Origin of the sequence: Pseudoalteromonas sp. T1lg24, from assembly GCF_002964745.1 — a bacterium.
Lineage (GTDB): Bacteria > Pseudomonadota > Gammaproteobacteria > Enterobacterales > Alteromonadaceae > Pseudoalteromonas > Pseudoalteromonas spongiae.
Window position 1 is genome coordinate 814,633 of sequence record NZ_PQCB01000033.1, and the last position, 56,254, is coordinate 870,886.

General features: G+C 39.6%; 65 protein-coding genes (1 of these 65 cut by a window edge). 24 read left to right on the forward strand and 41 right to left on the reverse strand.

The window, feature by feature from the left end; all coding sequences use genetic code 11:
- Positions 1–180: 180 nt before the first annotated feature.
- From C2M30_RS15780 to C2M30_RS15815, 8 genes are all read right to left on the reverse strand, one after another.
- A complete protein-coding gene (locus C2M30_RS15780; RefSeq protein ID WP_105172363.1) occupies positions 181–927 on the reverse strand; it encodes an SDR family oxidoreductase in 747 nt (248 codons plus the stop codon).
- Between the two features lie 4 nt (positions 928–931).
- On the reverse strand, positions 932–1,342 hold the full coding sequence (locus tag C2M30_RS15785; RefSeq protein ID WP_105172364.1) for a GFA family protein: 411 nt from the start codon (positions 1,340–1,342) through the stop codon (positions 932–934).
- Positions 1,343–1,350: 8 nt separating this feature from the next.
- Positions 1,351–1,836 carry a helix-turn-helix domain-containing protein gene (locus tag C2M30_RS15790; RefSeq protein ID WP_054978024.1) on the reverse strand — a complete coding sequence of 162 codons (486 nt, stop codon included), beginning with the start codon at positions 1,834–1,836 and terminating at the stop codon, positions 1,351–1,353.
- Between the two features lie 142 nt (positions 1,837–1,978).
- Complete coding sequence (locus tag C2M30_RS15795) at positions 1,979–2,521, reverse strand: GNAT family N-acetyltransferase (protein ID WP_105172365.1); 543 nt, start codon at positions 2,519–2,521, stop codon at positions 1,979–1,981.
- Positions 2,522–2,851: 330 nt separating this feature from the next.
- Positions 2,852–3,310, reverse strand: coding sequence for a DUF523 domain-containing protein (locus C2M30_RS15800; protein WP_105172366.1), 459 nt, complete (start codon positions 3,308–3,310; stop codon positions 2,852–2,854).
- 7 nt (positions 3,311–3,317) lie between these two features.
- Entirely contained in the window at positions 3,318–3,812 is a 495-nt protein-coding gene (locus C2M30_RS15805) for a GNAT family N-acetyltransferase (RefSeq protein WP_105172367.1), read from the reverse strand.
- 504 nt (positions 3,813–4,316) lie between these two features.
- On the reverse strand, positions 4,317–4,568 hold the full coding sequence (locus C2M30_RS21840; RefSeq protein WP_234004756.1) for a hypothetical protein: 252 nt from the start codon (positions 4,566–4,568) through the stop codon (positions 4,317–4,319).
- 73 nt (positions 4,569–4,641) lie between these two features.
- Complete coding sequence (locus C2M30_RS15815) at positions 4,642–5,247, reverse strand: class I SAM-dependent methyltransferase (protein WP_199775897.1); 606 nt, start codon at positions 5,245–5,247, stop codon at positions 4,642–4,644.
- Between the two features lie 81 nt (positions 5,248–5,328).
- Between C2M30_RS15815 and C2M30_RS15820 the strand changes: the two genes are divergently transcribed.
- The gene (locus C2M30_RS15820; RefSeq protein WP_010558517.1) at positions 5,329–5,736 is read left to right on the forward strand and encodes a helix-turn-helix domain-containing protein; all 408 of its coding nucleotides are present in this window, start codon (positions 5,329–5,331) and stop codon (positions 5,734–5,736) included.
- A gap of 14 nt (positions 5,737–5,750) precedes the next feature.
- Here the strand turns inward: C2M30_RS15820 and C2M30_RS15825 are convergent, their stop codons facing one another.
- From C2M30_RS15825 to C2M30_RS15850, 6 genes are all read right to left on the reverse strand, one after another.
- The gene (locus C2M30_RS15825; RefSeq protein WP_105172368.1) at positions 5,751–6,548 is read right to left on the reverse strand and encodes a PhzF family phenazine biosynthesis protein; all 798 of its coding nucleotides are present in this window, start codon (positions 6,546–6,548) and stop codon (positions 5,751–5,753) included.
- Positions 6,545–6,916, reverse strand: coding sequence for a hypothetical protein (locus tag C2M30_RS15830; protein WP_105172369.1), 372 nt, complete (start codon positions 6,914–6,916; stop codon positions 6,545–6,547). The genes C2M30_RS15825 and C2M30_RS15830 overlap by 4 nt, the downstream gene beginning before the upstream one ends.
- An 8-nt stretch (positions 6,917–6,924) precedes the next feature.
- Positions 6,925–7,563: a class I SAM-dependent methyltransferase gene (locus tag C2M30_RS15835; protein WP_105172370.1), complete on the reverse strand. Its 639-nt coding sequence runs from the start codon at positions 7,561–7,563 to the stop codon at positions 6,925–6,927.
- An 8-nt stretch (positions 7,564–7,571) separates the two neighbouring features.
- The gene (locus tag C2M30_RS15840; RefSeq protein ID WP_105172371.1) at positions 7,572–7,976 is read right to left on the reverse strand and encodes an MAPEG family protein; all 405 of its coding nucleotides are present in this window, start codon (positions 7,974–7,976) and stop codon (positions 7,572–7,574) included.
- A 43-nt stretch (positions 7,977–8,019) separates the two neighbouring features.
- Entirely contained in the window at positions 8,020–8,541 is a 522-nt protein-coding gene (locus C2M30_RS15845) for a GrpB family protein (protein ID WP_105172372.1), read from the reverse strand.
- 165 nt (positions 8,542–8,706) lie between these two features.
- Positions 8,707–9,144, reverse strand: a complete 438-nt coding sequence (locus C2M30_RS15850) for a GNAT family N-acetyltransferase (protein ID WP_105172982.1) — start codon at positions 9,142–9,144, stop codon at positions 8,707–8,709.
- A 228-nt stretch (positions 9,145–9,372) separates the two neighbouring features.
- Here C2M30_RS15850 and C2M30_RS15855 point away from each other — a divergent pair, with 228 nt between their 5' ends.
- The 4 genes from C2M30_RS15855 (at position 9,373) to C2M30_RS15875 (ending at position 13,240) form a co-directional block, all read left to right on the forward strand.
- The gene (locus C2M30_RS15855) at positions 9,373–10,200 is read left to right on the forward strand and encodes a TIGR02285 family protein (protein ID WP_158683487.1); all 828 of its coding nucleotides are present in this window, start codon (positions 9,373–9,375) and stop codon (positions 10,198–10,200) included.
- 510 nt (positions 10,201–10,710) lie between these two features.
- Positions 10,711–11,067 carry a hypothetical protein gene (locus C2M30_RS15860; RefSeq protein ID WP_158683489.1) on the forward strand — a complete coding sequence of 119 codons (357 nt, stop codon included), beginning with the start codon at positions 10,711–10,713 and terminating at the stop codon, positions 11,065–11,067.
- 488 nt (positions 11,068–11,555) lie between these two features.
- Positions 11,556–12,275, forward strand: a complete 720-nt coding sequence (locus C2M30_RS15870; RefSeq protein WP_105172376.1) for a hypothetical protein — start codon at positions 11,556–11,558, stop codon at positions 12,273–12,275.
- Between the two features lie 68 nt (positions 12,276–12,343).
- Positions 12,344–13,240, forward strand: coding sequence for a DUF4350 domain-containing protein (locus C2M30_RS15875; RefSeq protein ID WP_105172377.1), 897 nt, complete (start codon positions 12,344–12,346; stop codon positions 13,238–13,240).
- A gap of 164 nt (positions 13,241–13,404) precedes the next feature.
- Here the strand turns inward: C2M30_RS15875 and C2M30_RS15880 are convergent, their stop codons facing one another.
- Complete coding sequence (locus tag C2M30_RS15880; protein ID WP_158683491.1) at positions 13,405–13,935, reverse strand: Crp/Fnr family transcriptional regulator; 531 nt, start codon at positions 13,933–13,935, stop codon at positions 13,405–13,407.
- 179 nt (positions 13,936–14,114) lie between these two features.
- Between C2M30_RS15880 and C2M30_RS15885 the strand changes: the two genes are divergently transcribed.
- From C2M30_RS15885 to C2M30_RS15895, 3 genes are read left to right on the forward strand one after another with little or no spacing between them, the layout of a single operon-like run.
- Positions 14,115–14,849: an SDR family oxidoreductase gene (locus C2M30_RS15885; RefSeq protein ID WP_105172379.1), complete on the forward strand. Its 735-nt coding sequence runs from the start codon at positions 14,115–14,117 to the stop codon at positions 14,847–14,849.
- A 1-nt stretch (position 14,850) separates the two neighbouring features.
- Complete coding sequence (locus C2M30_RS15890) at positions 14,851–15,309, forward strand: DUF2141 domain-containing protein (protein WP_105172380.1); 459 nt, start codon at positions 14,851–14,853, stop codon at positions 15,307–15,309.
- Positions 15,310–15,317: 8 nt separating this feature from the next.
- Positions 15,318–15,983, forward strand: coding sequence for a TVP38/TMEM64 family protein (locus C2M30_RS15895; RefSeq protein WP_105172381.1), 666 nt, complete (start codon positions 15,318–15,320; stop codon positions 15,981–15,983).
- Positions 15,984–16,004: 21 nt separating this feature from the next.
- On the opposite strand, the gene C2M30_RS15900 is transcribed toward C2M30_RS15895, so the two are convergent.
- From C2M30_RS15900 to C2M30_RS15920, 5 genes are all read right to left on the reverse strand, one after another.
- Positions 16,005–17,624, reverse strand: coding sequence for a sensor domain-containing diguanylate cyclase (locus tag C2M30_RS15900; protein ID WP_105172382.1), 1,620 nt, complete (start codon positions 17,622–17,624; stop codon positions 16,005–16,007).
- A 325-nt stretch (positions 17,625–17,949) separates the two neighbouring features.
- On the reverse strand, positions 17,950–18,660 hold the full coding sequence (locus C2M30_RS15905; protein WP_105172383.1) for a hypothetical protein: 711 nt from the start codon (positions 18,658–18,660) through the stop codon (positions 17,950–17,952).
- A gap of 43 nt (positions 18,661–18,703) precedes the next feature.
- A complete protein-coding gene (locus C2M30_RS15910) occupies positions 18,704–19,543 on the reverse strand; it encodes a collagenase (protein ID WP_158683493.1) in 840 nt (279 codons plus the stop codon).
- A gap of 336 nt (positions 19,544–19,879) precedes the next feature.
- Complete coding sequence (locus C2M30_RS15915) at positions 19,880–21,625, reverse strand: methyl-accepting chemotaxis protein (RefSeq protein WP_105172385.1); 1,746 nt, start codon at positions 21,623–21,625, stop codon at positions 19,880–19,882.
- Positions 21,626–21,757: 132 nt separating this feature from the next.
- Entirely contained in the window at positions 21,758–22,228 is a 471-nt protein-coding gene (locus C2M30_RS15920; RefSeq protein ID WP_105172386.1) for a hypothetical protein, read from the reverse strand.
- 253 nt (positions 22,229–22,481) lie between these two features.
- Here C2M30_RS15920 and C2M30_RS15925 point away from each other — a divergent pair, with 253 nt between their 5' ends.
- The 6 genes from C2M30_RS15925 to C2M30_RS15950 all read left to right on the forward strand — a co-directional run bounded on the left by C2M30_RS15925 (position 22,482) and on the right by C2M30_RS15950 (position 25,813).
- Positions 22,482–22,784, forward strand: coding sequence for a hypothetical protein (locus tag C2M30_RS15925; protein WP_234004797.1), 303 nt, complete (start codon positions 22,482–22,484; stop codon positions 22,782–22,784).
- 131 nt (positions 22,785–22,915) lie between these two features.
- Complete coding sequence (locus tag C2M30_RS15930; protein ID WP_105172983.1) at positions 22,916–23,335, forward strand: hypothetical protein; 420 nt, start codon at positions 22,916–22,918, stop codon at positions 23,333–23,335.
- 66 nt (positions 23,336–23,401) lie between these two features.
- Positions 23,402–24,031 (forward strand): DUF6058 family natural product biosynthesis protein, encoded by a 630-nt coding sequence (locus tag C2M30_RS15935; RefSeq protein ID WP_105172388.1) that lies wholly within the window; start codon positions 23,402–23,404, stop codon positions 24,029–24,031.
- Between the two features lie 15 nt (positions 24,032–24,046).
- A complete protein-coding gene (locus tag C2M30_RS15940) occupies positions 24,047–24,688 on the forward strand; it encodes a glutathione S-transferase family protein (protein ID WP_105172389.1) in 642 nt (213 codons plus the stop codon).
- A gap of 43 nt (positions 24,689–24,731) precedes the next feature.
- Complete coding sequence (locus C2M30_RS15945; protein ID WP_105172390.1) at positions 24,732–25,373, forward strand: glutathione S-transferase family protein; 642 nt, start codon at positions 24,732–24,734, stop codon at positions 25,371–25,373.
- A gap of 11 nt (positions 25,374–25,384) precedes the next feature.
- On the forward strand, positions 25,385–25,813 hold the full coding sequence (locus C2M30_RS15950) for a GNAT family N-acetyltransferase (RefSeq protein ID WP_105172391.1): 429 nt from the start codon (positions 25,385–25,387) through the stop codon (positions 25,811–25,813).
- Between the two features lie 19 nt (positions 25,814–25,832).
- Here the strand turns inward: C2M30_RS15950 and C2M30_RS15955 are convergent, their stop codons facing one another.
- Complete coding sequence (locus tag C2M30_RS15955) at positions 25,833–26,807, reverse strand: helix-turn-helix domain-containing protein (RefSeq protein ID WP_105172392.1); 975 nt, start codon at positions 26,805–26,807, stop codon at positions 25,833–25,835.
- 373 nt (positions 26,808–27,180) lie between these two features.
- On the opposite strand from C2M30_RS15955, the gene C2M30_RS15960 reads away from it, so the two are divergent.
- From C2M30_RS15960 to C2M30_RS15970, 3 genes are all read left to right on the forward strand, one after another.
- Positions 27,181–28,077, forward strand: coding sequence for a DUF3369 domain-containing protein (locus C2M30_RS15960; RefSeq protein WP_105172393.1), 897 nt, complete (start codon positions 27,181–27,183; stop codon positions 28,075–28,077).
- A complete protein-coding gene (locus C2M30_RS15965) occupies positions 28,077–29,405 on the forward strand; it encodes a GAF domain-containing sensor histidine kinase (protein WP_105172394.1) in 1,329 nt (442 codons plus the stop codon). The genes C2M30_RS15960 and C2M30_RS15965 overlap by 1 nt, the downstream gene beginning before the upstream one ends.
- Before the next feature lie 103 nt (positions 29,406–29,508).
- On the forward strand, positions 29,509–29,949 hold the full coding sequence (locus tag C2M30_RS15970) for a GyrI-like domain-containing protein (RefSeq protein ID WP_100915781.1): 441 nt from the start codon (positions 29,509–29,511) through the stop codon (positions 29,947–29,949).
- 310 nt (positions 29,950–30,259) lie between these two features.
- Here the strand turns inward: C2M30_RS15970 and C2M30_RS15975 are convergent, their stop codons facing one another.
- The 11 genes from C2M30_RS15975 to C2M30_RS16025 form a co-directional block, all read right to left on the reverse strand.
- Positions 30,260–31,489, reverse strand: a complete 1,230-nt coding sequence (locus C2M30_RS15975; protein ID WP_105172395.1) for a glycerophosphodiester phosphodiesterase family protein — start codon at positions 31,487–31,489, stop codon at positions 30,260–30,262.
- A 169-nt stretch (positions 31,490–31,658) separates the two neighbouring features.
- Positions 31,659–31,946 carry a YciI family protein gene (locus C2M30_RS15980; RefSeq protein WP_105172396.1) on the reverse strand — a complete coding sequence of 96 codons (288 nt, stop codon included), beginning with the start codon at positions 31,944–31,946 and terminating at the stop codon, positions 31,659–31,661.
- 60 nt (positions 31,947–32,006) lie between these two features.
- Complete coding sequence (locus tag C2M30_RS15985; RefSeq protein WP_105172397.1) at positions 32,007–32,588, reverse strand: class I SAM-dependent DNA methyltransferase; 582 nt, start codon at positions 32,586–32,588, stop codon at positions 32,007–32,009.
- Between the two features lie 23 nt (positions 32,589–32,611).
- The gene (locus C2M30_RS15990; protein WP_105172398.1) at positions 32,612–33,418 is read right to left on the reverse strand and encodes an alpha/beta fold hydrolase; all 807 of its coding nucleotides are present in this window, start codon (positions 33,416–33,418) and stop codon (positions 32,612–32,614) included.
- 84 nt (positions 33,419–33,502) lie between these two features.
- On the reverse strand, positions 33,503–33,847 hold the full coding sequence (locus C2M30_RS15995) for a hypothetical protein (RefSeq protein ID WP_105172399.1): 345 nt from the start codon (positions 33,845–33,847) through the stop codon (positions 33,503–33,505).
- A gap of 85 nt (positions 33,848–33,932) precedes the next feature.
- Complete coding sequence (locus tag C2M30_RS16000; protein WP_105172400.1) at positions 33,933–34,337, reverse strand: DUF1801 domain-containing protein; 405 nt, start codon at positions 34,335–34,337, stop codon at positions 33,933–33,935.
- A 161-nt stretch (positions 34,338–34,498) separates the two neighbouring features.
- The gene (locus C2M30_RS16005) at positions 34,499–35,185 is read right to left on the reverse strand and encodes a hypothetical protein (protein ID WP_105172401.1); all 687 of its coding nucleotides are present in this window, start codon (positions 35,183–35,185) and stop codon (positions 34,499–34,501) included.
- On the reverse strand, positions 35,185–35,523 hold the full coding sequence (locus C2M30_RS16010) for a DMT family transporter (protein WP_105172402.1): 339 nt from the start codon (positions 35,521–35,523) through the stop codon (positions 35,185–35,187). Before C2M30_RS16010 ends, C2M30_RS16005 begins: the two co-directional genes overlap by 1 nt.
- A 170-nt stretch (positions 35,524–35,693) precedes the next feature.
- Positions 35,694–37,082 (reverse strand): TonB-dependent receptor plug domain-containing protein, encoded by a 1,389-nt coding sequence (locus tag C2M30_RS16015; RefSeq protein WP_105172403.1) that lies wholly within the window; start codon positions 37,080–37,082, stop codon positions 35,694–35,696.
- A 17-nt stretch (positions 37,083–37,099) separates the two neighbouring features.
- Positions 37,100–37,663 (reverse strand): TonB-dependent receptor plug domain-containing protein, encoded by a 564-nt coding sequence (locus tag C2M30_RS16020; protein ID WP_158683495.1) that lies wholly within the window; start codon positions 37,661–37,663, stop codon positions 37,100–37,102.
- 978 nt (positions 37,664–38,641) lie between these two features.
- Positions 38,642–38,923 carry a hypothetical protein gene (locus tag C2M30_RS16025; RefSeq protein WP_158683497.1) on the reverse strand — a complete coding sequence of 94 codons (282 nt, stop codon included), beginning with the start codon at positions 38,921–38,923 and terminating at the stop codon, positions 38,642–38,644.
- A gap of 521 nt (positions 38,924–39,444) precedes the next feature.
- Between C2M30_RS16025 and C2M30_RS16030 the strand changes: the two genes are divergently transcribed.
- From C2M30_RS16030 to C2M30_RS16050, 5 genes are all read left to right on the forward strand, one after another.
- A complete protein-coding gene (locus C2M30_RS16030) occupies positions 39,445–40,512 on the forward strand; it encodes an SH3 domain-containing protein (RefSeq protein WP_105172406.1) in 1,068 nt (355 codons plus the stop codon).
- A 79-nt stretch (positions 40,513–40,591) separates the two neighbouring features.
- The gene (locus tag C2M30_RS16035) at positions 40,592–41,188 is read left to right on the forward strand and encodes a hypothetical protein (RefSeq protein WP_105172407.1); all 597 of its coding nucleotides are present in this window, start codon (positions 40,592–40,594) and stop codon (positions 41,186–41,188) included.
- 399 nt (positions 41,189–41,587) lie between these two features.
- A complete protein-coding gene (locus tag C2M30_RS16040; protein WP_105172408.1) occupies positions 41,588–42,079 on the forward strand; it encodes a hypothetical protein in 492 nt (163 codons plus the stop codon).
- Positions 42,080–42,511: 432 nt separating this feature from the next.
- Positions 42,512–42,844, forward strand: coding sequence for a hypothetical protein (locus C2M30_RS16045; protein WP_105172409.1), 333 nt, complete (start codon positions 42,512–42,514; stop codon positions 42,842–42,844).
- 493 nt (positions 42,845–43,337) lie between these two features.
- Positions 43,338–43,790, forward strand: a complete 453-nt coding sequence (locus tag C2M30_RS16050) for a hypothetical protein (RefSeq protein ID WP_105172410.1) — start codon at positions 43,338–43,340, stop codon at positions 43,788–43,790.
- A 499-nt stretch (positions 43,791–44,289) separates the two neighbouring features.
- Here the strand turns inward: C2M30_RS16050 and C2M30_RS21990 are convergent, their stop codons facing one another.
- Both C2M30_RS21990 and C2M30_RS21650 read right to left on the reverse strand, forming a co-directional pair.
- On the reverse strand, positions 44,290–44,988 hold the full coding sequence (locus tag C2M30_RS21990) for an endonuclease (RefSeq protein ID WP_199775911.1): 699 nt from the start codon (positions 44,986–44,988) through the stop codon (positions 44,290–44,292).
- 11 nt (positions 44,989–44,999) lie between these two features.
- Positions 45,000–46,670, reverse strand: a complete 1,671-nt coding sequence (locus tag C2M30_RS21650) for a lamin tail domain-containing protein (RefSeq protein WP_199775898.1) — start codon at positions 46,668–46,670, stop codon at positions 45,000–45,002.
- 317 nt (positions 46,671–46,987) lie between these two features.
- On the opposite strand from C2M30_RS21650, the gene C2M30_RS16070 reads away from it, so the two are divergent.
- Positions 46,988–47,257, forward strand: coding sequence for a hypothetical protein (locus tag C2M30_RS16070; protein ID WP_105172411.1), 270 nt, complete (start codon positions 46,988–46,990; stop codon positions 47,255–47,257).
- A gap of 410 nt (positions 47,258–47,667) precedes the next feature.
- Here C2M30_RS16070 and C2M30_RS16075 read toward each other — a convergent pair whose 3' ends face one another.
- From C2M30_RS16075 to C2M30_RS16095, 5 genes are all read right to left on the reverse strand, one after another.
- Positions 47,668–48,783, reverse strand: coding sequence for a hypothetical protein (locus C2M30_RS16075; RefSeq protein WP_105172412.1), 1,116 nt, complete (start codon positions 48,781–48,783; stop codon positions 47,668–47,670).
- Positions 48,770–49,657 carry an ATP-binding protein gene (locus C2M30_RS16080; protein ID WP_105172413.1) on the reverse strand — a complete coding sequence of 296 codons (888 nt, stop codon included), beginning with the start codon at positions 49,655–49,657 and terminating at the stop codon, positions 48,770–48,772. The genes C2M30_RS16075 and C2M30_RS16080 overlap by 14 nt, the downstream gene beginning before the upstream one ends.
- A complete protein-coding gene (locus tag C2M30_RS16085; RefSeq protein WP_105172414.1) occupies positions 49,647–51,635 on the reverse strand; it encodes a hypothetical protein in 1,989 nt (662 codons plus the stop codon). Before C2M30_RS16085 ends, C2M30_RS16080 begins: the two co-directional genes overlap by 11 nt.
- The gene (locus tag C2M30_RS16090; RefSeq protein WP_158683499.1) at positions 51,625–52,233 is read right to left on the reverse strand and encodes a hypothetical protein; all 609 of its coding nucleotides are present in this window, start codon (positions 52,231–52,233) and stop codon (positions 51,625–51,627) included. The genes C2M30_RS16085 and C2M30_RS16090 overlap by 11 nt, the downstream gene beginning before the upstream one ends.
- Positions 52,234–52,764: 531 nt before the next feature.
- Positions 52,765–53,010, reverse strand: coding sequence for a helix-turn-helix domain-containing protein (locus C2M30_RS16095; protein WP_105172416.1), 246 nt, complete (start codon positions 53,008–53,010; stop codon positions 52,765–52,767).
- A gap of 109 nt (positions 53,011–53,119) precedes the next feature.
- Here C2M30_RS16095 and C2M30_RS16100 point away from each other — a divergent pair, with 109 nt between their 5' ends.
- Positions 53,120–53,473, forward strand: a complete 354-nt coding sequence (locus tag C2M30_RS16100; RefSeq protein WP_105172417.1) for a hypothetical protein — start codon at positions 53,120–53,122, stop codon at positions 53,471–53,473.
- A 342-nt stretch (positions 53,474–53,815) separates the two neighbouring features.
- Here the strand turns inward: C2M30_RS16100 and C2M30_RS16105 are convergent, their stop codons facing one another.
- Positions 53,816–55,324: a hypothetical protein gene (locus C2M30_RS16105; RefSeq protein WP_105172418.1), complete on the reverse strand. Its 1,509-nt coding sequence runs from the start codon at positions 55,322–55,324 to the stop codon at positions 53,816–53,818.
- Position 55,325: 1 nt separating this feature from the next.
- A protein-coding gene (locus tag C2M30_RS16110) for a hypothetical protein (RefSeq protein ID WP_105172419.1) crosses the window boundary here: on the reverse strand, positions 55,326–56,254 show its 3' portion. The gene runs 688 nt beyond the window's last position; the window shows 929 of its 1,617 coding nt (coding positions 689–1,617); the start codon falls outside the window, past its right edge; the stop codon is at positions 55,326–55,328.

A 56,254-nucleotide genomic window follows, 5' to 3' on the forward strand; every position in this document is an offset into this window, starting at 1 on the left:
TGAACTTGAAAGGTCAACAGACCCTAACTCTTGCTTGATTTTAATGCCAAAGTGGATGGCGTTTTGGTCTTCTGGTAATTGGCAAAAATCCATTGGCTTGTCTGGCCACAGTACGTGATGACGCACGCTAATCGTTTCAGCGGCGGTAATTTGTTGTACTTGAAAGGGTGAACGCATTATTTAGATGCCACCTGTAACATCAAGTATTTTTCCGGTGATAAACGAGGCGTCGTCAGATAATAAATAAGCGATGCTGTTTGCCACTTCAATAGGTTGCCCGCCACGCTTAAGTGGAATTTTTTCTTTGAGTCGGTCAACGCGCGTTGGTTCGCCACCGTCGCTATGAATATCAGTATAAATAAGCCCTGGGCGTATAGCGTTAACACGAATACCGCGCTCGGCAACTTCTAGGGCAAGGCCACGGGTAAGTGAATCTACCGCGCCTTTTGCTGCAGCGTAGTCAACGTATTCAAAGGGCGCGCCTGATTGCGATGCACCCGAAGACACATTCACAATTGCGCCATCACTCGGGCAACGTTTTATAAATTCTTTTGCGCATAAAAAGGTGCTGGTAAGATTACCGTTAACGGTATTTAAAAAGCGCTCAAGGGAAATATCTGAAAGTGTGCTTTGTTTAAATAAAATGCCTGCGTTATTAACGAGATAATTAACTTTGCCCAAATTCGCTTCAATGTTATTAAAAAGGTGAGTAACTGCGTTTTCGTTTGTAACATCTGCACAAAATGTATCGCACATTCCGCCGTTTTGTTTTATCTCATTTGCAACATCTGTTGCGGCATCGGCATTTTTAACATAGTTAATCGCAACACTATAACCGCGCTTAGCGAGCAGTTTTGCCGTAGCGGCGCCAATACCGCGAGAAGCGCCGGTAACTAAAACAACTTTGTTTATTGTGTCTTTATTCATAATGCTATTTTGAACGGCTTGGCTCGAACTCGCTGTAGTGTGGCAAATCCATATTTAAACTATCCCAATTGGCTTTGGAATCAACAAAGTTATGGGACATTGGGCGTTCAGCAATATCGCAGTCAAGCACACCTAAGCGCAGGCGTAAACGTGTTGGGTCATCCGCATTTGAGCTATAAAGTGGTGACGCGCATTGCTTGCAAAAATGACGTTTTCTACCCGGTTTTACTTCAAACGAGTTAATGAATTCTTGCCCTTTTTCGATTGTTAGCGACTGTGAGTCAATAAAGCCATTGGTCGCAAAGGCGGTGCCGCTTGATTTTCTGCATAGTGAGCAGTGGCAATGAATAATATCGCTAATTGGGCCGTTAATTGTCATGTGAACTTCGCCGCATAGGCAACTGGCAGAATACATATTTGTCCTTAAACTGAGGGAGTTGAATTTGAGAGCTGCTTTTTACGCGCTTGAAAATCAACAAAAATGTTAATGCTTAACCACACAAACCCTATCACAAAGCTGATGCCACCAAAATCCAAATAACGAAAATTTCCGTGTAATTCATATTGGGCATCAAAATTGGCACCTTTTAGCGTAGGGATCAGAATATCGACAATCCACAAACCAAACATCACACTTGAAATGGCAAACGCGGCAATCCAACCGTACTTAATTAAAAAGGCAAAGGTAATATGTTCAATATTTGATTGTTGTTGCAGTTGCGCGGGGGTTAGCTCAAACACCGCGGCTAATGCTTTACTGGTTTCGAGCGAGGCGTTGCCATTTTTTTCAACACGCTGAATGGTGCGAATACTTAATCCAGCTGTGACTGCCAGCTCTTCTTGACTCCAACAGTGTTGTAAGCGCAGTTGTTGTATTTTCTTATTATCTAGTTTCACAAATAAACTCATGATGTATTTCCTTATCGATGTAAGTTGATAAGGAACAGCATAAAAATTTAGTGTACCGACTGCGCTGACAAATACCAGACATCTTAATGACATTCACCTGTCATCTATCTGACAACTTAGCGACACCTTAATAAAACAGTGGTTATAGTGAGTGTTGGTACTCACTTAATTGAGTTTTATCCGACCATTGGTAAACAAATTCATCGACCACTGAACCACATGGCGCATGCCATACACCTGCCTTAACGCGTTTAGCGCCCAACTTTTCATACACTTTAATGGCGTGATGATTTCCTGATAGCACTTCTAAGTAGATGCTTGGATGTGTGGCGTTTGCTTGTAGCCATTGTGTTGCCATAGACATTAGCCGCTTGGCGATGCCATTACCGTGATAATGACCATCGACATGTAAGTTATCGAGCAAGCTGCCAAGCGCTGCATTGTGATCGGCGTAAATACAAATAAAGCCAACGAGTTTGCTTTGGTGGCTCGCAATAATTACATGCTGCTTGCTATTTTCAGTAGCAAATCGAGATTGCCATAGCGCTAAACGCTCGTTTGGGGCAACTTGGCTTAAGTATTCGGCTTTTAACATAGTATGGTAGGTGTTTTGCCAACTTTGTGTGTGAAGAGACGCAATTGCTGAGGCATCGCTTCGATTGGCAACGCGGTAGTCGATGTCCATGTTTGGTGTTCCTTGTAGTTAGGGCCTGTTGATCTTTGCCGTTCTATTTTTGTTCTGTTTGAGCGTGCTTTTATCGCGGCGCTCGATGTGTGGCCTAGTAATCTAAGCGAATATCGAGCAAAGCTTCCGCGTCCTGCTCACGCCCCTTACCTACATCCGTGTAGGCAACAATGAGAAAAGTGCGCTCAAAAGAACCGTTCGGCAGCGCTTGGTTGGGTTTTCTACTGTGTTATCGGCTGACTCACATAGAATAACTATGCCACGCAGCCTCTGCCTGGTATAAAACCCAATCAAACTGCTGCAAAAACGAACTTGAAAGGTCATCAGGCCCTAGCTACCCAGTTCAATTAAAGCATTAATATTAAACTGATTAAATACTTTTACGCCATGCTGGTTTAGCAGCTGTGCAGTGACTCCTTGTCCACTTACTTTACTGCCTGAAAAGGTGCCGTCATATATTTCAGTGCTGCCACAGCTAGGGCTAAATTCGGTTAATAACGCCAATTTTATATGGTGTGTTTGGCAAAATTTTAAGGTGAGTTTTGCGCCGTGTATAAATGCGTCGGTCACATCAAGTCCGTCATCTTGTACAACGCGTGTGGTATTGTGTTTTTGGCGATAGATAATTTCAGCAGGCGGCCTTGGAATTGGCAAACCTGCGCTTACTTCGGGGCAAAAAGGCAAAAGTTCAAAGTACTGTTTAAGTGTTTGCAACTCAAGGGCGAGCGCTTTGCCGTTGTAGCGTACAGGATTGCCAAATAAACAGCTGCTTATTAGTAATTTTTGCATCAGCTTATTAAAGCGCTAATTCAAACTGCAGCATATCGCTGGTGTTAGAAGGCGTTTTGGTAAACCCCATTTTGCTTAGCACGTGCGCCGATGCTGGGTTATCAACGCTTACGCCACCGTGTATTACGCGCCACTGTGTTTTTGCTTTGCCATAGTGAATGAGTGCTTTTAGTAGTTCACTGGCGTAACCTTTGCCCCAGTATTGCGCGTTAAATAAATAACCAATATGTGCATGGCCATTGTCTTCATAAATTATAAGTAAGCCAATCAGTGTAAACTCGGCATTGTGATAGATGCCATAAACTTGGCTTGTGTGTGCTTGTTCATTTAACCAAACCTTTGCATCAACAGGTGTTGTAATCCCGTGAAAACTTGGTGGTAAGTAACGTGTTACCTCGGGACTTAAAATTGCAATCAGCTGGTTAAGTTCAACATGGTTTAGCGTTTGCTTTAACGCCGACACAGTGAGTCGTTGGCTATTGAACAAGCACAGATCTTTCATATTACTCGCTTTTAGAATGACAAGGTTGGTTATTTAAAAACTGCGTGATGTGTGCGTTTATTGCCTGTTTTAACCACTTAGGACCACCGTCATACATATCGTTATGATGAGATTTTGCAATTTTAACAACACATACAGGTAGCTGCTGAGTTTCGCTTTCGCTATAAAGCACGCCTTTATCGGCTGGGAAGTCGCTGCCACGAATTGAAAGTACCTTAATATTTGGATTTCGAGGAAGCGGTACACGGCGATGATCTATAGTGATTACGCGCTCGATATAATCGACGTTTTCATTGGCAAGCCACGACGAAATATCACCACCGTTTGAATGGCCGATTAACGTGAGCGCATTAAAGTTATAGTGTGTATATTTGTTGGCATAGTGCGATTTAACAAAGCGCAGTGTTTGTGCGCCACGTTGCCAGTTTTCGCTGCGCGTTTGGTATAAGTCACCGCTGACTGAGAGCGGTGGGTCATTGGGCAGTTCGTGCCCTACAGCGATAGTTAAAAACCCATTTTTATTGAGTATGGTTCAATAAACTTGTATTCAGTATGTTTAATCCCATATCCCGCGCTAATTATGGCGACCGGACATTGATTTTTTTGCGTGCAACTTGCTGAATTTGTGGGCTTTGAGACTGTCACTGGAATATGACGGTCGCGTGATTTATCAAATACGCTCAGGTCACTATTTTTAGCATTAACCGCATAACTCGCAAGGCCTAACAACAGGCTTAACGCAAGAGAAAAACGCATGAATCTTCCTTTTTATAAATTATTGTTTTTAAACGTTTGATTGAGCGTCTTTTTAACATTTTAGCTATCTGATTTATAGTGATTTCCGTGCGATTGCTTGGATCACAGCTGCCTCACCGGTATGAAATGCACCTTCAATAACAGTACGTTTAAGGCTTTGTAGCAATGTAAAATCTAGCCCGGCTAATTCATTTTTAAGCTGCGTTGTTGTGATCATAGTACTGATATCGTTGCCGCCGCCTGTGCCTAAATGAATTTGCTCGGGTGTGTAGGCTTCAAGTAAAAATACTCCGTTTGGTTTTAAACTTTTAACCACATTGGCGTGAAGTAAGCGCCTATGCGTTTGTGAAAAGGGGGCAAAAATTGAGATGATGCTATCCCAATTGTTTTCGCCTAAATCAAAGCTGGTTAAATCAGCGTGAATAAACTCAATGTTTACTTTGTGCTTGTCAGCTAATCGCGCTGCTTTATCTAACCCTTTGATTGATGCGTCGACGGCACAGACCTCAAATCCTTGCTGAGCGAGAAATACTGCATTGCGTCCTTCCCCTTCTGCAAGCGTGAGCACTTTGTTTGCCTTAAGTGATGAAACGTGTTGCTTTAAAAAGTCATTTGCTTGTGTACCGTAAGCATATTCGCTGTTTGAAAATCGTGTGTCCCACATGCTGTCAAAGGTCATGATTTACGCCTGTGAATTTAAACAATAGAATAAGGGTATTACTTCAAGTCGACTTTAAGTCAAGTGCACGCGAGAAAAATTATGGATATTGCACAAGTTGCTAAACAATCGGGTTTAAAACCATCAACTTTACGTTATTACGAAGAAAAAGGGCTGATCCGCTCTGCAGGTCGCAATGGGTTACGCCGTTATTACGATAAGCAGGTGTTAGAGAAGTTAGCGCTAATTAACTTGGGGCGCTACGTTGGTTTATCGCTCGATGAAATTGCTGAAATGCTGCTGCCGAAAGGCGTTGAGGTGAATCGCTCGTTATTGCTTGAAAAAGCCGACGAGCTCGATAAACAAATTAAATCGATGACGGCGATACGAGATGGCTTGCGCCACGCTGCTGAGTGCAGCGCGCCACATCATTTAGCTTGCCCAACGTTTCAGCGTTTTTTAAACCTTGCGGGTAAACGCCTAAAAGCGAAACCGAACAAGCTGAAGTAATTTGCTGTTTTTGCTTAAATTGTAATGGTGCCTGTAAGGTATTGCACTGCATCGCCAGAGATTTTGACGCGGCTGTCTGTTACTTCACAATACAAAATGCCACTGCGTTTCGATGCTTGCAGCGCCACAATTTGCTGTTTATTCAATTTTTCAGCCCAGTAGGGTGCAAGTCCTGTGTGAATAGAGCCGGTTACCGGATCTTCATCCCCGCCATTGGCTGGCCAAAAATAGCGTGATGCACAATCAAATTGCGTGCTTGGTGCACTCACTGTGACATCAAAAGGGGCCAGCTGTTTGAGCTTGTCAGAATAGGTGCTGATTGCATTGATAGTCGCTTCATTGTCATAAATAGCGAAATAGGCTTGGTCGTTTTTAAGCACTTCAACTGGCATGTGTGATAATCCTTCAAGCAATGCCGTTGGCACTTGGTGTGGCTCAACAGGTGTTGGTTTGCGATTTGGAAAGTCCATTTCAATGCGGCCGAGCGCGTTTTTCACTATGGTCATTTCGCCGACGGCGCTTGCGAAAAATGTAAATTCTGACATTTCTGGATAGTTAGAAAATAGAACAAAGGCCGATGCAAGCGTGGCGTGGCCGCAAAAATCAATCTCGGTAAGTGGCGAAAACCAGCGAATATGGTAAACATTAGCCTCATTTTTCACTAAATAAGCGGTTTCTGATAAGTTGTTTTCACTGGCAATATTTTGCATTTGGCTGTCACTTAGCCAATCATCAGTAATGATCACTGCTGCAGAGTTGCCTTTAAATCGCTCATTGGTGAATGCATCAATCACCTGCATTTCAAGTTTCATGATTGCCCCTTCTCGTAAACTTTTTGTGCGATTAGCTCGCTTGTGAGTGGTTGTCCTTGCCAAATAAATACCTTGCTTGCACCAGCACCTAACCCAAGTTCAAGTAAAATACGTTCTTCAATTTCACACAAACCACCGTCGTTCAGTGCTTTTTGGTGCATAACTAAGGTGAGCGTTTGCAGCAGCGATTTAGTTTGCACTTGGCTGATAGCTTCTTTGAGTTTGGCTTCGCAAGCTTGAAAATGTGCGATAGCTAATCGTGCATTAGAAAACGTACCAGTGATCACTTGCTGTTTGTTAGCGTCAAAGTTATCGATAGTAATGTGGTCTTTATTAATAGTGACGTAAAGAACGTGTTGGCTAAACATGGTATTTCCTATTGCGCGCGTTTTTTAGCGTAAATAAACAGATCTGTATCAGGCGTTGTTGCATCTGAATTCATCACTTTACGGTTAACCTTAATTATTTCAAATGCGTATTTTTCAAGCATGGCTGTAAGGTCGCTAAAGGTATGATAGTAAATGTACATTTGGTCGCCCTTGCTGGATGTTTGCAGGCCTGAACGCGCATTTTCACCTTCCATAGTGCTGATATGAAAAAGCCCTCCTGCTGTTAAACAGTTCGACACATTTTTAATAAGACTTTCAACTTCTTGGGTGTTTAAATAAGGTGTACAAAAACCGCTAAATACAGCATCAAAGCGATGATTTAAATCACTTAAATTACGTGAATCCATTACCCTAAACTCGGCTGTTGGGTTATTCGCTTTGGCAAGTTCAATCATATTGGGTGCCAGATCAATGCCTGTGATCTGAAGATCATTTCGTTTATTTAATAGGTACCTAGTTACATTACCTGGACCGCAGCCAATTTCGAGCACACTGGCATTTTTAGTTTTTAATAGCTGGCAAAAGGTATCGTAGCTATCAAAATAATGGTCGAAGTCCATATATTTGTCTTGGTATTGCTTGGCTAAACGATTAAATGTATCGACCGAGAGAGCGTTATTATCCATGTTTTCCTCTAAAACCACGCAATAAAACCTGCGATATTTATCACAATAAGCGCCACTAAACTGATGGCAAACAATGCGCTACGCATTAATTTTAAATTTAAGTAATAACAAAGTGTATACAGGGCGCGTGCAACAAAGTAGCTGAGCGCGGCTCCGTTAACCACATTGCTATTGGCATTCATGGCTATCGCAAACGCTATGCTTAAAATAAAAATGGCAATGCTTTCATTAATGTTTAGATGAGTACGATTGGCACGAAATAATAAATTTTCGTGATTGTTTTCAACTGGAAATCCGGGAGGATGCTTTTTTACAATTGCCAGTACATCGGCAATTAACAGTTGCACTATCATTAACATTGCAGTTAAGCCAAGAGCTAACAGGGTAAGGTGATATTGAGTTAGGTCGACCATGATATTGTTGCGTATTAAATTGGGTTAAATACGCCAGTTCCGTTTAAAGGTTATTTTTGTGATGCCACTGTACTGCAAGAGCAAGATGTTGGGCAATAAAATCTGATTTTAATTCACAATATAACGCACTGTTATTGTTACAACTTATTGCTGCATCTTGTTTGATTTGAGCGTATTCAGTAGCGATATTTGGCATCGCAATAAGGTAGTCGCGAAAAACGCGATGCTTAAAGAGGTGCTCATCTCCTTTAGCAAAGGCATGAATGTGATGACTGCGTTTATCGCCACCTTTTTGAAAGTAGCGCCGACCACTAATGCCATTTTCCCCTTTGGCTTTGTAGCTAATGTGTTGAAGGGCTGCGTTGCATGTGTCGAGCACATCGAGGGATTTTACTTCTAGCAAAATATCAATCACTGGCTTTGCCGCCAAGTTCGGCACCGACGTACTGCCAATATGCTCAATTGCGATTAAGTTACCAACAAGTATCGGTGAAATTAACGCGACTTCACGCTCGAAGTGTTCACGCCATAGTGGTGTGTAAGCCACGACCTCGATTTTTCGCATGCTACTTCCTTTATTATTATTTGATTAAGACGCTGTCTTTAATTAGGCATATTAACAACGATAAATAGACTTTTACATAAACGCAAAAGCCCAAAGTTATTAGCTTTGGGCTTATGTTCTAACAATGAGGTGACGACCAACCGAGCCGTGTTACATGGTTATTGTTTAAGGCTGCAATGTCATATGCAATATTGGAAAGGGCTTACCCATATCATCAATTGGCGAGCGGGCATTAATGTGAAATCCCCTGTGTTGATAAAAACCAACAGCTTGAGGGTTTTGCTCATTTACATCCACTTTTGTTGCCGCTAACTGATCAATGGCATAGTTCAACAATAATGTACCAATGCCTTTACCGCGTGCCGCATTAAGCACAAACAGCATTTCAATTTTGTGTTGATGAACGCCAATAAATCCTAATATTGCACCCAAATCATTTTTAATACACTTTAGCGTTACCGCTGGAAACGCGTGCTCTAAAATAATGGGTTTAAAAAACGCAATGTCCTGTTCTGTAATAAAGTCATGCGTTGCTCGGACTGAATTTTCCCACACGACGAGCATTTCTGCATAGTCGCTAGGAAGCACATTTTCTACAATCATGGTATTTCTCTTTGTGACTGAAATTGATGTGCAGCCGCGAAAAATTAGTTTACCCCGTGAAACAGCATAAAGCGATGTATTTTGGTTTTGCTCATATTTAAGCGTTAGACCGTAAAGTTCAACACGCTCTGGTATAAACACTCTATTTATTAGTTAAATTTGTTCTTATGAAGAAATTTCAGCGTGTTAGCCTAGACTTATAGCGTGGTTAAATTTGAGGCGAAAAAAGTGCGCATTTTGTTACTTGTATTGCTGCTCCCCACGTATTGCCTAGCTGAAGTGATCAATTGGATTGTGGTTGATTACCCTCCTTACTATATTTTAAAAGGCGAATACATGGGTCAGGGAAGAGACGAGCAAGTAATTGATTTGGTTTCTAAAAACTTAGTGGGTTATAAATTTAAACGTCATGTTATGCCGGCAAGTAGAGCGGTGAAAGCGCTTGGCAGGAGTGATCAGGTGTTTTGTATGGCGTCTTTGTATCGTAATCAAGAACGCGAGCAGTTTATTCGCTTTACTGAGCAATATTCTACGCTTGGGTTATCGCCTGCTATTGCCATGCGTAAATCATTGGTTGATAAATTAGAACTTGGCAACAGTACTGATGTGTCGTTGCGTTATTTAATTTTAAATCACGGTTTAACCGTGGGCACCACTCTTAATCGCTCATACAGTAAAGAAATTGATGCAATTCTAAAATCATCGCCTAGCGAACAGCTATCAACTCGCGCAGGCCGCGACTCGCTTGAAAGCTTAACCTATATGTTATTAAAAGGGCGGGTGGATATTATTTTGGGCTACCCCAGCGAACACGCCTATTTAAGTAAATTGATGGACGCCAATAATGAGCTCACGCAACTGAGCGTGCAAGAAGCTAAAGCGGTGGCAACTGGATATATTGGTTGTAGCAAAAACCCGAAAGGCGACATTGCAATTAAAGCGATTGATGAAGCGCTTGCAAAGCTTAACCACAGTAAGCAGTTTACAACCGTAATGTTGCGTTGGTTACCACAGCATATGGCGCCAACATTAAAACCGTATTTAAAGGAATATTAGCGTTTGGTTAGGCGTTGTTAGTGGTGTTAGGTGTAATTAGCGGTATTAGGTGTGTGGTGTTTTTTTAATTGTTAGCAATACATGTTTACGGTTTCAATGCTCAAGTACAATTTAAATTTTCAAACAAACGTCAGCAAGTAACGCGTTAATTATCCAAATACGCTTTCTTACGTGAAGTTTTTTCTCGTGTTCATAACTTTGCTTTGGGGTTTAGTTGAGCGGAAAAGACTTTTAGCAACAGTCTGCAAAGTTGGCAATGCGCGAACAGCGGCCATAGAAAGTTATTTTTCAGCACTGATGTTATGCTCAGTTGCTATGCGTTTCTCCTATATTCAGGAAAACGACCCATTGGATCGTTTTTATCCTTTCATAATTTCTATAATGATTAAAAGTATAACTATAGCAACAAGTTAGTTAGTGTGTTAGAACTGGTACAATGATAAAAATGACCCGTGGCTCGGTAGAAAAACGACCCAATGGGTCGATATTAAATTGTTATATGGCACAAATATGGTTCGGTGTTTATTTTTCATCATAGTGTTCTTTTCAACTCAAATTGACGCAAATGAAATTTGTGATACTGAGTCTGGAAAATGTGAAAAAGTGGGTACTGGTGGAGCCTGGATGCTATCGATAATTGAAACATCTGTAATTCCTTGTGGTAACCCAACTGAAATTACAAACTGGTTAGCCGAGCATGACTGGTTACTTGATAGAGTTAAAGCTAAATCAACAGAATATGATCACTTATTAAAAATGCAAAAAAGGTTATTTTGGAATGCTGAGAATAAAGATAAAACTCAGCATTGCTCAAAACTCATTACATTAATAAAAAATGGCAACCCGTTAAATTCAAATCTAAGGTAAGTGCCATATAACAAACGCATTAATGAATGGACGTCTAAAGCTTGGCTGGCGCTCGTTCCTCGCTAATTATAGCCAAGCTTAATCCGCTCATTATGCGGGCGTTATGTGCCCATGAAATATTTTTTACATTGTTTAGTGTTTTTATTTTCCGTCAGCTCTATTGGCTCTGAGTCGATAGAGATCAAGGGTGATGTTTCAATCCAAACGATTGAATTGATAAAGTCAAAATTTGATGATGGAGCTCCAATAATCGAATCGGGGCATATATCGAAAATATTGCCTAAAAACCTAGGCGACGCCATATATAAAATTGCTAATGATGATGGCTATTTTGAAGTTCGGTTTAAGGAGCATAGGAATCAATCAGGATATGATACAGTAACTGCGAAATTTATATGTGACTCGTTACCGTGCGAAGTTATTTTTTATAACCACATTAAGACGGTGTATTAGGCACATAATAAGCTGTTTAGCGAGGCGTGCATCTAATGAATAAGTTATTAGCTCTTGTGGCATTTGTCTGCTTGAGTGGCTGTGGCATGTCCGATGAAGAAAAGATCCAAGAATTTAAGTCTCGGTGCTTACAGTATTCATCTGAATTTATTATTGATAACTCAGCTGTTGGAGAAGTAAATCTTGGTGAACACTCATTTGCCATTCGGGCTAACATAGCCAGCCAAAAAGTAATTTCTGGTGGGCATGACTCTAATATGCCTATTGGTTCTGCAGATCTTCCAGTGTTAGATCAGATATACGGACCTTCATACGTATTGCAACGGCTACTATTGGAGCCAACCAATATTAGTGAAGTGCGGTACAAATATAATAGAAAAAATGGAAAGCTAGAAACGCAAAGTTGCTATGAAAATACTCGGATCTCAGTAAAAACTGTAGAACAAGCTGATCAAACGTTTCTAGGGAACTGTGATATTACTCGAGTTCATGATGACGATTACCTAGCACGATACAACATACTTTACGCATATGGTGAAGTTGATGAATACGACATCAGGCCATTTATGTTTTGGGTAAATGATCGAGCTTCAGGTCAAGTATTAGCAGAGCAGATTTCTTTTCAGTTGTTACTTGGTGGTCTATCTGGTGAAAACAAAGTGCTGAAAGCATGGGGGGGCGCTCAAAGTGTAAGAAGTTGTAATCTGTCACCTCCGGATCAGCTTGTTAAGCGGGTTTTTCGCAAAAATACCTAACACGATTAGCCGTTAAAGGCGTTAGCACACTTCACCCTACAGCAAACTAAATGATATGGAATATTTAAATGAAATCTGTCTGTAAAACAATCTTTTTAGGGCTTTCTTTAGTGGCAGTGATGTCTTGCTCTGATAGTGTTCAACAAGCCGATCCTGATTTTGTTCCTAAGAATATTAAAAAGACGTTTTCGCAATCTAATAGCCCAGTGGTGTTTATTGATGAGGCTCATAATAATTTTCTGACAAAAAATGGGCGATACAAGCCTTTTGCACAAGTTCTGTCTAGTGATGGTTATACGGTAAAATCTAGTAGTGAAAAGTTCACTTTAGCGTATTTGCAACAAGCGGATATATTGGTGGTAGCCAATGCGCTAGATAAAAATAGACGCGACTGGACTCCCCCGTTCGATGATGCATTTAACAGTAGTGAAGTTGAAGCCGTTAAACAGTGGGTAATACAGGGAGGCTCTCTTTTTTTAGTTGCCGATCACACCCCGTTTCCAAAAGTGATAGAGAACCTATCATCTGCTTTTGGCTTTGAATTTAGTAATGGTCATGTTCGTGATGCGTTGTTCCGTATCGATGATAAATCCCTTGAGAAACATTCGATTACCCAAGGCGACTCTCAATCAGAGCGAATCACTCAAGTTAAGTCGTTTGGTGGTTCTGCTTTTCAAATACCAGCGAAAGCACAACCTCTTTTAACTTTGGGTAAAAGGGCAACGTCTGTTGTGCCAAAAATTCCTTTTCAAATAAATGCGAAAACTCCTAGGGTATCAATGAATGGTTGGCATCAAGGCGCTGTTTTGGAAGTAGGAGAAGGGCGGGTTGCGGTGTTTTCTGAGGGCATGATGTTCTCGTCACAATTTGTAGCTTCAACAGGAAAAAAATACGGTTTAGTATCTAACGGCGCGGAACAAAATGAACAATTTTTACTAAACATTATGCACTGGCTGTCAAAGTAAATGCAACCGATGCTTGTACTTTGTATGATAGTAAGTCGTTTAAAAGGATATGCTGTTCGCTGTAGCCGGTGCGACAAACCAGCTTTAACTCTTTTCGGCAAGCTAACTAACAATCATATTTCTAGCTGTGTATTTACTTCATATATTAAAAACTTGAGTTACCATTACACATCCGTGGAGCGGTGTTTAATTCGGCTGAGTGCAACTGGGGTAATACCAAGGTATTTTGCGATGTCGTTTTGTGTAAGCCTGTTAACAAGTTCGGGTTCTTTTTCTTTAAAGCGCGTATAGCGCTCCTCCGCTGGGAGCATTAAAAACTCAAATTCGCGCTGCTCTTTTTTAATTGAGTGATTTAACAGCATGGCAATGACGCTTTGCGCTAGCGTATGAGATTGCGCGATACAATATTGTAGGTCGTTAAAATTAAAACGGATTAATTCGCTAGGCGCGAGTGCAATTAAGTTAAACGTACAATGTGTGTTTGCCGTAACTGCACTAATACTACCAATCACGTTATTACATTGAATAAATGATTTTATGGTTTCTTTGCCATCATCACTTAAATAATAGGCTTTAAGCAGGCCGCTCTTTACAAAATAAAGGCAATTGCTTGAGTCGCCTTGGTAGAACACATGTTGCCCTTTTTCGAGCGACTGCGCTACGCCATGTTTTGCTATAAACTCTTCTAAATTCATCCTTTTTACTTCCCACATCCTTTTGCTTACTAGTGCGTAACGGTCAACACGTTTTAGCTATTCTACAAACTAATTGCCTTTTTTGATCAGTTTTTTGTGATTTTTAACCTAGGTTAATGTCGCTGGTTGCCTGTTTGCATAGTGTTAATGCCAATTTCAAATGGCATAAAAGGGAAACTATGAAGCTTATCAATAAAACCATTGTGGTAACGGGCGGCACGTCGGGAATTGGCTATCAATTGGTTAAACAACTGGCTGCGCACAACACCGTATTGGTGATAGCGCGAAACAGTGAGCGGCTAAAACCATTAGCGCTCGAATTTAAAACGCTGATGGCCTACGAGTGTGATTTAGCGCAGCCTGAAAGTTATCTGTCGGTGGTGAATAACATTACGCAGCGCCATGGTGCAATTGATGTGTTGATCAATAACGCGGCAATTCAAAACACAGCCTGTTTTACCGACCCAATGTTCAACTATGACATGTTACGCACTGAAGTGGATGTTAATTTTACCGCGGTGTGTGCGTTTAGTTATTTGTTTTTAGCCGCATTACAGAAAAGCACTTCGCCCGCTTATATCGTTAACATTAACTCGGGATTGGCACTTGCTCCAAAAACAAACTCGGCGGTGTATTGTGCCAGTAAAGCGGCGGTTAACACCTTTTCAAAAAGCCTAGGCTACCAATTAGCTAACACCAATGTTGAGGTGTTGCAGGCATTTTTACCATTAGTGGATACATCCATGACCAAAGGGCGGGGGAGCGGCAAAATAACTGCACAACACGCTGCACGCGAGATTATTCACGGTATAGAAACCAAGCAATTAGAAAACAATATCGGCAAAGTTAAGTTATTGCGTGGATTATTGCGGTGTTTTCCCTCAATGGCTTACAACATGATGAAAGGATACTGATATGTTAAAACAGTTTATAAAACGAAAAGCGATAGTCGCAAGCGTAACATCGGCATTAACGTTTGCGCCTGCGGCACAGGCAAATAAAAGCGAGCTAACCGTACACGTGACAAACATTGATACATCACGCCCTGGCGACATTGTATTGATGATTTTTAATGAGACTGGCTTTCCCAAACAGCATGATAAAGCAATTTACACATTAGCAACGCCTGCCGATAACACGCAATTGCGCTTTCACCTTGAGCTTGAGTTACCAGTGTTTGCGGTGAAAGTGCTGCACGACGAAATTGGCGACCGTAAAGTCACCAAAAATTGGACTGGTATTATTCCTTCAGAAGGACTTGGCTTTTCAAACGGTGCCACGTTAAGTTGGCGGGGAGCACCTACGTTTAAAAACGCTGCGATTTTTCGTGATAGCCAAACGTTATCACTGACAATTCCGGTTATTTATCCGTAGGAGGAAATATGACTTCTTTAGTTAAGGTTATGCTGACATTAGCGATATTTTTTGCCTCGACTTTCGTTGTTTTAAAATCAACCGGCTTGGTAACCGCCTCAAAAGTAGAAGCGTGGTTTGAAATGGCCAAATCGGTTGATGCAATTTATGTTTGTGTTGTTATTGTATTACTGCTGTTTGCAGATTTATTTATTGCTATTCCAACGTTAACCGTGATGTTGCTAGCAGGGTTTTTTCTTGGTCCATTAGTTGGGTCAATAAGCGCTGTAATAGGCTTGAGCCTTGCGGGAGGTTGTGGTTATGGCTTAAGTAGGCGTTACGGTCACTTTCTTTTAAATTTTTTAGTAAACGATCAGCAAAAACGAGCTGATGCAGTAACTATGTTTCAGCAACATGGCGCTGTAGTGATTTTACTTTCAAGAGCGACGCCAATTTTGCCCGAAGTTTCAGCGTGTATGGCGGGGATGACCAAAATGCCTTTTATGAAGTTTTGCATTTTGTGGTTGGTGAGTACGGTACCTTATGCTGTTATTGCCTGCTATGCCGGTTCGATTAGTTCGGTTGAAAATCCCAAACCGGCAATTTTTACCGCAATTGGTTTAACCGCGTTATTTTGGAGTGGTTGGTTTGTGTTTAGCAAAGTAACGAAAGCGAAACGCCAGCTATTAACCTAAAGAGTGTTAACCGAGTTAAGGCTAAACTGCATGTTTGTGCATTTCGCTGTTGTAATCTACTACGCAGTTTCGGCCTTGCTCTTTGGCTTTATACAGTGCGCTATCAGCTTGGTGAAATAGCGTTTCAATAGAAAAATTATCAAACTCATCACAACAACTAACGCCAATTGATGCGGTTAAAAATTGCGAAATCAAAGACGTTTTATGTTCAATGGCAAGTCCCTCTATTGCTTCACGTATGGCGTATGCCATATTGCGCGCATCACTTTGGCACGTGTTGAGCAGCACAACCACAAACTCTTCGCCGCCATAGCGAGCAATTACATCATTTTGTCGGCGAGTATGGTGTTTTAAGGTTTTAGCCACGTGTTTTAACGCCAAGTCACCTTGCTGGTGGCCGTAGCTATCGTTGAATTTTTTAAAGTAATCAACATCTAGCATAATCACACTAATTGGCATAGCCGATGGTGTTAATTGTTCTAACACTTGCATCATGGCGCGGCGGTTAGCAATACCAGTGAGCGGATCGGTATCACTTAATCGTTTTAATTGGCGGTTGTTATGTTTTAGTGCATGTTGTTGTACATGTACTTTATTAAATAACACATCAATAAGCAGCGCTAAACGGCCTATTTCATCGGTGCGTTCTAAGTTTGTTGTGAGTTGAAAATTACCGCGATCCATTACTTCCCTGACGGTGGCTTTGAGCTTATTGAGCGGTTCAATAATCATAACGGTAAGAATAAAATAGATAATAAGCAGTATGACCAACGACATTAATAGCGCCATAACCATCGACATTTCAAATGGGCTGTCGTCAAACATTCGCTTGGGTGTGGGATAACTTAGGATCAACGCTGGCTTATTGAATATGTCATTAAATTTCACATGAATATTCGAAAGTTGGGTGCGAATATGGTTTTGTGCATCGAGTTGATTAAAATCGATAACAGGCGTTGTGGCAGAGAAAGTGTCAGCTTGTGCAGCAGTGACTGTAGTTTGGGTTATTTCGCTAAGTTGGTGTGCAATTTTGCCATCAAAATAACTCCACACTAACATTGTGCCGGCTAAGTCACCCACGCCAGATGATGGTAAAACACTCCCGCTTACGAACAAAATAAGTCTGTCATTAAGGGTAATTAGCCCTTGTTTAAACAATGTTTGTTGTCCGTTGTTTATCATTTCTTGCTTACTGATCAGCAAGTTTTTTTTAAGGCTTGGCGGCAGCGATTTAAAAGGGGAGCTTGATAGTGGATTGTTGTTTTGATCTATCGCTAATTCGTCAATAAGCGTTTGGTTTTGATCAAAAAAACTCATGCCATTTATTTTAAGTGAAACAAACGATTTAGGTATAAAGAAGTTAGTTTCCAAATAGTCCAAATCACGCGTCAGGATCACGTTGTACAGCTCATCCCACACGGCGTTATCGTACACCAGCATTTCAAGTTCGTTGTACACTCTAAGCAGTGCAGAATTGAGTTTGTAAATATCCTTTTTATCTTTTTCTACTTCAAGTGCGACTAGTTGCGGAATGGTCCAATACTGGCGGATCACCAAGTGCACGCTTGAGAATGCAAGTAGCATAATCACGAATACAAGTAGTAACTTAATGCGCAAACTTCGCGCGATAAAATTAAACATATACAAGCCTGTAGCAAAAAATATGAGAGTAGCGCGTTGTGGCTTAACACACTTATTTATGAGTATAGGAAAGTATTTAACTTTGCGCCGAGCAAGCGAGTGTAAATCGTCAATTTCAAGCGTTACTAAGAAACGTGTTTTAACGGCTATTTACTCTGATTTCTTGCGTTACATTTTTGCCACAGACTCGCAAAAGCTGCGGATTATTGCTTCAAGGAAAATGCATTGAATGTAGCTAAAATTTGTTGAACGCAGTATCAAGCAGCTTTATCAGTTATAGACTTAACTGCTGTCATTATTTTTTATACACGCTTGGGGTTTTGCTTTAAAACTGCGAGCTTAAACGCGACTCGGTAAACAACGTTTGTTGATTAAGTGAGTTATCGCTACAACGATTTAAATCAGCAAAGTGCCATGTTATTTCTTGGGTTGTGTTTTGTATGCCTGCTAATACAAATGTAATGGACTTTAATGACTGTTTGTCGTTGTTTGATAAGTGGCACACATTGCCCGAAATTTTCTTTTGTAGTTGGGTTAAGGTGTTTGTCGCAATTACATCATCGAATACGGCATGCTTGTTTTGCTGGTATTGATTATTTGCTTTGGCTTTATTGATGGTAAGTTCGCTTAACTGTTGTTGTATTGATTCGATTTGCGCTTGATTGCTGTTTGATTTTTTTAACGCCGATAACTTTCGTTCTAACTGATAAATATGGTGTGACAACGCTCTTGCCTGTTGTTGTGACTCTTTAAAGTTTTGTTGTTTTTGCTGATTAGCTTGGCTTAAACGGCGTTTATTTATGTTTTCGTTTACTTCTATCGCCGAAAAATTAATAAACAATGTTGCGCCCGTGTAAGGGTTGTAATGGGGCTTTACACTTGCTACTGGTTGCATTAAATCAGTATGCGCAGTAGTTTGATTAGCACTTAGTTTGGCACTAAGCGTTTCCAATAAAAATTTTTGGTTCTGTGCTTTTGCAACAGCAAACGAGCTATAAACAACACATAATATGACAAGTAAAATTTTGATTTTCATACACACTCCAAATTGAAAATCACATCCTTGTGATGATGTAAACTTAGTTGCCTGCGAGCGCCACAAGCCAGTTTTGCCACTGCTGTTCATAGTTTGCTGCGGTACTTGCCAAAATTGTCTGGTAGTCAGCCCAATTCCCATCGCGCGCGGCAAGGCGAATATTGCGTACTTGGTCCATATGGTTTTCAAACATAAAACGCGCGCCTAAATAGCCCCAGCGGTAAATTTCGTCACTGCTATTTGAATAATTAGTATTGAAAACTTGGCTGAGAGTGCGCTCTTGAAAGTTGCCTTGAACTAACGCAATTGCGTCATCGTTTGCGTCTTTTAGCGAGATATATTCGGCTAATCCTTCGCTCCACCAAACAGTGTTTTCAGGGTAGTCAGCAAAGTTACCTTTTAGATCAAATCGACCATCAAGGTAATGCACATATTCATGTTCTAGATTCCAGATTGAAAACTCAGGTCTTAACCAATCGGCTTCATGGGCATAAAAGGTTGCTTGATTATTAGCGTCTTCGGCATTGCCTTCAATGTACATACCGCCATTATTGGTATTGATGCCAAATAAGCGAAAGCCATAACGGTCGTATTGACGGTAGTTATCAAAAATCACCATTAATAAGTCTTCGTTTAAATCACCGTCAACGGGTTGATAGCCGGTTTCTAAACGTTGGTGAAAATATTCTTCCTCTGCGCCAACTAGCGCACAGCTATCAATAAACTGCTGTTGCGTCATGTCTTGTGCTTGAAACTTTAGGCTGGCACTACAGGTAAATTTATGCGGCAGTATTGAGTCGGCAGTGGGTTTGCCTTTGGCGTATGCAAAGTTTGCAACAATAAGTGCTGAAATTGCGAGGGTAATAGGCTTTATTGCTTTCATTATTAGCTTCCTGTTGTTGTGTTTTGTAAAAATAATGTAAAGCATATATTATATAATGTATACAATTTATCAGTTCTAAGCAGATGTGTTTTAGTTATATGCCCCGAAATGTTTTGTGGTGTGCAGCTGTGTTTTATTGTTAAGGTGTTGAATTTATATTGTTTTTATTTTCGTGTTGAAAGGGGAGTGCTTAGTTTGTTTTTTGCAATAAAACGGTGGTGGTTTTAGATTTTCCCATCGGAGAATAACTGCGCTCTTAAAATATGTGCTACTTGAGGGCGAAAATAGGTTGGCACTTAATGACGTTTTGCATTAAGTGCCAATTATAAAGGTGTGTTATACCGTGAATTCGCGAGAGTTCTCATTAAGACGTTCGCTAGTTTGTTCAAGCATTTCAACCACTGTCATAAACTCGTTCATTCTATCAACGGCCTCTTTTGATATATCACTTAACCCATTGATATTGGCGTTTATGTCTTCGGTTACCGTAAGCTGCTCTTGTGATGCGGTTGCGACGCCTTGGGTCAGATCTTTGATTTTTCTGACCGCTTCAAAAATACTGTCGAGCACTTCTGATGACACCATTACCTGTTGTTCGGTGGTATTTACTTGCTGCTGGCTTTGCTGAATTGCACTGTTGGCATTACCGGCTTTAACTTGAAGCTGATTAATAATATCGCGAATTTCTTCGGTAGATTGCTGTGTTCGCTGTGCCAAGGTACGCACCTCATCTGCAACCACCGCAAAGCCTCTGCCTTGTTCGCCAGCTCTGGCAGCCTCAATTGCAGCATTAAGCGCAAGTAAGTTGGTTTGTTCGGCAATCGCTTGAATTACACTGACTACGTTCGCAACCTGATCGCTTTGCTCTGTTAATTCTGAAATAATGTTAGCGGTTTGCTCAAAGCGTGATGACAAATCACCAAATTGTTGGCTGGTTTGTGACATCACTTCCATTCCGCGCTGCGCTTCTAGCTCTACCTGATTGGCATAATCTGCGGTGCTAACGGTGTTAGATGTCACCTCGTTTAAGGTTGCGGTCATTTCTTCTGCGGCTGTAGCGATGGTTTCTAAGCGTGAATTTTGCTCTTCGCTAATCGCTTTATTATTGCGAATAAATTCGGCCACTTCCTGTGATGACTGAGACATTTGATTGCCCGCACTACCAATATTCGTGACTGTTTTTTGAAAGCTTTTGAGCATGCGGTTAACCACGTTTGCAACTGCGCGTACTTCAGTTGCGCCAGTTTCGTCTAATGATTTGCTTAAATCGTTAGCGCGACCAATTTCATCAAACGTTTTACCCAATAATTCAATGGGTTTTACAATTCTACGGCGCACCAAGTAAACACCAAATAAGCTAAAACACACGGTAATAATTAAAATAACAATCACCCAATATAAATAAGATTCAACGCGGTTATTGGCAGTTTCCACATTGTTTTGAGTGCGTGTTTCAAGGGCTGTGAAAAATGATTCCACGGGTTTCATAATATCCGCTTTAAAGCGGTGATAGTCCTCACTGTGCGTGAGTTGAATGGCTTTTGCTAAATCGGGTGAACCGTTAACGGTATAGTTGCCAGACGCGTCTTTAAATTTACCTTTTACGGCATTCATCGCTTCGACTTCTAATGCTACTAAGCCGTCGGAATTTTTTTGTGCTTGCGTTAAGTAGTCGAGCTCTTTTTGCGTAAAGCCAGTGGCTTTCATTTCGTCGAGCAATACTGAACGCTTGCCATCTGGTTTGGGTTTACTGCCGTAATTGAGCACTAAATCCCAATAGATCTTATGATAGCCTTCTGGCCTTGGCTTTTCGCCATTGCGAATTGCTAGCACATCCATATACATTTTTTCGTACTTATCGTTACCCGTAACGGCATAGGTGCGCCCTAAGCGGGTGAGATCGTCCGAGCTTTGTCGTAATTCGTCGGCAAGTTGATACGCTTTGTAACGGTTATCAGCCATCTCTTCTACGTCAATTAACGCGTTATACATGTTAATTACAAGCAGCGTCACCACTAAAACAAATACAATAATGCCACTAAAAATGGTCGTCATTAAAATGCGAATGGAGTTTAGCTTCATCGTCATTACCTTTGTTGAAGTAACCACAATAAAGACTAGTGCAGGACTAAACATTCAGCTAGCCATAAATATACAACTAGCGCCGTTAACCTCCAATTTTTGGCTGATGACGAACAGCCAACAAAAAACAGCTTATTTCAATAGATCGCGTAGCAACACCGCTTTATTTGATGTTGTAAGCATGGCTTTATTTTTGGGTAATTGTTTAAGTTTCTCAGCAACTTGTTTTTGTTCATCTAAGGTTAGCTCACCGTACATTCGTGGGTAAGGCCAGCCATAGCCCCAGCGAAATGTGGTAGGTAAAAATGGGGTGCCACCCACGCGTACGCCTGCCAACATTAAATTTGCTATTTGTTTTTCACCCACTTCGGCAACGCATATTTTAAGTGCCATATCGGCATCTTTGCGTTGCTGGTAACTGCCGCCTTGCCAGTACGCTAAATCGTGCGCAACACAGCAGTTGAGCCAAAGACTGTTTTGTTCAAACGTGCCATCGGGAAAGGCGCTGCAACCATCACTGGTAAAGGGTTTTAGTTCGTTTGCTGCAACGGCGGTTTGGGTAAAAAACAATAAACCAATACTTGCTAAGAGTGTGTATCTCATTGAATGTTTAAATACGCGAGGATGATGCTGTGCGTTAGCATATCAGAATGTTGCAATAAGAGAACCACATTAAACATTGTTGAATGTTTGAATTTTGAAAAAATAGCGGGTTGCTTACGAGCCTTATTATTCCCTTTCCATGATCAGCTTACCTTAAACACTTAGTAACATTAATGACATATAGATTTGATGACAACTCATTAACAAGCGTGTTATAAATTAGCTGCACAACAAGGAGTTATACACATTGAACGTGAACGATGAAAAAGAACAAACAGCTACGGTAATTTGTTTTTTAATTGGCGGTTTAGTTTTAGCCACCGGAATTTATGATTTTTTCCATTACGACCTACATATTCGAGATCTGATAAACATAGTTGCTGTTTTTCTTATTTTGGTCGGCCTTGGTTTAGCACCAAAAACCTTTTTTACGCCGATTGGCAAACTGTTTTCAACGTCTTATAAATTACCCACATTAGTGAATTCAAAAATACAGCAAAGCCTTATTATTAGTGGCGTGTTGCTAAGTCTGGTATGCATTATTTGGGGATATTGATGCTAAGCGAGTTAACTTAGCGGGCAATTAGGGTAGCAACACAGTAAGAATAAATAAGGTTACTAAGATTGTATTAATGGCGAAATAACCTGCAACGTAAGTTGTTGCTAGCCAAGCAAAATGAGGCAAATATGAACGTATTTTTGTTAATTGCAGGCGGTTTAAGTGCTTGCGCCGCCTTGTTGCATTTGGCGTGCATTTATTTTGGTGCGCCGTGGTATCGTATGTTGGGCGCAGGTGAACAAATGGCAAGGCTTGCCGAGCAAGGCAGTCATCAACCTGCGCTTATTACGAGTGTTATTTTTGTGGTGCTCGCAATCTGGTCTGTCTATGCGTTTTCTGCGGCAGGACTATTGATAAAGTTACCGTTACTGCGCTTAGCGCTGATTTTAATTACGTTTATATATTTGGCGCGTGGCATTGCGGGCTTTTTCTTTATTTCATCCCCTATCGGACGAAGCCCCGAATTTTGGCTTTGGAGTTCATTGATTTGCTTAGTATTTGGTCTAGTGCATTTGATTGGCATTAAACAAATATGGGCAACTTTATAATGATTTTACAGATTTTCACTAAGCCGTTTGAGTTAGGTTTAGCGCATTGCATATTGAGTAACTATTTTGGAACTAATTAATTATTTAAACGAACACTTTTATACCAAACAACAACTACTTGAACTAAGCAAAATACCTGAAAGTGTGTTTGAACAGTGGCAGTCTAACGGGCTTATGCCAAAGTGCTCATATAAGTTGGCGCTAAATGTTGAAAGCGACTCATTTTTTGGCATACATACCCAGGCACACACAGTGGAATATTATGCCAAAGGCTATACCGCTTGGCTTGGTAATTTGCAGTCTATAAATGATGAGCACTCAGCTTATGAGTTGTTCTCTACGCGTTATCAAAACGCGATAGCCGAACTTAAAGCACAAGGGTTTGCATCGCAAAATAGCAAATTAAATGATGGTTTATCGCAACATATTGAAAGCGAGTGGCAGCATTTTCAAAACGGCATTTATGGTTTATGTACGCAGTCTGGTTTGCCAGAGGACATTGCTGCAAAAGAGTTTGCTATCGTGATTATTAATGAACTTACCGAGCAAGAAAATTTAACTCACGCTCAACTGACACAACTTGAACAAGCGGTTAATTTGCTTGATTGTGCCAGTGCACTGTTTGCGCCACATGAGCGAAACAACAGTTCTCGTCATCGTTTAGTGGACGAAGTAAGACGTAAATACCAATTTTAATTGCAGGACTGCATAATGAAGCTTTATGGTCGTACTACCTCGTTTAATGTGCAAAAAGTGCTGTGGCTTTTAACTGAACTTAATCTCGACTTTCAGCATATTGAGCTAGGCGGTCGTTTTGGTGGTTTAGATAATTGCGAGTTTAAACAGCTCAATCCGATGGGCAAAGTACCTGTATTAGTTGATAACGGCCGAGCTGTTTGGGAGTCGCATACCATATTGAGGTATTTAGCCGCACAATACGGTAGCCCAACGTGGTATCCGGCATGCGCGTTTGAACGTTCGTTGTATGAACGTTGGCTCGATTGGTCGCAAACCATTTTTCAGCCTGCTTTTATGGGCACTTTCTGGGGATATTACCGAATGCCGCCTAACAAACGCGATATGATGATTGTCAATCGTCATTTAGACAGTTGCATTAATTGTTTAGCAACCATTAATAAGCAATTGCAGCAAACCTCTTACTTGGCAGGGAACACGCTTTCACTTGCAGATATTGTTGTTGGCGCAGTGATTTATCGATTAACGTCGCAAGGTTTAATGATACCCTTGCCAGAACATGTAAGTAATTGGTATCAAAAGCTTAAATCTCGCCCCGGTTATAAAACTTGGGTGATGAGTGATTTTACCGAACTAAAAGCCCGAGAAGACTTCTAACCCTATGATTTATCGATAGCAATCACATTAAAAGGAAGGTTTTGTGTATCAGTTATATTATTATCCGCTTAACGCCAGTATGGCACCACATTTTATACTTGAAGCGCTGGGTGTAGAGTATGAGTTGATTAAGGTAGACAGAAAAAATAATCAACAAAAATCAATAGAGTATTTGGCATTAAACCCTGCGGGGCGTATTCCTACCTTAATTGATAACGGCACTGCTATTTTTGAAAGCCCTGCCATTTGCATTCACTTAGCTGAAAACCACCCAGATGCGAATTTGATCCCGCCATCAGGTGATATTAATCGCCCTGTATTTTTCCAGTGGATGATGTATTTAACCAATACGATTCAAGCCGAACTTATGGTGTACTTTTACCCTGAAAAACACACCCTAGATGCACAAAATGCAACTCAGATTGTTGAGGCGCAAGAAGCACGTATTACCGATATGCTCGCGCTGCTTGATAATGAACTAAAACATAAAAATTATTTGGTTGGGCAAAGCGTTACGGCCTGTGATTTTTTCTTATTTATGTTGTGCGTGTGGGCTGATGAATTTAAAAAGCCACCGCTTACGTTTACTAATCTAGCGCGCTTTTTAAAAAACCTCGCACAGCACAGTGCGATAAAAACTGTGTGTGAAAAAGAAGGGTTAAGCCTTCTCGATTATCAATCGTAGCGAGCGTGATTATGGCATTAATTTATCAAGAAACCGTGCCAAGCCCCGAGGAATTTTGCGAGATGCGAATTAAAGCAGGGCTTTCTGCAAAATCGCTAAAAGCGGCAAGCATTGCATTACCGAATAGTTTGTACGGTATTTCGATACGCGATGGTAAGCAGTTAATAGCAATGGGGCGTGTAGTTGGAGATGGCGCGTGCAATTTTGAAGTGGTGGATATTGCGGTAGACCCAGCCTATCAAGGTCGTGGCTTAGGCCGCGAGGTGATGCAATACATTGATAACTATTTAGCATCGGTCGCGCTTGAAGGCTCGTACGTGTCTATGATCGCTGATGAACCAGCCTTTTACGAAAAATTAGGTTATCGATTAGTTGCGCCGAAAAGCCAAGGTATGACAAAAAAATTTACACCAAATCATGAGACGCCGCTTAGCAGTTAATGTGCTAAGCGGCTTTTTGTTATTGCTCTTTATTTAACAAACCCATCAAGCCAACCAGCGCGGCAAATAGCACGGCTGCCACAGGCCAAATAATCCAAGTAACGCCCCAGTTCATTGTCCATAAGCTCCAGGCTAAGAAAATAGCGACCACTAAAGGCCAATAAAACGGTGCAAGTTTGAGTGCGTTGCGTTCACTTTGGGTGAGTTCGCGGTTTTTATCCCCTTCGTTTAATACATGTTTATAGGCTTCATATTCACTTGATGCGGGAATAATCACCCATAAACCTAAGGTAACGATAAACAATAACGCGGCGAGCATCAGCAAGGTTAAATCGGTGCGACCAATCAGCATAATAACTAACAATAATGGAATGCTACTGGAAATAAATAAGGTCACAGCGAGCGATACTTTGCCGTTGTACTTAGGTGTGAATGCGTCGATTTTCTCACTAAAGGCACTATGCACACCATACATCAATTCAAATTTACCTTTTTCAATGGGAGCAATGGCACGCTCATATTGATTGGTTTGGATCACCAAACGCACACCTGCTGCAATTAGAATAAAAATTGAAATTATGCCAAACACCACTGCGGTATTTTTATTTAACCCAATGCTGTTGTTATTGGCTAATGCCAACAGAAAAAACAACGGCACAGCCGAGCATACAAAAAATGCGACGCCTTTTGCCGTGAGAATAGCTTGGGCTTTTTTGGTGTTTACGTAGTCGATAGCTTGCTCTAGGCTAATTTGTGTTAAGTCATTGTCGCGCTCTTCTAAGTGTTCAGCCGTTTCGATTTCGTCTTTTAATAAAAAGTCGGTTGAGACATTAAACAGTTCGGCCAATTTGATTATTTTATTTAAATCAGGAATGCTGTTGGTGCTCTCCCATTTTGAAACCGATTGGCGCGATACGCCCATTTTTTCGGCTAATTCTTCTTGTGACCAGCCCAGTTGCTTTCTTAATGTAATTATTTTCTCGGATAAGATCATTGTTCGTTACTCTGTTTGTTAAATTGCCTCTAGCTTAGGAATTTCAACGGTTGCACACTAGCAAGCTGGCTTTGAATCTTGTCAACTGGCAGTTGCATTTACTTATTTTTGCTAAAAAACGGCGATTTTTTACTTTCTAGCATACCGCTTATTGATTAATCGACCAGTAAATTGTTTATGCGTTTTTATAATTTTTTTGCCGCGCTTTTGTTGCAGCCCTATCGCAATATTCAGAAAACAAACCGGCAAGTTCAAAAACGCTAAGTTATATTTATGCGCTTTTAGTTTTCTTACTTAGTTTTGATTTAAGTCCTTTTGTGAAATAACTTTAGTTGATAGATTGGTATGCAAAATAACGATTGCTGGATAAAAGATGGATTGGCTTGCCGAAGAATCAGAAACAATTACAAATAACCGTAAACCATGGAAAGTAGTAATTGTTGATGACGATTTAGAAGTACACAAAGCAACAAAGTTAGCAATGAAGACGTTCGAGTTTATGGGGCGGCGCCTTGAATTTTACAGTGCCTATAGTGGCAGCGAAGCAAGAGCGCTTTTGCGCGAACATCTCGATGTGGCCGTTATTTTGCTCGATGTTGTAATGGAAACTGACGATGCGGGTTTAAAGCTCGTTAACTTTATTCGTGGTGAGTTAAATAATCGCGATACGCGTATCGTGTTAAGAACAGGGCAAGCCGGACTTGCACCAGAGAGCGAAGTGATTAAAAACTACGATATTGACGGTTACAAAGCCAAAACCGAAATTACCGTCGATAGCTTGCATCATTTGTTCTATACCTCATTACGTTCGTTTCGCGATATTTCCCGTTTGTGCAGCTACAAAAATGCGTTAAAAGCCTTGCTAAATTCGGTGCTAAAAGTCGATAAGCTCGCCGATATTGAATCGTTTTCGACAAATTTACTCACCTATTTGAGCGATGTGCTAGACGCCTATGAAGCAGAACTGGTGATCAATAAGCGCAAAGCGTCGGTTATCAATATAAAAAGCACTAATACCACGGTAATTAACGCGCAAAGTGATAGTTCTTCAGCCATTGATGTACCTGACTTTATTAACACGGTTACCGCTGCCAAACAGCTTACTTACCAAGGCAATTTCGCCGGAATTTATTATAAAAGCGAAAATGAAATTGAAGCTGTGGTGGTGCTAGAAGTGGACACTGAGCTCGATAACAATGCCATAGAGCTGGTGGAAATATTTACTGAACATGTGTGTGCCCTGATCAGCAAAGTGAATGGAGCAAAGTGATGATACATTTCAATATTGATAAAATCATAACCTCGCTTAAATCGTCTTATGGTAAAGATTTTTTAGATACCATTACGATGCAGCTGCATAAATCAATTGGCGCGCAGTTTACCTTTATTGCCAAATTAGATGCGATACGCAATGTATCCCAAACGATGTCGTTAGTGGCAGGTGATGAATTTGCCGAAAATTTTGAATACTCGCTGGAATTCACCCCGTGTGCTGATGTAAGTGACGATTCTACATGTATTTTCCCCAGTGAAATTTGTAACTTATACCCTAAAGATCAACTGCTTATCGATATGGGCATCGATGGTTACATTGGCGCACCGTTGCACGATTCTAAAGGCGCAGTATTCGGCTTAGTTGTAGCGCTTTACAGTAAACCAATCGAAAACGCCGAAGAGGTTGCGTCGTTATTTGAACTATTTGCCGGACGTATTTCCGCTGAATTAGAACGCGCTGAAAAAGAACACGCATTGTTTGAATTAAACCAATCACTTGAGCAAAAAGTAGCGTCGCGCACCCATGAATTAGAAAGCGCATTAAAGCAGTTAAAAAGTTCGCAAAAACAACTTATCGAACAAGAAAAATTGGCGTCGCTAGGGCGTTTAGTGGCAGGTGTTGCACACGAAGTAAATACGCCGTTAGGTGTTGCTATGTTAGGTAATTCAACGGTACTTGCTGGGGTAAATCAGCTTGCTAAAAAGTTAGCGAGCAATACGCTCAGCAAGCATGATTTAGACGCTTTTCTAATTGATGCTAAAGAGGCGGGCGAAAGTGTTGAGTTTAATTTAAACCGCGCCAGTGAATTGGTGGTTAACTTTAAGCAAATCGCGACCGATTTTCATACGGATCCGAAAAGCGACGTCAATTTGGTTGAGTGGATATCGTCTATTTCTACAAGTTTAAAACCAATGCTAAAAAATGCGGGTATTCAATTTAAACTTGAACTGCCACCTTACGCGTTAATTGTAAATACGTACCCGTCGCGTTTAGCTCAAGTGGTGACTAATTTAGTATCGAACGCGATAAAACACGCCTTTCCAAAAACGCACAACCAAGCTGAAAAGGTCATTACCATTAGGCTAAGTGGCGATGCTACAAATTATGCGCTGGAAATAGCCGATAACGGTATTGGTATGGACGAAGACACACAAGCACATATTCTTGACCCATTTTTTACAACAGACCGTAAATCGGGCGGCATGGGGCTTGGTATGAGCATAGTGCACAATTTAGTTACGGGGTCGTTAAATGGGCGCTTGGTTATTAACAGCGAACAAAATAAAGGCACCAAAGTAAGTGTTTATTTCGCGGGCAAGTAACTAATTTTTAAACTAAAGTTTTTGGGTTTTGGTTTCTGACTTTTATAGCGGGCGCATTTATGTCATGCTGCGCGGCAAATAATAATCAAATATTAGGCTGGTAATGGAATTACGACACGTTAGTGAAACGATTATTCATGGTATCTCAACAAGAACTAATAACGATGCTGAAATGGGGCCAAATGGTAAAATTCCGGGTCTTTGGCAAACGTTTGATGCAAAGGTACCGGTAAACTATCAAGGTGGTGAACGAGTTTACGGCGTTTATTACGATTATGAATCAGATCACACCGGCATGTTTAATGTGCTAGCAGGGTTTGACGGTACATCTTACCCAGATAATCTAGAAGCAATTACGATTAACGAAGGCAAGTATTTGGTGTTTAGCCATAAAGGTGAGATGCCACAAATCGCAATAGATGCGTGGACGCAAGTTTGGCAGTATTTCGCAGGTGATGCGTGTGAGCATCAACGCTTATTTACCACTGACTTTGAATACTACCCAAATGGCAATCAAATAGACGTATGTATTGCGGTAAAATAACACGATAGCTGTGTTTAAGTGGGTGAGCTGATTTTACTTTCAGCCACCACAATATTAAAAACTGTTTAATATCAATCGTTAGCGCCATGAACAAATGCCCACACTGTCAACAAAAGTTAAATCCATTTTCATTGTCGTTTGCTGCATTTCCTGTTTACTTTAAATGTAAAGGCTGCTTAAACTGAAAACAGTATGATATTTAAGCCTAATTGCTGTTTGGTTGGTGATTACTTGTAGCGCTTTTTCACTGCGTTGGCAGTATATAACTGCCAAAATTACTGTGTTGTGTTATGACACTTTAAGCTATGCCTCAACTGCGCGATAACGCGCAGTTGCTGTAAAAAGTAGTGGTGGCGGGCCAATCACTAAATACCCCAATTACACCCACTTTTTTAGCGAGAAAGTCGAGCAACTCTAAGGTAAAGCCTTCATTTTTGATTGCCGGTTTAACTGATTGATAATAAAAACCGCCACCTTGCGTGAGTTGCCCTGAGCGCTCTAACGTCCATGTAATTATTTTTAGTCCGGCTTTTTTTGCCTCTAGCGCATAGGCTGATTCAATCAGTTGATTATTTTCATCTAAACTTACCAACACCCAAAGTGGTGGCGCAATAATATTGATGCCCATGGCTTTTAATTCGCTCATGCTATATTGCCACGTTGCGGGGTTATTATGATCAAATCTTTGTTGTTCATAGCCATCGTCTAAGTACACGGCTTGTTTGGCAAAATCAGGATGGTGTTTAATCCAGTATTGTAAATCGTCAAGCTCAAACGATTGCACAAAGACATCACTTGGAGAAATACCTGCTTGTTTATATTCGCTAATCAGCTTTTTTGCGTATTCGTGTTGTGACAATCCATCAAACGGCATTGTTACTTGGGGCTTTTTAAGCTCAGGTGTCATTTTTACATCTAGGCTTTTAAACAGTTCTATGCTTTGTTGGTGAGTCATTAAAGTGCCGTTAGCAGCATATAAATCAGTGCGCCAATTAGGTGTGCCAGTTAGGTAGTCTTGCGGCGTTTTGGCGTACACATTGGCGCCGTCCATTTTCCCTGATAACTGCAAAAATTCTGCGAGTGTAAAATCTGATGTGCAGCATTCTACCTGTGCTTTTTTGCCAAGGGACTTGTCACCTGGAGTAAAGGGTATTCGGCATTTTTTAGCCAATTTTGGCTTTGCTAGCACGTTTGTTGTTTGGTGCAAGTCACATTGCGAATGTCTACATACTAGGGCTTGGTCTTTGGTAAAGGCAACATCACATTCTAAAATGCCTGCGCCCATTTTTGCTGCAGCAAGGTAAGACTCTTTGGTATGTTCTGGAAATTGCAGTGGCGCTCCGCGATGACCTATTGAAAAATCGGATTTTTTAAAGGTATTTGTATTACAACTTTCAAGCTGAGTTTTAAGTGGTGAGTTGTCCATTTGCGAGACGAGATAATATGGGCGTACACCCACTTCAACTTTTTCATTATGTGTTTGTGACACGCTTTGGCAGCCACTAAGAAGCAGAATTATCAAGAAAATTATCGCGCGCATAAATCGCCCTTATGGTTATGATTTACCCATTACAGCACAATAAAATGACAAAATGAGAAACAACACATTATTTTTGGCAATGCGCATATTAACCTTGGTGTGGTGTATCAATACTTGCGTACTAGCGATGTGAGTTTGCTATTTTACGGCCTTGCCTAAATGACATTGGCTAATCAATCAAAAACTTGAGCTCGGTAGCTGCTTTAGTCGGTGTAACTTCTGTTATCTCGTAGCTGGCTATGTTTTCACGATAAAAAGGGTCGTGTGCGAGTTCGCGCTCAAGTGTTTTGCGATCGTTAATCGTTGAAATGATCACGCCACCTGTTCTTGGTTCTTTTCGGCCCGATAAAACAAAATGCCCTTTTTCATATTGGGCATTTAGGTATTCAATGTGCTCAGGTATAAATTTATCAACCTCGTTTAGGGGCACTTGATAGGTGAGTGAAATAATAAACATATGTCGTCCTTGATTTATAAAAGCAAAGTCTGATTATTAGCGCGTAAAGGCTAATACGCTTTAGTTGTTTTTAGCGATGCCCATTAATACCTGCATCGTACTATTGCTGCTGGTTAATGAAAATGCGTTAGTCACGTTTTCAACAAGCAAATTTGCGTTTTCATAACCTTGGCTGATCATCTCTGGAGTAAAACCAAAATCATCCTGCTCGTTGCGTTGCCAATCCCACTGTACAAACGTACCGCTTTGGTTTAACAAGCGTTTAAACAAAGTTAATAACTGCTGGTAATTTGGCACAAACGCACACACTGATGATGCAACAATTAAGTCAAAACCTTCTGTTAACAATGGGTTATTTTTAATTTCGTGTTCTGAAAGTTCACAACAAAGCGTTTTGACATTGGTAAGCGATTTTGCGTTTAACACATCAATCATTTTTGCTGATGTATCAATGGCAATGACCTCTGTGGCTTGTTTCGCAATTTTTTCTGTAAGTAAGCCTGTGCCACAGCCAAAATCGAGCACTCGCAGGCCATTTAGTTCTGTATATTGTGTAAGTGATTTGAACGCGTTTTGTGCGTAGAGGACTACATCTTGGTTGTTGTCCCAGCCATCGGCATATTCATCCCAACTGTTGCTCATATTTATTCCTGTTTAAAAAGTTTTTAAGGTTTAATGCGCGCAAGTAAAGCACGTATTTCGCTCACAACCATTTCGGGTTCATCATTTTGTGGGTAATGGTAGCTTTTATCGGTTAATACAGCCTTTCCTTGCGGAAAATCATTGGCCCAATCGGTATGCAGTTTGCCCCACAGTTCACGGGCTTTGTCGGTAAAAAATAAGAGCGCTGGCTCGGGGTAGTGTTTTATTGAGGCAATGACGGTAACCGGAATATCTGGAATTTGTGGGTAGTCGGGCAGTGGGCGCTTAGACCAAAAATCTAAATATTGGTTAGAGAGTCCATTTGCTTGGTCGTCGAGTTTTACTTGCGCAATTTCTTTTTCTGCCTGCGCTAAGTTAATTTGGCGCATGATATCGACATCGTGCTCTGATGCTGGCTCAATCAGCATTAATGCGCTTACTTGTGTTGGGTAAGTTGCCGCAAATCGTCTTGCGATGTAAGCGCCGTAAGAATGGGCAATTAATACCACGGGTTTTTTAATTTTTAGTGCAGCAAGTAGCAAATTCGCCTCTTCTGCATATTCTTCTGAGCTGTAGTTTTTAGTTATTTTTTGCGAACCGCCATTGCCAATACGCGAATAGCGAATAACACGTGCATGCTGAGTTAGCGTATTGAAAATAGGGTCCCAATCGGATAAACCTGCCGAACCTCCGGCTTCTAATAAAATGGTATGCTCACCGCTACCAGTCATTTGGTATTCGACGGTAACCCCTTTTACTTTTGTAAATTGGGCGGTAGCGAAAACATTAAAAGTGAGCAGTGAACTTGCGAATAACAACCAAAATTTCAAAATAACTCCTTACTATGGTGATGGGAGGGCAACGTTTTTATACAAAGGCGAAAACTAATACCAGATTGTTCTTAGCCAAATAGCCTAATACTCACAGGTGTATTTACTGTAATTCCAACTTCCACCTGCATCTAAGCAGGTGTCTGAGTGTAAAAATTCGTTTAAGAACGGCGTAACAGAGAGGGTGATTGCAGCAACTGCTAACCAGGCTTTAAATTTTCTGTGCGACTTTTTGAGAATAATAACTGCAAATAATGTGCACGATGCGGCCCACATTAAATTGTGTTTACTGTGCTCATTCCAAGAAAAATCGCTTTTATCGGGCAAGCTTATGGTCCAATAATTAAAAAATGCGGTGTTCACAAAAATTAATGCGCTAACAACAAGAGACGTTGCGATACACCATTTTAAAATCTTAAGCTTATTCATGTGGCAATATTCTGATTAACGTATTTGCACGATTATGACTTAATTTTAGGTACATGTATTGTAAATAACTGTATTAATTAATTTGTTAAGCGCCTAGTAACGGCAGGTGTTTACACCGCTGATAGGTTAATGCGAGTGTTAAACATTGGCGAATAATATGATGCGGTAAAGGCTTATTGAGCGGCAATATAATTGCTCTGTTTGCTTGAAATTCAAGTGTATCGCGATAGAGTTCTCGAAACGTATCGACAAGCTTGGTGCGGCAGTTAAAATACAATGCATAGTATTGAGGGTTTTTGGGCTTCCAGTCCATGCGTATTGGCGTACCTGATTTCACACTGTAACTTGGCTCGCCCCATTTTAAACACTCGTCAACATCGCCTAAGTTTAATTCTGTTGCCAGTGAAAATATTAGGCTGCGCAATTCTTCTAAACGTTGCTGCACGTGAAGAGGGTAAGTGCGCAAACGCTGTTGTACTTCATTGTTCATGTTGCTTCCTGCTATTAATTGGGATCAGGTAAATCTTATTTATGTTTTGGTCATAAATAATTAGAGCAAAGAGGCTAATACGCTCTGGTACTTAATCAAGTTTATTTATACCGCGGGCGAGTAGCACTCTTTGCTAAAAATGGTTTTAACTACCTTAAACGCTATTTTAAATCGCCATGCTCTAGGTAGTATGCGTGAACTTTGATTGGATTAACATTGAGTTGGTGTGCAATTTCCTCATTACTAAGACTTGTGCTCATACCTTCTATGCTAAATTTTTGCATTAGCGATGATGCGCTGTTAATCCAAAACAAGTGATCAACTCCAGGTTTACCTTCAATAATACGGGCATAGAATTGCCTTGTTACGCCATTGGGTGTGAGGCGAATGTATTCCGCAGTTTTTGGCATATCTCTATTAAGCTGTTGCCTAAAAATAACGTCTTTCACAATGATGTTTTGATGAGGTAATTCAAGCGTTCCACCGCGTTCAAAATGATCTGAGTATAGATCAGCCGTAAACTGCCATATTCCTTTTTTATTTTGGGCTAGCTGGGTTAGGTCAAATCGTTCTGGTGATAGCGTCCAATAATTTGAGTTATTTACTAGCGCATTTCGCAACTTAGTGTGATTTACACTGTTGGCGAGCTCAAAACGTACAATTAACTGCATGTCGTGGGGAGCATGAAACATAGGTAAGTGCGACGCATAAAGTGATTGCCCATCTGAAAAAAGCAGCATGCCATGTAAACCAACTCGCGCGTTATGCTGGTGGTTGCTGTTTTTCGCAGAGGCACCGTTAGCAACACCAAGTAAAATGGATAAAATAATTGGCAATATGATTTTCATTACATAACTCCATGCTTTGTTTGTGAAAAAAGTAACCCTAAAACACTGATAGTGAGGGTGCATGTAAATACCCAAGCAGTAATCGACAGGGTGTTTTTAAACACGAAATGTTGAATAAGTGCTTGCCCTAAAATGCCAAGACCAACCCAAATAGCATACGACACCGTTATTGGGATTGTTTTACTGGCAACGCCAAGCAGATACAAGCTCAAACCCATGCAAGTGCATAGCATAAGAACGTAAAAATGAGATTTTGCGGATGTGTGAGCGCCGAGTAGCGCAACCCATAAAATTTCGAAAAGTGATGCACCGATTAGTGCTAAATAACTCAAGAACATAAACGCCACCTAATAAATATTTGGTGGGGCCGTCCCCGATGAAAATGGAGCGGTAAGGTCGTCCTTACTTCCTAACGGACGCTAAAAATAGCAAAAGCTAAACGCATCTGCAACACCCTTTTAATGGCTAAATATGTCACTTGTGTATGCTAGTAAGTCGTGCGCTTTTGTTAAAACGAATATTGAAAATCTAACATTACGCGCGTGCTTTCGTGGCTTATAGGTGATTGCCCCCCTTTAAAAGGCTGTACCGCGTAAACATTGCTATTAAAGAGGTTCTTTATGCCAAAATTCCATAAAGTATGAGTGGTTCTAAATTGATAGAAAGCATCAACATCATAAATCGTATCTAACTTTTCTGGCTCGCCACAGATTAAATTTGGATCATTTGTGCAAGCATATTGACCCGAAATAACTCTAGCCAGTAGATGAAAACGCGAATTGGCTGTAAAACGATAGTGGAAATCAGCCTTAAACATGTGGTTTGGAATACCCAAAACCGCATCTTTGTTTGAGGGAATTGTAAAGGAATCAATATTACTTTTTTCAACGGTGAAGTATGAATAATTGGCGTTGACATGGAGCTTATCTAATTGCCACTTAAGTTGTAGCTCCATACCCATTGTTCTAAAGTCACCGAGTGTTGTATTACTGGCTGATTGCGGATTAAAACCAATAAAATTATCTACTTGTAATAAATACAAGTTACCTACGAGTGACGTCGCTTCGGTTAATTGATAACCTGTTTCCATTTCCCAGCTTTTACTGGTTTCGGGATCTAAGATGGGAGTGCCTGCATTGTGTGCACTAGCTACGGTATCAAATTGCGGTATTTTAAATGCCTCGTTGTAGATTAATTTTGTATGAAGTTTATCCCAAGTTTTGGTAAGTGACAGCCTAGGTACCAGCTCAGGCCCGGCTAAATCGTGATTTTCGTAGCGGATACCGGCAAGCACGTTGGCAAAATCCCAATCAGATTCGTATTGGGCGTACAACGAATAATCATTGTTTGACGCGTTATTACTGCCAAAATATCGTACTGTTGGGTCGAAAATATAAGATTGGCTAACCTCGGCTTTTTCATAATAATAATGAGAGCCAATCAATAGGCTGCTGTTATCAGCTAATGCATACAGACCTTGTACATCGACACGTGAGCGGTTTATTTTGCGTGAAAGATCATGACCATATTGCCCTTGGCTATTCCATGGTTTTTGACTGGTATAAGTTAATTTACTGCTTAACGCGAGCTTATCATTAAGCTGCCACTCTTTACCTAAACTAATCGCCTGATGTAAAAAAGTTAATTCATTGGCTTGCGTGTAACGCTGGTTTGGCGAAAAAAATAATCCCGAGTCGCCAAACAATAGGCGGTCTTCTTGTTTTAACTTTTCATACTGTGCATTTAAATCCCAACCGTTATAGCGCAGATTCATACTTAGGTTAGTCGGTTGCGAGTTGCTATTGTTTTGCAGGTTAAACTGATAACCGTCAAGGGCTTGCCAAGTGGCATTACTGTAATCACCATAGCCTAAACTACCAGATAGCCCATATTCCAACTGGGAAGATTTAAGTGTTATTCGCCCGAGTGAGTAAAACCAACAATGCCATTATGAAAACCCGATTTACTAATGTCAGTCATCAGGTTGAGTTTATTGTCGCTGGTAGCTTGGTTGAGTGTGGTGACGCGGATTACAGCTAAAGCAGCTTGACCACCATATTTAACGGACCCAGGACCACGAATGATCTCTACCTGAGAGATATTACTTACTGGATAGCGATTTCCCAAAACAAGTGAGCCAAATGCCATTTCATTTTGTTCAATGCCGTCAATAATCAATAATATTTTAGCTTCCATGCCCCAAATGCCACGAAAGCTCACCGAGAATGTGCCCAAGGTATCGGTGCCAATCCAAAAACCAGGTACCTGTTTTAATAAATCTTTTAAATAACGTGCACCAGAACTCTCAATGGTACTGCGAGTGATCAATGTTATGACACTTGGTTGTTCATTAATGCCTTTTTTATCGTTGGACGCGATATCAATTTCGATGTCAATTAATTCTTGAATGGATAGGGAGAAAAGGTCAGTCTCAGAGCTCGGGGTTTGAGCGGATGCTTCAAACGATAACCCACTCAAAAAAATTAACAAAACACAGAGTATATAGGTGATAAGGTATTTGAAAATCATCACAGAATTAATGGTGAGCAGGGCATATGTATAGTTTAGAAGCATTGCTCTTTTTATCAACTCTTTAGAGTAGTGCTTTATGCTAATTTGGCATTTAAACGGGCAAGGTTATACTTTTAAATTTGTCGACCAAACAACATGAATTAAGATAGCAATAGCAGGAAAGCATACTGAAACTTCACATATTGACTTATTAAGAGGCAAGTTGCCTATTTTTCTACGGCAACATCGCCTGTTTACATCCTAAAGCAATTTATAACACTAATGATTAGTGGTTACTAGTCAGGTAGTTATTTGAGAATTAACATTTTATAAGTCGCAGAAAACGGGCAAATTGCCTGTTAATATTATTAAGGGGGAAGTAATTATTAAGAAATGGAATAGGCGTGATTTTTACTTCAAACAACGAAAAATTTGATATGGGAATGGAATAGTTTATTTAACGGCTGCAATTCGCTCTTGTGCGGCATTCTTATAAACACGTTTTGTGGGAAGACGTGTTAGTTGAACGTCTTTTTCAAGAATTATGTTAATAGTGTTAGATGACCAGAACCCTCAAAACGCCATTTTATCAAGATGGAAACCTCAGAAAAAATAATTGATAAAAATCGCTAAAATTTAGAAAAAAAGCTGCCAATTTTTTGTTTAAATTAGCCTAACCAGCTGTTTTAGTGAAATTAATCTAAGTTCAGATTCTCGAGTTAGATGAGTTTATACACACCGATAACGGTATAGCATTTCGGTTAAGATGTTTTGCACAATGTTATTATTTTGATTAAGCGTGAGCGGTTTGGGATGAGTTTCTTATAGCTTTAATTGTTAGAGTGCAACATTGTTTGTGTTTCCTGCACAGGAACTTGTGTGCAATGCGACATGAAGCTTGTTGGTTCTAAAGGGCTAAAGACTAAGTTAGCCCTTAGTTAAGGGCTACTCGACAAGCAGCGTTAATTTACTTGATGAATAGCCTGAAACGACCTGCTTTAATTCATTGTCTTGCTCGACATCAACCAGTAGCGCGAGCGGATGATCTTCATTTTCTGTCAAATTTTGGCAGATAATGTACAAGTGCAGAGTATGCCACCCCACTAATCCGCTCACCCACATAGAAAACAAACTTACTGCAATAAAAAAAGCGATACTGAGCATCATTGTCCATTCAAGTAAGTAAGTTAATACCACGGTTGTTATTAGCAAAGAGACAAACAACAAAATCTCTGCCAAAACAATATTTGCGAATTTATGTGTAAGCCAAACATGCCAAGGATGCTTTTGTCGGCCACAAATTTCAGAAATATTGTCAACGTCAGAAACCTGTATAAACTCACCTAACTCCAGAATTCCAATTTAAGGTTTTTACTTCCTTTCAAGAGGTTAAAAAACATTCTTTTAAATTTCAAAATCACGTAACTCTGGAATTTTTTCATTAAAATCACTTAAAACTGGAATTTTTGTTACTAGAATGACTCAGTTTCACAAACACAGCGCAAAACTGAAGATATTTAGGTGGATACAAAATAACTATGGAAGTGATTTGGTAATTTGTCTAAAACCTAAGAAATGAATAGCTTACTCTCGGAAAAAAGAACATCACTGAATTCTAGTAGTATTCGCAAATAGTTAAGAAGTTTGTTACAAATGAGTCATTCAGAAAAATGGGTCACACTGTAGTAGAAAAACGCGCGACTCGCTCACTATAAATATGTTAAGCATCCATTAATGAGGGAAATAATGTGTTAGTTATAAATATATTGATAGCCGCATTTAGTTTGACAGCCACACTAGCAGCATTTGGAGGGGATACTTGGGATAAAGATGAGCCAGTTATTACAAAGCGAATAAACCTAAGAGGCTGGGTGTCCCTTCTTTCCATAGTCATTGCATTTTCCTTAGGTGTTTATAAAGAAATTCATACTCACCACGAGTCGATAAAAAAAGATAATGCTTCTGAGATTCTTAGGAGTGAGCTTAAAAGTAGTAGAGATCAAATTCAGGAGTCAGCAAAAAAAATAGCAACCTTGGAATCCTCACTTTCCGCTAGACAGTCAGAAATCAATGCCCAAGTGATGGTAATAGAAAACCTTCAAAAAGAGCTGCAGCGACAACAACAAGACCTCGCTGATAAAACGGACAGCCTTTCCATCGAAACAAATAGCTTAGCTCGAAAGCAGCTTTCATCTATTGAGTCTGCTTTCAGGCTGGCTATAGCCACTGTACCTGAAGTTGACAATTGGGTTCTCAATCTCAATGGTTCTCGCCTGCAGAGAATTCCGTCAAGAAAATATGATCAAATGCAGCTCCACTGGGGCGACTCATTCAAATTTGTCATGTTTCCCAGCGATTATTCTACAAGTGATTTATCTACACTTAAGTTGGTAGCGGGTGATAACAAATACCCACTTCATTCGGGTAATGGTAACTCTTTTTTTGAAGAAACAATTCGTGTTTATGGCAGCACACCAAAAGCTATGCCAGCCTATGTGGAGAATCCAATGGGGTTAACAGGCGTTAAAATTAAGATTTTTGTTCGCTCATCAGATTCAACCAGAGGTCAAAAAGAATTTAAAAAGCTTGTAACTTCAAGTGAGTTCTTTTCAATAGCCAAAGATATATACAAAACAACTACAGCCGGTCTTCTCAGATTGCGTTCAGAGGCTAGTACTCAGTCACAAATCCTATCTCAATTACCTAAAGGTTCTTTTGTCCGTGTTGTACAAAATGTTGGAAGCTGGAGTGAAATAGTTACTCCAGAAGGTAGGCAGGGTTGGGTTGCTTCTAAGTTTCTTGCGATTATCGAGTAGAAATGCTTAATAAGTTGCTCCAAGCTGAGAAATTACTAGCTGCGCTCCTTATGTTCGGGTGAGCAAGGCGTTGGTATAAATGAACATGGATCTTGATTTTGATATTCATCCACAATTTGAAGCATTCTATATTGAAAGTATGCTTTGGCATACCAATTCCGCATTAGACGCGGCAAAGGTGGTCGGTGAATGGATAGAGCTAGTCGTAGCTAATGATGAAAAAGCACTAGAACTACCGAAAGATAAGCTATTCGAACAGCTTCAGCTTATTATCCAGCACGCAGCTTCTTTGTCTAAATACCTTTGGCCTATTCGAGGTGGAGTAAATAGTTCTCATCAGAAAAGAGGAAGGAAAATACGGAGTGCTCTATACACCGATGACAGCAGCTCTTTAAAGTGTAGAAAGCTCAGAGATGGAATGGAGCATTTTGACGAAAAGCTAGATAAATACTTGGAGAAAAATCAGGTTGGGGAGTTTTTACCAAGTGATGTAAGAGCGGAGGTTCCAGTAAGTGAGGTTCCTTTACATATATTCAAAGGCTTCTACATTAACCCTCGCGTATTCGTGCTATTAGGCAATGAATACGAGCTTTTGCCTATTGTTGCTGAGGTTGTTCGAATTCATGATTTACTTATGGGCTTTGTAAACTCTGGCTATCGATTTCCATATGAGTAAACACATACAAACCAATCAACTTCGCGACTATGGTGCGGGACGCAGCAACGCTGCGCCGGTTATTGAGGTGTTGGACAGTAGTTGGCACAAAGCGGAAGTAACCCGCTGAATTTCATTATATATCTGACAGTAATGAGCGAATAGCGGTCATTGGGAAATTGTTACTCATCACTAATTCTATGTCCTGTTGCTATGTGTTTCTCCTAAATTCAGGCAAACGACTCATTTGGTCGTTTTTATCCTTTTTATTATTTCTACAATGATTAAAAGTTTATCTGTAGCAACAAGTTAGCTAGTGTGGTAGAAGTGGTACAATGATAAATTGCCCCGCGGCTCGGTAGAAAACGTTCCAATGGGTCGAAATTTAATTGCTTTTCAATTAAACAACAGGAGCGCATTTTGGAGGTTGTTTTTTCTGCCTCGGCTTTATTTTCTATAGCTCTACTGCATGGTGGTGTCTTTTTTGCTGTGGGTGGTAAATGCGCGTATGACTTTTTCTATAAAAAGAAATATGGTGTTTTGAGGATCATGGGAGTAGTTATTTTAATACCTATTGCTTTATTAGAGCTTGGGCAATTAGCTAGCTATTCCTTTAGAATTATTGGTCACTCGATGGGTATAACAAACTATGAAACTATTTCAGGAAAAATAAAAGGTTATGAATACACATCTAGGACGACAGAAAAAGTTATCTTTGAGAATGGTTCGTCACTAGAGCATCCATGGATATCTTTCACATGTTTCGACCAAAAACTTAGAAATTATAAGAACATAACCTTTAGTAAAACATATGAAGTGAAAATTGGTGATTATGTTGAGATTGATTATCTTGGTGGGGAAAATGAAGCTGAGTGTATAATCGAAATTAGAAAACATTACAATGAAAATTGAAAAGTACGGACAAAAACCAGTTGGTTTTTTTCGTATCTCACAAATTTTAGTCAACTAAATTTAGCCGTTTATTTGCGACATTACCACCGTCAGTTGTTGGCACAAAGCGGAAGTAACCCTATGAATTTCATTATGTAACTGACAGTAATGAGCGAATTACGGCCATTGAATAAATTACACCATGCACATATCAAACTCTTATTTTTTTAAGTAAAAATTATTCCTTTTCATTTCTTAATAATTACTTCCCCCTTAATAATATTAACAGGCAATTTGCCTGTTTTCCTCAACTCACAAAATGTTAATTGGCAAATAACTATCTGACTAGTAACAACAAATTATTAGTGTTATAAATTACTTCAGAATGTAAACAGGCGATGTTGCGGTAGAAAAAGAGGCAACTTGCCTCTTAATAAACTGTTATGTGTGAAGATGAAGATTCGATTATCAATTCTAGCTATGGTGTTCTTATCAGGTTGCTCTACAGGCACCTACGAATCAACATCTGAGGCTATATTAGGCTCTGAACTGGGCCAGTCATCTAGTCTTTTATTACAATGGTGGATTCCATCTGATAAGAGTTATGAATACCGCCTTTCAGACCATGAGAAAAACGTTCGAGATAAAAATCTAGAGAATTGTATTGAATCTCTCGGTAAGGAATATCCTAAACCACCAAACACTGAAATTCGGGCTATTCAAATTTTAGAATGTATGAGGAAAAAAGGCTGGAAACTGTTTCGTGAAGAAATTGAGATCTCCTAGAAACACATAACAAGCCCATTAAAAAGCGCCGGCAAATACACGCCGGCTGGACGCCCAACACTCCGGGCGCTTTGTGTTGTCGCTGCGCTCCAAATTAACACAAAGCAACCTACGTATTGGCCGCCTTTTATGAGGGCGTTACGAATGACAGTTGTTGGCACAAAGCGGAAGTAACCCTCTGAATTTCATTATGTATCTGGCAGAAATGAGCGAACTTCGGCCATTCAAAATTGCTTTTCTATTTCGTCACAGTATATTGCTTTCATAGTCAGGAAAATGACCTAATCACTCAGTTTGGTAACCTTCTAAGAGTTATAACTGCTGTCAAATAGTTATTAAGTTTGTTACAAATGAGTCATTCATAAAAACGAGCTACGCTTTGTTAGAAAAACACTCTATTAGCTCGCTATAAACATGTTAGGGTTATAAGGAGCAACTAATCAAATCCCTGTGGTACATTCATTTTAATAGTGAAAAATCAATTAAGAACTCAGTGGTTGAAGTTCGTAAAAATAACAAATACTGGCCAAATAGAGCTTCGAAAAGCTCTATGAGTCAAATTGGGACTGCGCTTTCATTGTTGGTTTGTGCTTTAGTCCCATATATTAAGCCATTAGCTAATTATTTCGAAATAAGTGAAATTATCATTTTCATAGGCTTTTACTTCGTTTTTTATGTCTCAATCAATATTGTTGTTTGTAAATATTTATCAAACCCGTTACTTATTAAAAAGTATAAAAATAGATACTTAGGGCATAAAACAAGTAAAGAGCTATTTTTTGCTGAACACTCAATAGTTTTTTTATATATTTGGAGCCTAATTACTGGGATAGCGCTCGCAATTAAGAGTACGCCTCTTTTATTAATATCTTTGTTTGCTATTGCGACATTTGAATTTTGGGCTTGTAGACGATTTATAATAAAGCGATCTGAACAAAGCCGTTAAACCAACGACTCAAGACAGTAGGCTTGAACTCATTCGTCGCCAATTTTTGTGTGTTTTTTTGTGTCGCTTACGGCAGACGCCACGAATGACAGTTGTTGGCACGTAGCAGCCCGAGTGCTGATTAACCTTGTCTTAAATCGAACAGCCAAAATAATAACTGGCGAGAAGCTTAATCTATATCGAAGATCCAAGGCTACCTTCAAAAAAACCGAAATAGCTTGAGGAATAGTGAACTTACTTAGAAGAAGAGTGCGCATAGAGGTTTTAAGATCAGTGGTTATTTCGTAACTCAGACTTTAATTGGCAGTGACTCAACGCGTTGCCTACAGTCTTGTTTGTCGGAATACTTAGATGAATTTTTTTCTCTTTAGTATTAATACCGCAAAGAGAAGTGTGGAAAAGTACTATCACAAATACAACTTTTCTCCTTTATTTGTTAACAAAAAATGCCAGTCAGAATTCCTGACTGGCAAGTATATCTTGACTATTAATCTAGTAATTAATTAGCTTTAATTCTTCTACCAAGTAGGCCAAGTAGCATTAAACTTAACCAAGCTAAGCTGCCGCTTGAATCTTTTTCTTCCGGCGGTGTTGGCAGTTCAGCCAAGTTTGTAACTACGAAGCTTATACTCTCAGTAACGGTTTGCTCACCGGCTTTTACTGTGATATCAAAAGTTACTGTTTCGTCTTTTGTTACACTTGGTAAAGTCATGGCAAACGTATTAGCTGACTGTGTAAATGAAACCGTTACACCTGAAGTTTGCGTAAGTGTAATTTCATCTGCTTCAATCGATGTTGTTACTTTTAACGCAAGGTCAGTTTCTTCTAAAGCCGAGCTTGGAGTATCAACAGTTACAGTTAATGGCGTTACTTCTTCTTCACAGTTAGATGCGTAAATAGCTGCAACCCAATCAGGATTATCAATAAACGGATTACGGTTACCTTGGAACTCAAATATCTCCTCATTACGCTCAATTTCAAACGCATCAACCGGATCGTCAAAGTGCCATTGGTAAAGCGAACACAGCTTACCTAGTTTACCGACAGGCTCTTCAATACCTGAACGAGGTGTTTCGACTTCGTCGATTAGAAGTAAGTCAGGCATACTTGCATCACTACCCGTTTCGTACCTTACATCCATGTAAAACATCATTCGTGCAACGTCGCCTTTAACTGCATCTCTTGGCTCCCATGAGATTGAACCATTCTTTAAGTTCTCTGTGCTTCTGAGACTGGGTCGCCACCTTTATCAAAGTCATTATCGCTTCGTTGTGTATTCATTGATACATCAGCGGGGCGAAGGTGATGAATATCCGTATAACCAAGTTGGTTTCTTTCAGGAAAGCCATGGCTTTTTGCCCACACATGCTCACGGTTCCAGTAGTCTTGATTACTTGAATTTGCCCCTGAACCATTATGGGCTTTTGGAATTGATTTACCGGAATAGATCAGCATCAAATTATCTGTGTTACTTGGGTCTTCATCAGTATGGGTAAGCGCAGTCCAGACTTCTGAATAAGTCAGCTGTTTGTAATCAACACTAATATCTTGCGAAAGTGCAGCTTTAAACGAAACTAAATCATCGCTCGATGCAGTAAGGGCATTGCTATAATAAGTTTCAAACTTGTAGTCAGCTCTATTCTTAATCTTTTCTAAATCAGGGCAGTTAGTACAAACTTCATCGCCCCCAGGGTCCGTACCATCATCAATTTTCGTACCTTCTCCTGGTAATGGCTCTGTGCCATCACATGCGACTTCTTTTGCGCAACCTAAACCATCAGAGGTATCTTTATCGAACACCACCCATTCGGTCATATTTGGCGCAAAGTCATCATCTTGAACTGTGTCACCTTGTACTACTGTTTCTAGTCGTCTTAGTGTTTTATCTTTTGAGTTAAAGCCATTATCATTCGACCATTCTTTGCGTTCGCCAACTTGACCAAATACATCAACAACCCCGTCGGCATTCACTAACACAATAGCATCATCGCCATTAAAGTTTATTACAGAACTTGCTTCAATACCTTGAGGCGCTGACTTTTTAAATGCATCAGTAGCACCGCTATTGAAGACCACAATACTTGACTGCGGCACTAATAAACCTTGTAAATGCACTTCAGCATTGGCCGTTGTTGCACCATTTGAATAGAGTTGCAGTTTGTAACCTGAAGGGGCTAAATCAACATCAGAGCCACCAACATTTGAAATTTCAATAACCTTATTGCTTCCGCCACCTTCTACATATTCTGTGATCACCACAATACCAGGATCTGAAGGCGCCTCGAATTCTGGTAATGGTTGTGTACCATCACATGCCGCTTCACTAGCACAACCTAAACCATTACTGGTGTTCTTTTCGAAATGAGTCCATTGAGCCATTTGACTGGTAAAGTCGTCTTCAGCATTGTTATCGCCTTGAACAACGCTATCTAATCGCCTTAAGGTAGTGTCTTTTGAATTAAAGCCAGCATCATTTTGCCATTGCTTTCTTACACCTAATTGACCAAAAGTATCAACGATGCCTGAACTGTTACTTAAAATAACTACGTCATCACCATTGAAATTGATTACACTACTTGACCCTAAACCTTGAGGTTCAGGTTTTTTAAATTCGTCTGTGGCATTATTGTTATAGATGACGATGCTTGAACCAGGGACGAGCTTACCTGTCAACGCTTGTTCCGCATTTGCAGTAGTTGCGCCATTAGAGTATAGAGAAAGTTTATAACCCTCAGCCCCCAATAAAACATCGGTAGTGCCTAAATTGGATATTTCGATAGCTTTATTGTTTGAACTACCTTCCACGTATTCAGTCATCACTACATTTGCATGCACATTAAATATGCTAGAAGCGACCAACATTGGTATTATTTTTTTCATTGAAAACACTCAAGTTTTAATTGTTTTTGGGAGAAGTACACCTTGAAAGAGCACCACTGTACATTAAAATATAATGATTTAGATAAAGTAAGAACTAGTTATTAAAATTCAGAGTTACTCAGGGTATTTGTATATTAAACAATGTGATAGGGTTGTTAAAATAAGTTTATTTATAGTTATAAGTAAATTAAATAAAAAGAAATATTAACAAATAATTAAGCTAAGCTCGTATCGTGGGCATTTTTCAACTAGTTGAAGTGCGATTTACTCACATCAAATACTTTCGAGTAGTTAGAGCACTGAAAAGGAATTATCAAATGTGGTTTGTAGCCAATACAACAACCCCTCCTAAGTTTTACAAGGCAGATAAAAGTCTGATCTCGGTATCTGCTATAGAGTGGATTACTGAACGATATGATGAATTTGGCAATTTACTTTGGCAAGGAACAGAAACAATTAAAGATAATCATCAAGCAATTCATGCGCTGTATGAAAGCGGTGTAAAAGGCTATAAAACAAAAGAAGATGCAAAAGCGTTTGCTAAAACGCTTGGCCCAAAAACATGGAATTACTTCAACTTAAAATAACTAAATGATTATCAGACTCTAGTTTGAAACCTAATAGTAATAATTTTTCATAGATTCTTCTGTCCCCAATTCTATACTGCATTCAGTCGCTGACTTTTTTACTTGTAATTATTTAGCCTGTAGCAGTTCATTAACGCGAACGAAACCGCCTAAAAATTTACTATCTCGAACTTTTATCATTCAAAATGCGATTAGTTCATGTAAGTGAACTAATAAGGTGATTTCATGTGGCAATTTGATATGCTTCATTGAGAGCTTGAATAATTTGGCAGGCAGATATACAGTGAAATTATAGAGAATAAAGTGAAGTATTTTATGGTAGAAATTATCTATTTCTTATTGCCTCTTTCGATGTTGGTTGGTGCCGCGGTTTACCTTAAAAATTCAAAAAATGAAACTAGCAAGTAGCCTCATAAGAAAAATGAAAGAGAGTCATAAAGATTATTTCTAGCTATGTAGTTATATTTTATTCTACGTTCGACGAGCAACGCTTCTAAGAGCTTTCTTGTGTTTATATAGCTACTTAGGTTTTGTAATGGCTTAGATGCTTTTATATAGTCATTTGGTGAGTTTACTTTTGATGATAGTGTGTTTAGCTCTTTGAATAAGGGCGATATATCATAATTAGGTTCATAGTGGCAAAGTAGGTCGCTACTTACTTCTCTTAGCATGCCTTTTTTTACTAAAGACAAACAGTCATTTCTGCTAAAGTTAAATTCTCGCTCCATCGCAGACTGACTCATTAAAACTGAATCTTCCAATGTACTTATAAAGCTAACAATATTAGGCTTTTTGGAATTAAAAACTGGCCAGCTATTGCGCATGTTCATCATAGTTAAATCGAACCAAGCCCCTTTTATATTATTTGGATAAATTGAGTTATCCAGATTCTGTGATTCTTTATCGTCTTGGTCACTAAGAATTAACAGCGTTTTATTCATTTCTGATATTACATTTCCCACAGGGAAGTATTTATGCTGAGGTTCTATTTTTGAGATGTCTTTTGTTAACAAGATGGTTGCAATCAATAAATCGTCAATTTGGCTTTTTGATAGTTCGCACAGGTTGTTATTTTGGGGTTTGAGTGGCTTTAAGCAATAATAATTTGAGCACTTTGCGTTAAGTAGCGGAACATCCCAATCGAGTTCTTCGTTACATTGACTGCAAGACGAGATTAATGAACATTGGTGTTCTTCACAGTAGGTAAGATATAAATCAAGCCATTCTGTTTTTATAAAGCCATATTTTTTTAAGCATTCAGGGCATACTTTAACACCGATGTAGTGAGTTGGTTGTAGCCGCTTTGATTGATACGAATTAATAGGTAAAGAAGACTCTATTTTTTCGAATAAATGCAGTTTGCTGAGCCTCGCGATTGCTTTTTTTCTGTGAGGTTCTAGCAAAGTGGGTATGTAATATTCTAAGAAAACGTCATGAATACTGAGCAACCCTTTATATTTCAGTAACCTTAGGATTGAGCTAAGGTAATATTCCTCAGCAATCTGAATTGGTTTATCTGAGGTCATATTGCTTAATGAGCTTTGAGATACGACGCTGCACAAAATCTTTTCGGCAACTACGGGGGTTAAAAGGATTTACTTCTTTTGTGGTATCACAAATCTGATAACTTTCGAAAAATAGTTCCATGGGATTCTCTGTTTGGTTCTTATCTACAAATGAGAAAAGTCTATCTATGAAACCGATTTTCCCTTGGGACGCTACATAAATTCTGTCTAGTAAGTCTTCATTTTCCACATCAATCCTAAGGCTATGTTTTGATTTAAAAAAAGCGATTGTTTCTTGCCAGTCTTGGTTTCTGCGGTTTAAATGATTTAGGCTAACTGGTGCGAGAAATCGAGAAGAAAGTTGCTCTTCTCTGGCTAATCCTTGCCCATCGGAGAGGTAGTCGAGTTCGATGATGCGAGTAACAGAAGGCGTACCCATCAAAACTGTTGGAATAGCGCATAAGTTTATAATAGAGACCAAAGTTTTCGCCATTTGCTGCGCTTTTATACCATCTTTGTCAGGTAGACACTCTTGCACTTCATCTAGAATAAGCATTTCAATATTACGCTCTTGAATGATGCGCTTTAACTGATGTAACGCGCCACTAAATGATGGTCGGCGGTTCAAAATTGGTACACCAATGGCTTCTATTATTTGAGCAACGAAGTTAAGAGAGCTCGACGGTTGACAAAGCTCGACGTAAATAACACTTTTATGTTTATCATCGTCTGTATACTTAGCTTCGTACCATTCGCCCAATGAAGATTTCCCTGAGCCACTTAAGCCAGTGATAATGAGAGAGTATTTCCTATCTCCAGCTTGTTTATGCACTTCACTAATTCTACCTACGATTGACTTAAAACTCGCGTGGCAATATATATGACTACTCATCATTATTTTCTCCAAAAAGTGAATCAAAATTGTCTGTGTCTCGGTCCAAAAAAGAGTCTTTTGGCATTTTTGTGTCCAGTGTGTGAGCCTCGAAATCAACCGACATTGTTGAGTTTGGTTTGATAGCACTGGATTTAGCCTCAGATAGCAATTCGTCAATCATGCTGGGTGTTACTTTGCTAATATCAATCGCATCTTTTTCTTTCTTATCTTCATCAGCTTTTTTAATTCCGGATTTCTTTGGTAGTACGGGATAGCTTATTTGAGTGCGCTGTTCTATTTTCGTACTCTTAAGGCCTTCCATCGATTTATAGGCTATTTCAGATGTTTCATCAGGCACGTTAACTCGATGAGCAGTAATACTAATAGCTTCACTATTTCGGGGTTTGTATACAACAGTAACGACTCTTACGTTAAAGATGCTGTATAAAACATTTACGAAGAGGTCTTTATTTTTCTGTTTATACTCATCGAATAACTCTTTTAATCCATATCCATCATCGGGACATGAGTAAAGTGAATTATCAAAGAAAACAGTGCCATTCTTTCTAACTTTTCGCTTAGTGCTATGAATGTGAAATAGATGCTCTAATTCGCATAAATCGGGCTCAGGAAAGTTGTTAATAACTGCTTGCTCGTCCCAGACATGTTGCGGACTTTTGTTCTTCAGACTTGCTTGTTTTGTATTTACATAGTCGCATAAGAAATCATGAAACCGTCGCTCAAACTCGATTTGTGTGATTGAAGCCCTTTTTTCAGCAGGTGTGTGATTTTTTATATCGGTTGGAGTTTCTGTATATCCTTGTACACCTTCCCCGAAGATCTTTTTGCCTGTTTTCTCATCAATGATTGCATAGGGCTGCTTCTCAAAGAAGTTTTCTTTAATCATATCGAAAAACTGCTCAATAAATCCTTTTCCTTGCGGGTAGTAAGGTGGTAGCCTCAAAAAATCTGAACGCGATGAATAAATCACTCCGGTTTTATGAGCTTTCAGTCCAGCTGCGTTATCTCCGACAATCATCATCGGCACGCCGTCGGCGTTGAGAGAGGGGGAGCTACCCGAAATCATTTCTCGATAAAGTTTCTGATATGCCTCAGCGGATTCGCCAGATTTATACTGAATGTGTATCGCAAGTGGATATTTTGAATAGCAGTCTATCGCAGCGAAAATTGTCACAGGGCCAATTGCTTGTCCATTTTCATCAAAGACTTTCAGATTGAAATTTGAGGCGTCAATTTCAACGCGCTCAAGACAAAAACTTGTTTTGACTTTAGTTACATATTTATACCGATATGACTGTTTTAATACTTCAGACGAGTTAGGGTCACTCATCACGCGAACGTACTCAGATATATCTTGAATAGCGCGATTAAATTTTGAAATGCTGTAATGTTTTAGGCCTAATTCGCGCGCTTTTTCTACATATTCTTTGTGGTGCTCTTTTTGCTTCTTGTCAGTATTGCCAGTCGCGCGCTCAATATAGTTTCTGAGTAGTCTTTCAGCTTTACTGTCATCGGGTGTGCACCTTTCACGCGAAGGTTTTAATACGTGGTAAATATCATGTTGACTATCGACATAATTTTTCCACCAATGGCTCAGAGTTTTTCGCTTTGGTGTTGTTAGAATATCAGACTGCGGATATCGTGCGTTAACTAACTGAATAACTAAATTATATGTTTCAGATGAATGCGGTGCTAAATTGCGTTCTTTAACAAGCTCCTCGAGCACTTCAATATAAGGCCTGACTCTCTTCGCATTTTTTAACGCGAGTGATGTAGGTAATGGTAGCTTTTTGTTCTCTTCTATTGGGGTAAGAGCATGCTCTTTTTTAAATAAAAGAAACTTTGATGTATCTAATGTTACGCGACTTATTTTGTTATTCTTATCTGTAAAGGTCAATACAGTTGACAGATGGTCATTAAATACGACATCAACGATTGCACCATTTTCAGCTTTAAATTTGCTTGGACTAACACCCACCTTTCACTCTCCAAACTTTTGTATTTTGAGTGATTGTTTGGCTTAAATCAGTGCTGAAAAAGCCGTTGTATAGTAGCGTTCTGATTGAATGCCCGCGGCCCAGCTTTTCGTTGAGAAATGAGTCAGCAGAAGCGATGTCGATTTGCGATGGTAGCGCCTTACTTAACTCTAAAATTCTTTCAAATCTATTTGTCTCAACTTGATATTTTCGTAAATAGCGGAGGTTCGCAATTAGTTTATAATCAATATCTTCATTGAAGAATAAGCAAAATTTAATATTCGCACGATAAGCGATTTCAGAAGCAAACAGTTTGAGCTTCTCTAGGTAGTTATTTTTCATACCCTTTTTTCGATGTACTTCCCAAATGACTTGTGTACCGCACGCATACTCGGCTAAATAATCAGGTGTATAACGCATACCTGAGAAAGTGAATTTAGCTGGTTGTGCCGTGAAGCGGAGTACATTTGGATCGGCTTCAAGCAAGTGTGCGAAAGCTAATTCGTTGTGCGACATTGTCATGATGCGGCAACCCGTCTTTTGACTGCTTAGATCCGCACGATGCATGCCTCGGCGATAAACGAAAATTTTAGATCTCACCTAAATTCTCCGAATTATAAATTACACTCATGGTATTTACATATAGTACATTAAATGTTCTAATTAAAAGTTTTGTCATTCGGATAATTAATTCCAGTTGTAATAATTTTTTTTGGGGAAATACTGCCAAAAGCCAAAGCTATAAGGCTTTTGAGCTGAATCTACCAACATATCAATATTTGAAATCTAAAATAAAGGGCGTTTTTTAGTGTGCTCTGGTCTTGCGTTGAATTGAGAGTTGTATTTGTTCAATATCAATGATTTATTCTTGGTATTAAGTTTGTAACAAAATATTTTTTTAAAAAAATTAACTGAACGTAATGATTTTATTCCCGTCGCTGGCTTATTACTGTTCTTTCGCTGGCTTATTACTGTTCTTTCGCTGGCTTATTACTGTTCTTTCGCTGGCTTATTACTTGGTTGATTTTTGGTCACTGCAATTTTCCAATAAAAAAATTTATTTTTATAATTTTGTATTAAAATCTTTACGATTTGGGGTGTGGAGTTGTTTTTTGAAGGTGAATGGCAGTGCTATGTTAGGGGAATGTCTGAAACGTTTGGAAAGATGTCGGTAACTTCACAGTCTAGAGCAATTGCAATTGAATAAATAATTGAGGCTGTTACTTGTGTTTTCCCGTTTTCGATACGACTTAAGTAACTTCTATCAATGCCTGCTTTTTCACACACAAATTCTTGATTTAATCCCTTATCAAAACGTAGCATTTTGATGTTTCTACCAATCAACTTTGCAAGTGCTTCATCAAAATTTTTACTCATTGTGAATCGTTTATGCTGAATATTGATCTTTTATACTCGCACATTGACAATCTTTAAAACATAGACAATATTCAAATTATGTTGATTATAAGCAACAAAGGTGGCTTTTATGAACGAAAGGTTTGAATTAATGCATCCCAGTTACCACGCACAAGGGTGGATCCTAGTAAAAGTGACTCCTGAGAAAAGTGACTCTTATTACAAAATTTTTGCTGATTTAGGTCCGCTTGGATGGCGCTTATCATCTGGTTCAAATTCAAGACCCATAAAATTGTCAGAAGTCGATAGTTGGGCGTGGCCGCAATCCTCAGGCTCATTGTACACTCTACCTATCCAGGCGGAAGGGAACCTCGATGAGTATTGTATGGAAGAGCTAACTTTGATTTTAATGAAATCCGAAACACAAGGTATCCAGGTCGAGATTGTCGAGTTAAAAGACGTTATCGGCGAGTTAACCCGCTAATAACGTGCAACAAAGGTTGCTCTAGTAAAGGAATCTATTAGCCCAAAGCCTTTGCCACCGATAGAAAAACGTCGTTCAGTACGAAAACGCCACTTTACGTACTTGAATGGTTCTCTAATGATGGAGTGTTTTTTATCGAACTGTTTGAACAAACTATATTAGAATTGTCAGTTTAGATTTGAGCCGATTTGTTTTCAGCCCAAATCGGTCTTCCATCAAGTAACCATTAAAATGCAGTTCTGTCACAGCACGCTTTGACTTGCTGGGAACGCTCAATATTGTAGAAATCCTACTAGCTAATTTATTCTTCAGGATTCAAAGTAATGGACCCAAAAGAGTTCCTTATGATGAACCACAAAATGAGTTCATGATAGTCTTAAATTCTTTATCTAAGTATGCATCAAATTTCTCATGGTCAATTTTCCCTTGATTAAATAAGCTATTTATTTCTTTTAATGTCAAATGAGAAAATCTAACCCAACCTATTAAATTAAGCCTTGATAGTAATGCTACAGGGTTGCCAGCCCCTCGGATGTAAGCATCGATACCGTCCACCATGCATAGCGCACCATGACCTACCAATAACATCCTTTGTAGTTCTGGAGACCTTATTGGTAAGCAATCTAAAGCTTTTTGTTTATGATAATGGTAAGCCTTTAGTGACCATGAAAAACGGATTATTAGTTCATTGAGAGCAACAGGAATTGCCATTGTTATGCCATGTCGGAAGTCATATCCTTCCTCAAATACTTTGGTTGCGATAGTGGCAAGGGTTTGTTTATTCTCGCCAAACTCACCTACATTGAACATTAAAAACAAGTTATAGAAAGGGATTGGAACACCTGTTCCTCTTCTACCCTGTCCTACAGTTCCAGATGAGCCAGCCCAATCGGACATTATATGGCCAAACCAATTAACAATGCCCGAGAACAGCTTTGCGAGAAATGTATGTCCTTCTAATTCATAATTCTCAGACTTTACAGTAATGATTTCACCATCACTTATGAATGATGAGGTGTTTGTAAACTGGTTCAATACTGAAAAAAATAGGCCGATAATATCTGGGGAATGAGCTAGACTTTTTAAATGGTGGTTTTTTAAAGATAAGTTCTTAACTAAGCCACCTACAGATGCTGTCGTGGCTTGGTCATAATTAACTTTAAACTTCCTCTCTAAGAAACCAATAGCGCTAGCAGTTGGGTTTGAGCCTCTTTCCAACGCTTTTTCTTCATTCCAGCCAAGCAATTTGGCGAATTTCTCAGTGGCTTTCCCAGCAAATGAATCTACTTTATCACCTAGAACCGAGTCGTTCGGTGCACCCACAAATAGTACATCAACTAAACCGGACAGTATTCCGCTAGTTACTGCAATCATGTAATCAATATTGTCACATTTCGTAGGTTGAAAGCTTAACTCATTTTTGATTCGTTGCCGTAATTCAGATTCTTGTGTAGGGCTGAGAAGCCCTTGAAATGGGTCTTTCAGGTCAAGCGCATGCTTCTCTGTATATTTATTTAAACTGAAAATATATTCTTCCCAGTTATACCTTGTATCGATGAAGTCTATTTCCAATTCATCAACTCTAGTAAATTTGGGAGCTTGAGAAGTCATCTCTTCTTTGTCGAGATTCTCAGTTAGTTCCTTGGATAATGAGGGGTTTAAATCTGTTAACAGAAGTGACTCGAGTAGCTCAATTTCAGAAAGAAGAGAGTCGGCTCGCTGTTCTGTTTCATGCTCAAACTCTCTAAGTCTAGTACTGCTACTTTTAATCTCTAGTATTTTTTGTCTAGATTCACTTAGTTGTTTTTTTTGAACTTGAAGTGAAATAGCGCTTTCTAGTTGCTTAGACATTCTAATTGAAAACTCCAGAAAGAGCTTGAGACGCTTTAGCATGTATAGACTTTTTCATATCAAAGTAGCCTAGTTTTGACAGTATCTCTGCTACTTTCTCCAACTCTTTTGTTGATGCAGAAGTATTTAGTTTATAAGTAGGTTTTTTCTCATTAATGTCATCCATAACATAGCGGCCCATTACGAAATGATAGAGTTCTTTTTTCGTAGGTTCGTTACTAAGTTCAAAGAATCGCCCATGGTCTAATATACTAGGACATTTGGTTAAGTTTACTGAGTGTTCAAATACGTCTGCTTTAACACTTGTTTTTTTAAGAGCTGCTACAAATCTTGCTACTCGTTTTTCGGCAAGTATTAACTTTTCTCTATTATCTTCTGAAGAAGCCATGATTTCGTTTAGGGTATTAACCAAGTGGTTAATATCCCCTATGACTTCATGTATAGTAGAGTGTGTTTGCTTTAGAGCTTCCAATAACATAGCTTGTTTGACTTTAAATTTATCAAGCTCATTGACGCCAGAAACACTTCTAACGCCCATATAAGTTAAGAAACCTACAGCACCAATAACTGCCAGTCCTCCAGTCATTCCCATTCCTAACCCCAGAGTTGCTAAGCCTGAGGTAATGCCTGCTGCGGATAAACCTACGACTGAACCTGAAATATATACTGCAGCAATAGGGGCTCCAATGGCAGCGGCTGCAGAGGCTAATTGGGAAGCATTCTCTCTAATTTTGTCATCATCAACTTTTTCATCTAAAATCGCTTGTCCATCTTTAACGGCTTTAAAAGCAAAATCAATTTTTTCATCAGATAGCTCAAACAATTCCTTGTTTTTAATTATAAAATCAAAATCTTTTGCGAGATTGTTCGTTGCAGAGTAATGCGTATTTATGATGTCTTTAACTAGTGAAATCATGATTGATTCATGTT

What these genes read in the sequence shown, in the direction of transcription:
- C2M30_RS15780 (WP_105172363.1), bottom strand. Translation starts at nt 927, where the DNA reads ATGAATAAAGACACAATAAACAAAGTTGTTTTAGTTACCGGCGCTTCT.
- C2M30_RS15785 (WP_105172364.1), bottom strand. Translation starts at nt 1,342, where the DNA reads ATGTATTCTGCCAGTTGCCTATGCGGCGAAGTTCACATGACAATTAAC.
- C2M30_RS15790 (WP_054978024.1), bottom strand. Translation starts at nt 1,836, where the DNA reads ATGAGTTTATTTGTGAAACTAGATAATAAGAAAATACAACAACTGCGC.
- C2M30_RS15795 (WP_105172365.1), bottom strand. Translation starts at nt 2,521, where the DNA reads ATGGACATCGACTACCGCGTTGCCAATCGAAGCGATGCCTCAGCAATT.
- C2M30_RS15800 (WP_105172366.1), bottom strand. Translation starts at nt 3,310, where the DNA reads ATGCAAAAATTACTAATAAGCAGCTGTTTATTTGGCAATCCTGTACGC.
- C2M30_RS15805 (WP_105172367.1), bottom strand. Translation starts at nt 3,812, where the DNA reads ATGAAAGATCTGTGCTTGTTCAATAGCCAACGACTCACTGTGTCGGCG.
- C2M30_RS21840 (WP_234004756.1), bottom strand. Translation starts at nt 4,568, where the DNA reads ATGCGTTTTTCTCTTGCGTTAAGCCTGTTGTTAGGCCTTGCGAGTTAT.
- C2M30_RS15815 (WP_199775897.1), bottom strand. Translation starts at nt 5,247, where the DNA reads ATGACCTTTGACAGCATGTGGGACACACGATTTTCAAACAGCGAATAT.
- C2M30_RS15820 (WP_010558517.1), top strand. Translation starts at nt 5,329, where the DNA reads ATGGATATTGCACAAGTTGCTAAACAATCGGGTTTAAAACCATCAACT.
- C2M30_RS15825 (WP_105172368.1), bottom strand. Translation starts at nt 6,548, where the DNA reads ATGAAACTTGAAATGCAGGTGATTGATGCATTCACCAATGAGCGATTT.
- C2M30_RS15830 (WP_105172369.1), bottom strand. Translation starts at nt 6,916, where the DNA reads ATGTTTAGCCAACACGTTCTTTACGTCACTATTAATAAAGACCACATT.
- C2M30_RS15835 (WP_105172370.1), bottom strand. Translation starts at nt 7,563, where the DNA reads ATGGATAATAACGCTCTCTCGGTCGATACATTTAATCGTTTAGCCAAG.
- C2M30_RS15840 (WP_105172371.1), bottom strand. Translation starts at nt 7,976, where the DNA reads ATGGTCGACCTAACTCAATATCACCTTACCCTGTTAGCTCTTGGCTTA.
- C2M30_RS15845 (WP_105172372.1), bottom strand. Translation starts at nt 8,541, where the DNA reads ATGCGAAAAATCGAGGTCGTGGCTTACACACCACTATGGCGTGAACAC.
- C2M30_RS15850 (WP_105172982.1), bottom strand. Translation starts at nt 9,144, where the DNA reads ATGATTGTAGAAAATGTGCTTCCTAGCGACTATGCAGAAATGCTCGTC.
- C2M30_RS15860 (WP_158683489.1), top strand. Translation starts at nt 10,711, where the DNA reads ATGGTTCGGTGTTTATTTTTCATCATAGTGTTCTTTTCAACTCAAATT.
- C2M30_RS15870 (WP_105172376.1), top strand. Translation starts at nt 11,556, where the DNA reads ATGAATAAGTTATTAGCTCTTGTGGCATTTGTCTGCTTGAGTGGCTGT.
- C2M30_RS15875 (WP_105172377.1), top strand. Translation starts at nt 12,344, where the DNA reads ATGAAATCTGTCTGTAAAACAATCTTTTTAGGGCTTTCTTTAGTGGCA.
- C2M30_RS15880 (WP_158683491.1), bottom strand. Translation starts at nt 13,935, where the DNA reads ATGAATTTAGAAGAGTTTATAGCAAAACATGGCGTAGCGCAGTCGCTC.
- C2M30_RS15885 (WP_105172379.1), top strand. Translation starts at nt 14,115, where the DNA reads ATGAAGCTTATCAATAAAACCATTGTGGTAACGGGCGGCACGTCGGGA.
- C2M30_RS15890 (WP_105172380.1), top strand. Translation starts at nt 14,851, where the DNA reads ATGTTAAAACAGTTTATAAAACGAAAAGCGATAGTCGCAAGCGTAACA.
- C2M30_RS15895 (WP_105172381.1), top strand. Translation starts at nt 15,318, where the DNA reads ATGACTTCTTTAGTTAAGGTTATGCTGACATTAGCGATATTTTTTGCC.
- C2M30_RS15900 (WP_105172382.1), bottom strand. Translation starts at nt 17,624, where the DNA reads ATGTTTAATTTTATCGCGCGAAGTTTGCGCATTAAGTTACTACTTGTA.
- C2M30_RS15905 (WP_105172383.1), bottom strand. Translation starts at nt 18,660, where the DNA reads ATGAAAATCAAAATTTTACTTGTCATATTATGTGTTGTTTATAGCTCG.
- C2M30_RS15910 (WP_158683493.1), bottom strand. Translation starts at nt 19,543, where the DNA reads ATGAAAGCAATAAAGCCTATTACCCTCGCAATTTCAGCACTTATTGTT.
- C2M30_RS15915 (WP_105172385.1), bottom strand. Translation starts at nt 21,625, where the DNA reads ATGAAGCTAAACTCCATTCGCATTTTAATGACGACCATTTTTAGTGGC.
- C2M30_RS15920 (WP_105172386.1), bottom strand. Translation starts at nt 22,228, where the DNA reads ATGAGATACACACTCTTAGCAAGTATTGGTTTATTGTTTTTTACCCAA.
- C2M30_RS15930 (WP_105172983.1), top strand. Translation starts at nt 22,916, where the DNA reads ATGAACGTATTTTTGTTAATTGCAGGCGGTTTAAGTGCTTGCGCCGCC.
- C2M30_RS15940 (WP_105172389.1), top strand. Translation starts at nt 24,047, where the DNA reads ATGAAGCTTTATGGTCGTACTACCTCGTTTAATGTGCAAAAAGTGCTG.
- C2M30_RS15950 (WP_105172391.1), top strand. Translation starts at nt 25,385, where the DNA reads ATGGCATTAATTTATCAAGAAACCGTGCCAAGCCCCGAGGAATTTTGC.
- C2M30_RS15955 (WP_105172392.1), bottom strand. Translation starts at nt 26,807, where the DNA reads ATGATCTTATCCGAGAAAATAATTACATTAAGAAAGCAACTGGGCTGG.
- C2M30_RS15960 (WP_105172393.1), top strand. Translation starts at nt 27,181, where the DNA reads ATGGATTGGCTTGCCGAAGAATCAGAAACAATTACAAATAACCGTAAA.
- C2M30_RS15965 (WP_105172394.1), top strand. Translation starts at nt 28,077, where the DNA reads ATGATACATTTCAATATTGATAAAATCATAACCTCGCTTAAATCGTCT.
- C2M30_RS15970 (WP_100915781.1), top strand. Translation starts at nt 29,509, where the DNA reads ATGGAATTACGACACGTTAGTGAAACGATTATTCATGGTATCTCAACA.
- C2M30_RS15975 (WP_105172395.1), bottom strand. Translation starts at nt 31,489, where the DNA reads ATGCGCGCGATAATTTTCTTGATAATTCTGCTTCTTAGTGGCTGCCAA.
- C2M30_RS15980 (WP_105172396.1), bottom strand. Translation starts at nt 31,946, where the DNA reads ATGTTTATTATTTCACTCACCTATCAAGTGCCCCTAAACGAGGTTGAT.
- C2M30_RS15985 (WP_105172397.1), bottom strand. Translation starts at nt 32,588, where the DNA reads ATGAGCAACAGTTGGGATGAATATGCCGATGGCTGGGACAACAACCAA.
- C2M30_RS15995 (WP_105172399.1), bottom strand. Translation starts at nt 33,847, where the DNA reads ATGAATAAGCTTAAGATTTTAAAATGGTGTATCGCAACGTCTCTTGTT.
- C2M30_RS16000 (WP_105172400.1), bottom strand. Translation starts at nt 34,337, where the DNA reads ATGAACAATGAAGTACAACAGCGTTTGCGCACTTACCCTCTTCACGTG.
- C2M30_RS16005 (WP_105172401.1), bottom strand. Translation starts at nt 35,185, where the DNA reads ATGAAAATCATATTGCCAATTATTTTATCCATTTTACTTGGTGTTGCT.
- C2M30_RS16010 (WP_105172402.1), bottom strand. Translation starts at nt 35,523, where the DNA reads ATGTTCTTGAGTTATTTAGCACTAATCGGTGCATCACTTTTCGAAATT.
- C2M30_RS16035 (WP_105172407.1), top strand. Translation starts at nt 40,592, where the DNA reads ATGAACATGGATCTTGATTTTGATATTCATCCACAATTTGAAGCATTC.
- C2M30_RS16045 (WP_105172409.1), top strand. Translation starts at nt 42,512, where the DNA reads ATGAAGATTCGATTATCAATTCTAGCTATGGTGTTCTTATCAGGTTGC.
- C2M30_RS21650 (WP_199775898.1), bottom strand. Translation starts at nt 46,670, where the DNA reads ATGAAAAAAATAATACCAATGTTGGTCGCTTCTAGCATATTTAATGTG.
- C2M30_RS16070 (WP_105172411.1), top strand. Translation starts at nt 46,988, where the DNA reads ATGTGGTTTGTAGCCAATACAACAACCCCTCCTAAGTTTTACAAGGCA.
- C2M30_RS16075 (WP_105172412.1), bottom strand. Translation starts at nt 48,783, where the DNA reads ATGACCTCAGATAAACCAATTCAGATTGCTGAGGAATATTACCTTAGC.
- C2M30_RS16080 (WP_105172413.1), bottom strand. Translation starts at nt 49,657, where the DNA reads ATGATGAGTAGTCATATATATTGCCACGCGAGTTTTAAGTCAATCGTA.
- C2M30_RS16095 (WP_105172416.1), bottom strand. Translation starts at nt 53,010, where the DNA reads ATGAGTAAAAATTTTGATGAAGCACTTGCAAAGTTGATTGGTAGAAAC.
- C2M30_RS16100 (WP_105172417.1), top strand. Translation starts at nt 53,120, where the DNA reads ATGAACGAAAGGTTTGAATTAATGCATCCCAGTTACCACGCACAAGGG.
- C2M30_RS16105 (WP_105172418.1), bottom strand. Translation starts at nt 55,324, where the DNA reads ATGTCTAAGCAACTAGAAAGCGCTATTTCACTTCAAGTTCAAAAAAAA.